This window comes from Bacillus sp. AFS012607 (assembly GCF_002558005.1).
GTDB classification, from domain to species: domain Bacteria; phylum Bacillota; class Bacilli; order Bacillales; family Bacillaceae_G; genus Bacillus_A; species Bacillus_A thuringiensis_S.
Genome location: NZ_NTVM01000014.1, coordinates 1 through 56,079, shown reverse-complemented (window position 1 = coordinate 56,079; position 56,079 = coordinate 1). Strand labels below are relative to the sequence as shown.

Genomic DNA, 56,079 nt, shown 5'->3' with positions numbered 1-56,079 from the left:
GTTTGTCTAACCAGGAAGTGAAGGATGATAATTCATCATAAGGAATGTTCTCCCGCTTAATGATGCAATAATGGAATAGATCATCGGCTGTTTTTTGTGATATAACCCAATCTTTATGAGCAATTTGTCCAAATTCCTTTAGTATGTCGTTTCTCTCTATACATTCAACCGATAGTCTTTCTTTTACTGTCCTGTTCCAAGTACCATCTTGTTTACCGTTATGAAGGATATTACCGCCGTTACTTGTAATGGCGTATTCGGGAATGATTTCGTTTTGGAATAAAGTAATACGCTGAAACTGCTCAATAGTTCTTGTTGTAACTGGGATGAAATGTGAGTGCAGTTGTAATTTTTTTAGTAGTGAAATGGTTTTATGTGATATGAAAGAAATTTCTTTCCCATCTAAAGTTTCAATGAGTTGAATTGATTCATCTTCTATAGGGGCACGAAACGATTTCCGGGAATAAATAAGCGTTTGATCAAGATCACTGGCGAAAATCATAACGTTTCCCTCCTAAGAGGCTTAATGAGCCCGCAACATGAATAAGTCATATTCTCATAGATTTCAATAGGGACATTCTTTTCTTTAGCGAGAAGTAAAATATGCTTTAAATCGGGATTGTTTTGCTTACATATTAAAATTTTCCACGGTATTCTCCGGAGTAATACGCGAGTTGTTTCGCCGACTCCTGGTTTGATTAAGTTAATATCGTCAATTTCAAAGTGACTTTGGATAGACTGTATATCTTTTAATCCTTGCCAAGAGGGATCAGTGTAAGTTGAAGTAATATAACGTAATTGATTATCTATATGAGAATGAACAGAAGGGAATAAATCTGTCACCTCATCAACGAAGAAATTTGATAAGTCTTCTTGTTCTAGCTCTTTATAATATTTAACACCATGAAAATCATTTGGACCAATATAGGTATCATTTAGTACAGTGCGGCTAATGAGTCCAGAGACGGTTGCATTTAAGCAAGCGCTAGGAATAAGAAAATCTTCACGTGTACCGTAAATTGAAGTACAGTAACCGGGATCAGCAAGCACAGCCATACAATGAGAAATGTGTGTATTATTTCGTTCGTTAAATGTGTGTACTGCATATTCTAATTCTTTTTTTATTGCACCTTTCCCAGTCCATCCATCAATGAATTGAATTGTTTCTTTAGGGTGATGTTCCAAAATATAATGGAGTGCATTTTCATCAATACCGCGTCCGCGAACAATAGAAATACAATAGTGAGGTACATCAAGGTTGTATTGATAGCGTATGTAGCGTTTTATAAGAATGCCAATAGGTGTACCAGCACGAGCTAATGAAACGAGGACAAGGTTAGTTCCTTTAGTCTGTATAATTTGTTCGGCGACAACTCCAACAGCGATGGCTAGTTTGTGTTTGTATTGTTGCAGAGAAGAAAAGAATAAATCCATATACGCTTTAGATGGTTTATATTCCATTGGTAACATTTCAGAATAATGTGTGCCAGCTTGAATTGCTTGTTCTCTAGTTTCTGTGGAACTTTCTTTCATTAAATCACTAATATCTTTTAATAGAAAAATAGCATCATTTGGATCATAACTACTAATGTGAGAATTTACTTTTACCATAATTATCAACCTTCCTTTTCTATGCTATTTGAAAATGAGACGATATGAATAAAAGGAATAACTGTTTGTAACTGCTTTAGAAGAGGAGATAGGGCTTCTTCTCCTAAATCACGTTCAATAAAAACAAATACTTCATCGTAATCATGAGGTGAAATATTATAAAAGTAATTTGTAATAGTAGAATCTTCAGGACTTGGATATGAGAAATGATTATGAATGGCGTAGTTCACATCATTTGAAACAGGATGGATAGGGCTTCTTGTTGTAGATTGATATAAAATATTATCACCCATTTCAGCAGCAATTTTCATTGGGATATACATAAATTCACCCGTTCCGAGGCAGAGTGTTCGTTTTCCAATTCTTTCTCTTTTTAAAGTTTTTCCTGCTTCTTGAGCGAAAGAATGAATGTGCTGTTGTTCATATGCTGAAATGCCAAATCGCCCAGTATATTTTATATAATTTGATGTATAGGGTAATTTTGGGCAGGTAAGGGTATGTTTTTTGAAATCAGGTTTTGTTTCTTCAATTTGAATATCTGTTTTGGCAATATTCAATGGTTGGCCAGTTGTATGAATACTGCCTTCTAATAAAGAAATAACATGAATCTTAATTTGAAGTTCGTCTTCTAATTGTTTAAATTGTCTTCTATTAGTATGAGAACGCCAGTCTAATAAAGAAGCAATAATATATTCTTCTCGTGGGAATTTATTTTGAATCGATCTAATAATATTTAATGCTGTTTTTCCTGTTGTCATCTCATCATCTACGAGAACAATAGGATTGCTGTTTTGAAAAAAGCTTTCATCCACATAACAACGGTGCGATGTTGCATGAGAATGTTCTTCCTCAAATGTAATGACAGATTCTAGGTGGGGTATCGATTCCCTAGTTGTATGTACATACTTTGCATTTTGAAAGCATTGAAACATAGAATGACCAAGTGCTGTCGCTGTCTCAGCGAATCCGATGAACAAAACTTCTTCTTGCAGAGGATATTGATAACGAAATACTTCCTCTGGGATTTCATGAATTTCTAATGAAATGAGATTTAAAATTTCTTTTTGAAATGGATGAGAAGTATTATGTAGCATTTCCATATATCTTGCAGCGAGAGCAAATCCACTTGATAGAGAGACTGCAGGTTTAATAGGAAGATGCTTTCCAAGGATTGTACTCACAAATAAAAAACTACGTTTCTTATTTATTCTAGCAGCCATTTGAAAAAGATTGTCTAGCGCTAAGTTATATGGATTATCACGTACTTCTACATGAACTTGTATATTATTTAAAACGTTATACGTGTTGCTTTGCGTTTGTAATAAGGAGATCGGTGAATTGTTTGTTTTCATGTAGCACCCCATAAATATTAGATTTTAAAATGGTTTTGCGAGCCCAGCCATAATGCGGCTTTACTTCATTCATTTTGTTAGAAAAACTGCTTTTTAGCACTCCATTATACGTATCTGCATTTTGTAAAATTGACCTCGCATCTAAATAATCTTCCATTGTGACAATGTGCATTGCCTGTACAACTTTAATATGAGATGGGTGAATAACTGTCTTTCCGATTAAGCCATTTGCATGGTCAAGTGATACCTCTTGAATGAGCCCTTCTTCATGATCATTAGAAAAATATTCCCATACACATCCTGAAATAATATATTCATTTGTTGCCCTTGAGAAAACGTTAATAATGTCTGAAATACAATCACGGACAACAGTAATATGATAGATAGGTGTGTATTTATTGCGCCGAATACTAAATATACTTGAAAAATCAGTAGCACCAATACGTACATTTAAGATGTAATCGTGATAAGAATCTAGTAAATCTTTTATTTGTAATAATGATTCTGCCCGTGTTTCCTTATACATAATTTCTGGTGATTCTAAAATCGGCATGCCATATAGCGATAATGAGTATAACTCGTTTATACATGCAAGCTGATCGATATAAGTCTTTCCGTTAATCGGTGTGAATTTTGGAAAGACAAAACCACATAAACAATGAACAGCACTACCTAATTCAGTAACAATTGTCTTCATTTGACTTGGCTGTCGAACTCTAATAAAAAGAAGTGGGATGTCTGCTTGATTTAGTATGTTGGCACTGACTAAGTTGGCTATTTGCTGTATTTGAACGACGATGTTTTGCTCTGCAAGTTTTACTTCTTCATCGCTGATAGCGTCCTCTAGACAAAGAATAATTGAGGTAGCATCCACATGTTTCTTTCTAATTATATCTTCCGCAATCGTTTCTTTCGTGCCAGGAGTATATAGTGTAGCGCCTAGTGCGTAAGCTAGTTGTTCTTTTCCTATATTTTTTGAAAAACTAAGAGGTTCTTTATAGAAAAAATTTTGCCGTTCTTCTGAGGAGAGATAAGAAAAGTAATTCAAATTGTCACCACCTTATTTGTAATGATTCTGTTTAATCGTAACATAATAAGAAAAATCTTCCATAAAATGAAGCGAGAAATTAAAAAAATATATTGAGAAAGATGAATTATAAGATGAATATCGAATATTGTTAATAGAAATATAATAGGGGGAAAGAGAAAGTGGATATACATAAGTTAACAGAGGAAGAAGCAAATGAGATAAATACGTGGGCGTACGAGGAACCATATAATTTATATAGTTTTTCAGGCGAGAAAGAAGTAATAAGAGAATTATTAGATGGAACTTATTATGGCTGTTGTAACGATCAAGAAGAGTTCATCGGCTATTTTTGTTTTGGAGAAAATGCACAAGTACCAGGTGGAAGAGATGCTAATTTATATGGTGGAGAAGATGTGATTGATATCGGACTTGGCATGAAGCCAGATTTAACAGGGAAGGGAATGGGAGAAATGTTTTTTCAAGCTGGAATAGCGTTTGCTGCTAAGGAATTTAATTCGAAGATGTTTCGATTAAGTGTAGCAACATTTAATACAAGAGCGATTACGTTATATAAAAATATCGGATTTAAGCAAGGGTCTATTTTTTTGAGTCGTGGAAGAGAATTTATGCTTATGGAATACGAAAGACCGTCAGCATGAAACTGACGGTCTAGAAAACATTATTATTCCGAGTGATCAGCTCGGTGCGCTAAACGGCTTGAGGCAGCGGCAGCAATTCCGCCAACGATATCGTCAAGGAACGTGTGCACTTTTCCAGTTGATTTATCATTTAAGTATTCTAAAATACCAGGTTTTAATTTATCGATATATCCAAAGTTCGTGAAACCGATAGATCCGTATACATTCACGATAGAAAGTGCGATAACTTCATCAATTCCGTATAAGCCTTCATCACGTTTTACGATATCTTGTAACGGCTCACTTAGCATTCCTTTTTCAGCAAGAACATCGAGTTCGATACCTGTAATCAGTGCGTTTTGTACTTCACGTTTTGATAGTACACGTTCTACATTATAACGGCATTCTGACATCTCTAAATTTGGATGATATTTTTTTTGAAGAAAATGAACAAGTTCAGCAATATCGTCAATTGTTACACCGCGTTCTTGTAATAGTTGTAATGCTCTTTCTTGTAGTTGATTTGATTCTTTCATGTTTATCACCTTTTTTTCTTTTTAGTATTTGTATACGTTTCGTTGCTTTATCATGTGCATAGGAATGAAAGGCGAGCACAAGCTCATATATATAAAGAAAAACCATAGGTGGCGACTGCGATGATTCAGCATATTTATGAGCATTATCACATGCATGTTAAAGAATTAATCCCCCTTGGCCCCTATAAAAGCTTTTGGATTCGCAACAAAATTTATGTACTTGTTCCAATTGGAGAAATGGAGGAAGAAGTACTTGTAGAGATGAAAAAGCTCAGTGATTATATGAACCAGCAAGGGGATATAACTGTAGCGACTTTCGTTCCGACTATACACGGCTACTATGTAAGTGAGATAGAAGAACAAAATTACTGCTTATTAAAAGGTATGCGCACGTTAGAACGACATGCTATGTCATTAGGAAGTGAGCTTTCTATATTCCATAAACGAGGTGCATTCTTTCCAGAAGAAATTGAGCAATTAAGCCGTATTGGTGAATGGAAAGCGTTATGGGAAAAAAGGCTCGATCAATTAGAAAAGTTTTGGCAATCACAAGTGATGAACCACCCTTCAGATGTATTCGATCAATTGTTTATTGAATCCTTCCCGTATTACTTAGGAGTTGCAGAAAATGCAATTCAATATGTTGTCGATACAGAAATGGATGATACGCCGCAACTAACGGATGCAGCAACAATTTGCCAAGAACGATTCACACCTTTATTATGGCATCAAACGAAGCGGCTCAAACTTCCTTTTGATTGGGTGTATGATCACCCAACTCGAGATATGGCAGAATTAATTCGCTATATGATGATAGAAAAAAAGAAAGACTGGGAGCAAACAATAATTCAATTTGTTACAGATTATGAACGTAATTATTCGCTATCCTCATTTGGCTGGCGCTTATTATTTGCAAGGCTCTTGTTCCCGCTGCACTATTTTGAAACGGTCGAACGATATTACCAAACTGGAAACGAAGAACAAAAAAGCATATATAGAGATCGCTTAGAAGCCATTTTACACGATGTGAACCGCTCAGAGCAATTTATGAAGCATTTTTATGGCTCACTTCGTTTACCAGTAGATAAGCTTGGGATTAGAAAATTAGATTGGCTATCTTAAACGTATAAAAAAGAGACCGCTGGAGGTCTCTTTTTTATACCACAATTTTATGTAATACATTATGCCCCTACCTGTTGATCTGTACATATATTTAAAACGAATTGATGTTTTTCGAGTTTTTCATTTACTTTACCCAATAATTCTTGCTGGATTTCTTTAAATAAAAATTGATAGCTTGTATTCCATGTTGGTATAACGGATGAAAGGCCTAATAAATACTCTTTTTTCTTTTCTAGTTCTTGAATTGTTAAAAAAGTGTTCCCCATTTTTGGCATGTGTCATCCCCCTATGTTTTCTTACTGTATATGTGTGAACGATTCACTATATAGTATTAATTATCGCATTTTTTGAGAAGGATTTCCAATTTTGTTTTATGATGTTAACGGATAAATGTGATTTGAATAAAAAAAGGAGACCAAATTTGGTCTCCTTTTAGAAGGCGATTCTGAACGAGCCGCTTCCGCTTTTAATTATCCAGCTCCAGCGGCTAAAATGTTCGGTGGCTTCGCTTCTTCCGCCGAGGCAAAAAGCGCCTCTATGTCAGAAGCTCCATCCTCCTTACATTTTGAACGAGCCGCTTCTGCTTTTAATTATCCAGCTCCAACGGCTAGAACAGTCGGCCATTTCGCGCCTTCCTGTGAGGCAAAAAGCGCCTCTTCGTCAGGAGCTCCAATGACCTCCTGTTCTGAACGAGCCGCTTCCGCTTTTAGATTAAAATACTTGTTCTACTTCGATAACGCCTGGTACTTCTTCAAGTAACGCGCGCTCGATACCAGCTTTTAGTGTGATTGTAGAACTTGGGCAGCTTCCGCATGCACCCATAAGGCGTAGTTTTACGATACCTTCTTCAATGTCTACTAATTCAACGTCTCCGCCATCGCGAAGTAAGAATGGACGTAATTTATCTAATACTTCTAATACTTGTTCTTGCATATGTGGGTTTTCCATTTTTATCGACTCCTTTCATCAGTTTTATTATAATCAAGATAGAGGGGAAAATCTATTTTTTCTCTTCTTGTTTTATTGTCGAAATATTGTATCATGTTTTTTCAGTATAGGGGTATGGAATAAGTTTGTAAAATGATGTGCTTATGTAATAAGACATCTGAATATACTGTTGGAACAAGAAGTGGGGGAGAAGAAATGGTTAATGTGCAAGTGTATGGGACGAAAGTAATTTGTGCGAGCTGCGTCGGAATGCCATCTTCAACAGAAACGTTTGAATGGTTACAAGCGGCAATTGGTCGTAAATATGAAGGACAAGAAAATAAATTTAATTTCGAGTATATTGATTTTCAAGAAGAACAAGAAGATGAAGATAAGAAAGCATTCGCTGAGCGCGTAGTGGAAGAAGATTTATTTTATCCGGTCGTTCTTATAAATGGAGAAATTGTTGGAGAAGGAAATCCTCGCTTGAAGGATGTTTACGAAGAAATCGAGAAATATTTATAAAACAAGAAGTCTTTGCGAATTTGCAAAGGCTTTTTTTATTGGAGGGATAGATGTGAAAAATGGAGTGAAGCATGCGTTACCAACGGAAGTACAACAGTTAATGGAGCGGTACACAGTAGAATTAAAAGAAATTTTTTTAGATGAAAAAATAGTCGGGGTATATATTTACGGATCCATCGCACTAGGTGCATTTCATAAGGAAACGAGTGATGTTGATTTTGTTACAGTGATAAATGATTCCGTGAATGAAGCTGAAAAACAGCAGATTGTGGAACTACATAAGAAGCTTAGTGATAATACACTAGGTAAAAGAATGGATGGTATGTATATTCCGCTTGTTGATTTAGGGAAATACAATGATGAAATAAACGAGTATGTGTATTGTGCAGATGGTAAAGCTAATGTTGGTCATTGGGACATTAATGCGGTCACATGGTGGACGTTGAAAAATCAAGGCATTACAGTTACCGGAAAAGAAGCAGAAGATCTTCCGTTGCAAATACAATGGAATGATGTAGTAAATACGATGAAATATAACGTAGAACAGTACTGGAGTGAAAAGGCGAAGAAGCCATATTTATTTTTTATAGAAGATTGGATAGAATCAGCTGTCGTTACGATGGGACGTATTTTATATACACTAGATTATAAAACAATCGTTTCAAAAGATAGAGGATTGCAATACTTGTTAGAAAGTTCAGCGGAAGAATGGGAGCTTTTATTAAAAGAAGTAGAGCGAATACGGCACAATCCAAAAGAAAAGCGAATGCTCTCAAGGTGGAGAAGGGCAGATATGACGAAGAGGTACTTACTGCATTTAATTGAGACGTGTAGAGAGAAATGGTAGGGACGAAAATGGACAATACAGTGGGGTGTATTGTCTTTTTTTATGTTGAATTTGGTATATAATGGTTTAAAAAGTTTAATTATACTGGAGGGGATAGGATGAATATAGAATTAGCTACATATGAAGAAAAGAATGAACAAATGAGTATGCGCCAAGTAATTAGCATTCTATTAATTATTTTTGGGGTCATGCATGGAATTGGTTTTTTGAACCTTTTATATGATTCTTCCTTATACCCATGGTATGTAGATTATCTTATTCCACCTTTCACGTTTTGTATGATTTTATTAAATGTATGCACCGGCAAGAAATTGCTGCTTACATTTAATAAAATCATTACAATTCAATAATTTTAAATACTATGTAACGATAGTAATGACAGCGATTGTAATGCTTATATATCTTGCAATATTAAATTTAGTTCTACCACATGGGCTTGGGGTGGACGAATCTAATATAGTAATAGAGCCTACTAAAAGTGAAATCATTTTATACGTAGTTGTACTCACCGTTTTTGCACCGATTTGGGAAGAGCTTTTATTTCGAGGGATACTTTTTAAGAAATTATCTCAGCGTTTTTCTACACTTACTAGTATCGTTATAAGTGCTTTTATATTTACTTTAGGCCATCCCCTTACAGTGGGTAGTCTTTTATATATTTTTGGTATGGGTATATGTTTAGCATACACATATAAGAAAACGAAGAATTTACTCGTTCCAATTGGGATTCATTTATTAAATAATTCGTTTTATTTATTATTGAATTTTCAACTATAAAAAGACGCCTTTTTGAAAAGGGCGTCTTTCGTATTTTGTAGTAAGTAGAAAGGGTTTTACACTCATTGTGTAGAGGCAAGGTAATACAAAATATAAATAGTTTCATGTGAAACATTTTTATTATCAAATATACAAAATGATTAACTTAGTGTATTAAACGTATCATTCATAAGTATTCTAATATATTTAAAAGTAAAATGAAATAAGAAACAGATAATTGTCGGAATATATTCGATTTCCGTTCATTTTTATGAAATATGTGTACTTTTTGTTAGATTCCTTTATTTTGTACATATANNTATATGTACAAAATAAAGGATGATGTACGTGAAGGACACTGTTTTACAAGAAACAATTTCTCAGCAAGAATTACATAAAGTTGTTCAAAAAAATACAGCTTATTATGATTTTAAGTGGGGTAAAGTAGAAAATCCTGCGCAAGGGAATACATGGAATTGGGTAGCCTTTTTCTTCCCAACCTTTTGGTTAGCTTATCGTAAAATGTATAAGTTATTTATTATATTTGCGTTATTGGCTATACCTAGTATAGTTATACCCCCTTTTATAGATATTCCAGATGGGATTTATGTAACATTTAGTTTAGCTCTTCAATTAGGAATGATGATATTTACTGGATGGCAAGGAAACCGTTTATATTATAAGCATGCTGTTCGTGTTTTTCGTAAGGGAGAAGATGCGTCTGATCATGAGAAGGCGTATTTCTTACAATCAAAGGGCGGCGTTAGTGTAGCTGGTATGATTGGTTTACAGATTATAGTCGGGATTGTGTTTGGTTTAGCTGCGTTAGGGCTGTCCTTTTTACCAACTGAGCCGAATATTAAAAACGTTGTTCGTTCAAGTGATGAAGGGGTTACTTTAGAGATTATGACTGATAATCCAACTTGGAAGTTTGTGAAGAAAGAAAAAGAGTATGACGTAGTAGAGTTTACTGGTTATGATTATACAGAGAAGAAAAATGTGAAAATTAAATTTGCTGTTTATTTCGATGAAGATTATTTCGAGTGGCAAGAGGTATATGAAAATAATAAGAAGTTAAGTGAAGAAGAAGTAGAAGAATATCAAATTTATATTGAAGAAAATAATTGGGGTTTCTAGAGGGAACTCGTTCATTTTGAAAAGAAGAATCTTGTGAAGATTCTTCTTTTGTTTATTAGGGGAGAGAGAAATGATTTCAGCATTAATAGAAGCTCTAATAGGATCTATTAGTTTAAGTACGGGTTTACACACGAAAAAGATTGATGCTAACATACTTTACTTGCAGCAGTATGAGTGGTTTTGAATGATGTATGAAGACGAGAAGTATCGAAAGTTATTTATTACGAACTACAAAGTTCGCTCATATTTACAAAGTAAGCTGAGAGTTCGATTGCTGGTAAAAAATAAAAATGCACAACGAAGATTTTTAAAATTAGTAGAAGAGCAAATGGAAAAAAGGCATACGAATTGAAATTTTGTAAAATACAATAAAAAATGAGAATTTGAGGTAGGGTTGTCAATAACGTGAGACTATGGCACTATAAAGAAATGCTATACAAATTTTATTTATCGAGATGTAAACATCAATTTTGATTTTTACGTATAAATAATGAACGGAGGAAATGAATTTATGGCTACTTTACCAAATTGTCCAAAATGTAATTCAGAATATACGTATGAGGATGGCGTTCTTTTCGTATGTCCAGAATGTGCTCATGAGTGGGGCCAAGACGCAGAAGCTGAAAATAATGATGGTGCAAAAGTTGTAAAAGATGCGAACGGAAACGTTCTTCAAGATGGCGACGCTGTTACTGTTATTAAAGATTTAAAAGTAAAAGGAACTTCTTCAGTTGTGAAGATCGGTACGAAAGTAAAGAGTATCCGTCTAGTTGATGGCGATCACGATATCGATTGTAAAATCGACGGTTTCGGAGCTATGAAGTTAAAATCACAGTTCGTTAAGAAGGCGTAAGACAATAAAAAGAGGGGGCGAATAGCCTCCTCTTTTTATTATGTCACTTTTTGTCGGTAAATCGATATTTCGTGCAAAATCGTTGATATATTCTAAGTTATGATAGATATATTTGAAAAATCGTTGATATATTGCAAGTTATGATAGATATATTGAAAAAATCGTTGATATAATTTCACTCACCGAGAACAGGGCATCATTTACTGAGCGAAAGTTACGATTCACTTCGCATCATAGTCAACCTCTTTCAACTGACATCGCTTATTAAAGAACGTTTTATATCCAAGCTGTAAAAAGATAATGACAGCGAAAGCGGTACTTCCTGAAATACCGAGTATGATAGCGATTTGATATTGAATGGCTGTGAATGGTGATACACCGGATAATATTTGACCAGTCATCATGCCTGGTAAGCTTATAATTCCCATTCCGACCATAGAATTAATTGTTGGTAAAATAGCAGAATCAAAAGCGTCTCGAATGAGCGGAGCAGCTGCTTCTTTCGGTGTTGCGCCGAGCATAAGTGCACCTTCAATTTGACCTCTTTGCGATTTCATATTGTTTAAGAACGTATTTGCGCCGAGAGAAACACCAGTCATGGCATTACCGACTAACATTCCCGTAATAGGGACGATATATTGCGGAGCATACCAAGGGTCATGACCGATAATAACAAAGATAAATAGTAGAAGTGGCCCAATTGATCCAGCGACCATGGAAAGGGCGGCTACTCGTTTTAATTCTTTAGACATTGGGATATTAACTCGTTTATAAATATTAAAAATTGCAAAGGTAGTAATAGAAGTAATGAGAGCAATTGTATAAAATGGATTACTGTTTTCAAATACGTATGTAAGGACATATGCAACAAGTACGAGCTGAATCGTCATACGGAATGTTGCGAGCGCGATTTGTTTTTCACGAGGTATTCCTTTTAATTTTACAAGTCCAATTAAGATAAGGATAAAAATATAGGCAGCCGCCAGTTGCCAAATTTGGAGTTCAATAACGCCCTTCAATAGAGAGCACTTCCTTTCTAGTTGCACCGTTTGTTTTACTAATTTCAATAATGTCGTCTGCAATTTCTTTTGGAAGTTGTTGCGAGTGTGTGATGAAGATAACTGTTTTTTTCTTTTTTCGTGCTAGTTCAGTAAATTGTTTCATAACGCGGCGTTCTGTATCATTGTCTAGTGCTGAAGTGGGTTCATCTAATAAATAGACAGGCGGATCCATAAGTACAATACGAGCAAAGGCAAGTCTTTGTTTTTCACCGCCGGATAATGAGGAGGCGCTATCTTCTAATTGCTTGTCTAAGCTAACGGTTTGTAATGCACTCCGCAGGGCATCATCATTTGGAAATGTTTTTTCAGAAAGACGAAGTCCCGTTAATAGGTTTTCTTTAACGGTTCCATCAAAAATAGGTGGAGTTTGCCCAAGCATAACTACGTCACGACGTAATTGAATAGGCGGATAATCAGAAATTAACTTTCCGTTATATTCAATTGTACCGGATGTTGGAGATTGTAAATCGTTTAACATGCGAAGCAATGTGCTTTTTCCACTTCCACTTTCACCGATAATGCAAGTGATTTTTTCATTTTGAATCTGTAAATAAGGAATGTGTAGGATATCTTTATATATAACGTCTTTTAATATAAACATAAATCGCTCCTTTCTGATTCTATTTATATCGTATCAAAAAAGGGAGGATAAGGGTTATAAAGAGCAACGTTTTTTCTTCATCTTGAGTTTTATTAATAAGTTAAGTAAACGATCTAATTCTTGGCTGAAAGAAATCACTTTATTATGAGTTAATCCGTATCGTTCAACGAGATAGATTAACTCTTTCTTTTTCGCTTCTATTCGATTGTTTAGTTTCGATAAGTTCATAAGTTGAATGTAATGCCTCCTACAAAAGTATTTATCACATAAAAAATAAGACCGAATGAATTCGGTCTTAAAGGAAATAATAAGACAACTTACAAATAGCATACACTGTTTATCAATAGTTTTTAATATGAAAATGAAAAATAAATCATTATACATATTGAGAAAGATGTGTCTGATAATTTTTAAAAACTGATGCAAAGAGGCTGTCTACATAGTAGACAGCCTGTAAGATATTAACCCTTATGATATTTGTACATCCAAAGTAGACCGGATTTTAATAATCTTGGTACACGTCCCATTAATGGTTGGTTTGCAAGTAAACCGAAGCCATGCTTCTTACCAAGAGAGCCGAGAACACCTTTTAATTTGATTACAGGTAGTTCGTCAGGAAGTGGTTCATTGTTCCAACGTTTTAATAATATTTGGACAATTTGCTCTCCTTGACCTTCAGCAAGTTGGGCAGATGGAGCGTGTGGAAGTGCTGCGCAATCTCCTACAACATACACGTGCTCGTTATTTGGAATATTATGATATTTAGTTAAGACAACCCGTCCGCTACCATCTTGTTCAACTGGAAGGTTTCGAACAACTTCATTTGCTTGAATACCAGCTGTCCAGACGATTGCATCACATTCAAGTGGTTCATCGTGGTTATACACAATATTTGGTTCCACTTTTGTAATGTTAGAGTTTCTTATAATAGTAACTTTATGTTTTACGAACCATTCTTCTACGTATCTACTTAATTTCTCTGGATACGGGAATAAAATTCTATCTTTTCGATCAAATAAATAGATTTTTAAATCAGAACGGCTTTCGCGAAGTTCACTGGCAACTTCCACACCACTTAAGCCAGCGCCAACGACAGCTACTGTTGCATTTGGTTCTAGACTATTTAATTGTTCATATGTCTTACGTGTTTGTTCAATCGATTGTAGGCTATGTGTATATTCTTTCGCCCCAGGAACGTTATGATATTTATCCTCACAGCCAAGACCGATAATTAAATCATCATATTGGATCGCTTCGCCGCCATCGAGATGAACAGCTTTTTCTTCGAGATCAATATTTGTTATTGTGCCGTATTGAATATTGAGGCGTGGGTGCTCGGGAAACGGTATACGAATATGTGTTTCTGAAATAGTACCCGCAACTAATGCATAATATTCAGTTTTGAAGCAATGATATGGTACTTTGTCGATTAATGTCACTTGTACATCATCTGGAAGTTGGTTGCTTGGAAGTAGCCTTTGTAGAATTCTCATTCCACCGTAGCCGCCACCTAGTATTACGAGGTGTTTCATGATGGATTACCCCTTTTCTGTTGAAATATCCCCTAATCATAAAATTTTATATTAATAAAATATTTTGACTTTACTCAATCAAATTATATCGAATTTGTGAACAAATAACAATGCATGAATGAATACTCTGTTGTACAATAAGAAGAAAAGTAAAGTAAACTGTTTTGCCTTTTTAGTTACTATTTTATTGCAAGTAGCATGTTATATAAAATAAAACCATCTACTTTGAAGTGAAATAGTGAAGTAACTAAATAGTTTAGGATGTATAACGAAAACAACAAGAGACAGCTTAGTTTTCTTCTTATAGATGAAGTCAGAAGGTAATTTGTTTTGTAGTACAGGGGGGAGAATTTTGATTAAACCATTAATTGAATTTTGTGTAGGTAACCTTGCAAGTGGTTCACAAGCAGCTTTAGAGAAATTAGAAAAAGATCCGAATTTAGATGTAATGGAGTATGGTTGTTTAGGATATTGTGGCATTTGTTTTGAAGGACCGTTTGCACTTGTAAATGGTGAAGTTGTACAAGGTGCTACAGTAGAAGAACTGGTCAATAATGTATATGATTATTTGGATGAAAATCCAATGTTTTAAGGTGTTGCAATCAGCAGCACCTTTTTCATTAGATAAAATGTTATTTCGTAGGGTAGTTTAATACTATAGATAAATAAAAAAAGGCCCTTTTTAGAAGGGCTTTTTTCTTACACAATGTGTGTAAGAGTGGCTCATCGCCAAACGTTGTCAAATATGAGAAACGGGGGACATTCATATTGTGTTCTAAAAGCATGCATTCTATACTTAAAATAACAAATTATTTTTGGAGTGAATATAAATGAGCCAATTTTCTTTTACAAAAATGCATGGTCTTGGCAATAGTTATATATATGTAAATATGTTTGAAGAACAAATTCCTGAAGAAGATTTAGTTCTTGTGGCGGAAAAGGTTTCAAATATTAATACTGGTATTGGAGCAGATGGGATGATTCTAATTTGTCCATCTGACGTAGCTCCGGTGAAAATGCGCATGTTTAATAATGATGGTTCAGAAGGAAAGAGTTGTGGTAACGGTTTACGATGCGTAGCGAAATATGCGTATGAGCATAAACTAGTAGAAGAAACAGTTTTCACAATTGAAACGTTAGCTGGTATTGTAACAGCGGAAGTAACGGTAGAAGAAGGGAAAGTTACATTAGCGAAAATCGATATGGGAGCACCGCGTTTAACACGTGCAGAAATACCGATGCTTGGTGAAGGTGAAACACCATTTATTCGTGAAAACTTCTTATACAATAATCATCGCCATGCATTTACAGCTGTTTCAATGGGTAATCCGCATGCGGTTATTTTTGTTGATGATGTAGAGCAAGCACCTCTTACAACACTTGGTCCAGTCCTGGAGACACATGAAATGTTCCCAGAGCGAGTAAATGTTGAATTCATCGAGATTTTGAATGATGCAGAGATGAATTTCCGCGTTTGGGAACGTGGATCTGGTGTAACGCAAGCTTGCGGAACAGGAGCGTGCGCTGCAGTTGTCGCTGCTATTTTAAATGGAAAGATGGAACGTGGTAAGGAAATTACAGTCCATTTAGCTGGCGGCGATTTAATGATTGCGTGGACTGAAGAAGGAAACGTGTTGATGAAAGGGCCTGCGGAAGTAATTTGCCGCGGAGTGTATGAGTACAAGATAGAAGCGTAAAGATGTATAATAGAATGAGAACAGAAAGGATGGTGTATTTCATGATTGAAGTAACAGAACAAGCAGCTTTTCAAATTAAAGATATGTTAAAAGATGCTGAAGATGGAGAGAAGTACGTGCGCCTTGCTGTACACGGCGGCGGATGTACTGGCCTTTCTTACGGCTTAGGATTTGAAGTAGAACCAAAAGAAGACGACACAGTTCTTGAGTTTTTCGGTGTTGAATTTGTTATCGATACAGAAAGTGCTCCAATTGTTAAAGGAGTAAAAATTGATTATAAACAATCGATGCTTGGCGGCGGATTCACAATCGACAATCCAAACGCAATCGCATCATGCGGATGCGGATCATCTTTCCGTACAGCGACGAATGCTGGTAAGCCAGAAGAGTGCTAAGTTTTTAGCAGAAATAGAGAAAGACCTTTTTAGCGATGAAATAAAATCGTTAAGGAGGTCTTTTCTTTTGCCGTAAAATCCTGATTGGTACGGGCTAATTAAAGTTTCGCTTTATCTTTGCATAGATGCATGTATCAGTTAGTTGTTTGCCGTCAGCTGAAAAATCTTCATTACGTAATATCCCTTCAAGTTCAAAGCCTAGTTTTTCAGGGAGTGCACGACTTTTCGTGTTATTACATTCACATCGTATTTCAATCCTTCTAAATTTGAATAACTGAAATCCAAGGTTTGTTAACGCACTTACTGTTTCTGTCATATATCCACTGCCACTAAATTGCGTGTTAATCCAGTATCCAATTTCACATTTAGAAACCTTCCAATCAATTCGATGAAGGCTAGCTGTTCCAACAAAATCATTCGTCTCTTTATGATAGATAAGATAGCGAAAGCTTTCTCTTTTCAAAAAATCTATATGCGCATTTCTCAGGAGAATTTCCGTTTCTTCAACAGTAGGAATGGACTGGAATAAAGACAACCATGGCTTTAATTCACGAATTGAATCTTTAATAGCTTCATGGACTACATTCCCTTCACCTGCTTGAAGTGGTGCTCGAAGAATGAGTCTGTCTGTTTCTATTTGTAACGGAACATCTAATAAAATAGGGTTCATATCATTTCTCCTCTCGAAACCTTTAAATTATGACAGAATGAAACTTATATCATAAAAAAACTTTCACCCAAAAGAAATAATTCTGGAGGACGAGAGTTGCAATTTATAATAAATGAATTGAAAAATACTTTATCTCACTAATAGAAAATCACGTCACAGCATCACTATTAGTTATTATAGAACTGTGCGAAGTACAGGAATATAGTAAAGCTTATCTCCCATAAAGGAACCTCTCAAAAACGAGTAAACAATAAATATATATTCAATTCATCATTTAGAAATCCCTTTTCACATATTGAAAACTAAACTATCAGTTGGTACAGCAGCATTAGGTTGTTAAACTAATGCATATGTTAATTGAATAAGGAATTATTATTTTTTAAACTGCTTTAAATTGAACGCATAATTCAAGATTGATTATCTATACACAATCGCATCATGCAGATTTGGATCATCTTTCCGTACAGCGACGAATGCTGGTAAGCCAGAAGAGTGCTAAGTTTTTAGCCAAAATAGGAAAGACCTTTTTAGCGATAGAATAAAATCGTTAGGAAGGTCTTTTATTTTGGCGTTAAAACAGAAAATGCATGTAAAGTTACTTTAGAATTTAATTTAAATGTTATTATATATGGGATATATGATTAATCGAGTTTCATATTGTTCGTTTTAAGATAAGATTATGCAACAGAAATGTAAATGAATAGGAGAAATATACTATTTATTAGTTATATTTAATGTTAATATTTGTAACGAAGATGATTGGTGACCATGTTTGGATTAGCTGTAGCTGCATCGGTTATGACTAATAGGTAGATTTATTCCATAAAAGCCCGATTGGTGAGGGCTGATTAAAGTTTCACTTTATATAAAAAAGGTGCATGAGGGAGAAGGCTATAGCAAATTGTATAGAACTGAATAGTTCCGTATTAATTAAAATACGTTGATTACTAAATATTAAAAAATACCGGGGGGATTAGAGTGAAGTCATTTAAGAGAGTACTTATAGTAGGGATGGCGTTGACTACAGTATCGATTTTGGGAGCTTGTTCTAGCGATACAGACGTATTAACAAAAGTAGGAGTAAAGCAACCAGCGAAGGCGGAAGGTGACGTACTAAAAGAACAGAAGAAAACACCTATGACTACGAGTAAACGTGAAAGTATTAAAAATGAGGACGCTCCATCATCACAGAAGCGTTACATTTCTCATGATGAATCTAAAAAGATTGAGGAAGGTATGATGTATACGGATATTCTTAATACGATTGACTACGGTGGTGAGAACATAAAACATTATAATAACAATGAAAAACGCGTATTTTATACTGAAAAAGATACGGATGGTACATATGAAATTATGGTTGAATTAAATACATATGGTTACGTTGTGAATATTGAACGTACTGCTATAAAGGATACAGAGAAAGATACAGAGAAAGATAAAGAGAAAGATAAAGAGAAAGATAAAGAGAATCGGGTATCTACGAAACGTATTGAAGAGCCTGTAAAGGAATATGAAGAAAAAAACGATCGTGTACCGTGGTATAAAGATGTAAATAACAATTCGGCAGCAGTAAGTTACAATCACTATTTGAAAATCAAAAAAGGTATGCCTGCGAATCAAGTAAAAGCTGCAATTGGACAGCCACATGTGATTGAGAAATATAAATCTTATTCAGTATATGACTATACTGGTTATGGTGGAGAAGGATCATTACGTGTAATCTTTGAACCGAATGGAACTGTTACGGATGTAGTGGAAGACGGTTTACCACGATAATAAATTAGTTACGGGAAGAGTTGTAGTAAAGTTTTCGTTGATTTTATAAAGTTTTTGGGAGCATACCCGAATATAGATGGAAAGTGTTTTTATTAGCCATGTTAACTATAGTATCAGTATTTACCGAAGTTTCTTCCAAATTCAATAGCGTTATTGTGGATGTTGTTGTCGTATTATTCTTGTTGGTATATATCGCAGTAGGACAGCGGTTGTAACTGAACGTAAGAGGACGCGTAGTAGCAGCTTCCTTTTGAAAGAAGGAGGAAAATATGATGGAGGATATTCTTGAATTCATAGGGAGATACGTAATTAAACCTATTATTAGTTTAGTGAGATATCTTGTAATAGAGATTATAATTGAGGGCGTAATAAACGGTATAAGGAAATTACGTGATAAGTGGCGAAATTGGCGTGAAAGACGTTATTGGCGGTAGTGTAGGTGATGAGTGTGCGAAACAAAAACGTTATACAGAAGTTATGAAGAAGTTTAATGAAATAATAGAAAACGACTTGCATTTAGAATCTGTACTCGTTCCAATTGGTGATGGAATGACGATTTCTAAAGTGAAGAAATAATTATTATCTTACAAAAGTGTAATGTTCATGTCATGTTTTTGAATTTCTTCTTTAAGCTCTGCGCTTTAAGATAAGAATATAAGAAAAACATATGAGGTGAAGGAAATGAAAAGATACATTGCACTATTTAGTATTTTAGTTGTATTTGCAAGTCTGTTAGTTGGTTGTGATTTAAACCGTATGGGTAAAGATGAGTATTATGTTCAAATTACAGTAGATGGAAAAGAATTTGATAGTAAAGCTAGTGATGGGCAGAAATTTAAAGATTATGAATATAAGCTGACTGGCTTTGATAAAGACGGTAAAGAAAAAGAATTGGAATTCACAGCACAAAAAAACCTTCGTAAAGAAGCATTCCTACGCGTATACAACTCAGATAAAAAAGGTGTAACAGCTTGGGAAGAAGTGAAGAAAGACGAGCTTCCAGCGAAAGTGAAAGAAAAATTAGGCGTGAAATAAGACAGATAGAAAAGGAATTGACGAACAGGGTCAATTCCTTTTTTTGCTTTCAAATTCTTCTTCTGAAAAGACTTTAAATCCGTATCTTTTAAATAAAGCAGTAGTTACCCCGTAACCAGTTTGCTTATTACCGTTAAATTCTCCAGTATAAATCGTAGAACTACCACAAGATGGACTACGTTCCTTTAAAATAATATATTCTGGTTGTAAATTTTTAATTTGTTCTAATGCTTTATAAGCGCCATTTACGAAAGCTTCTGTGACATCTTCACCATCTTTTGTGATCACTTTCGCTTTTCCGTCCAAAACGTCGTCGCCATTCCCGCCAATAATTTCAGCGGAAGGACGAGGCGTTGGTAGTCCCCCTAATACTTCAGGACAAATGAGGACGGTATCTTCTTTTTGCAGAAGCTCCTCTATTTTTGAAACGAGATTGTCATTTCCGTCATATCGACAAGCGATACCACCTAAACAAGCGCTAATTACGATCATATTTTCATCTCCATTAAAAAAATATTAAATTCCACGCCAAATTCTCTTCCTGCCTCTTACTTATAAATGAGGTGATATAAATGGGAAGCTTATATAATTTAATGAAACCATATAGTGAATTTCGAAGTAAAGAAGAGTTTAATACATATCAAAAACAAGTTTTGAAGTGCTACCGATTTCAATTGAATAAAACTGATTCTATCATTATTCATTTTTTAGGAAAGTATGCGGTGAATGAGAAACAAAAAACAGTAGGAGTCGCCTGTCCGTTAATGGAGACGATTGCGAAGAATGTTGGAAAGAGTATTCGTACAGTACGCCGTTCAATTGCAAAGTTAGAGGGACTAGGAATTATAAAGCGTGTTGCAACAAAAGAAAGACATAAGCGCGGCGGGTATAGTGCGAATTTATATATTTTTCTTATATCTGCAATTGACCGCATGGATGACCGTATGAAAATGTCCGCTTGTAAAAGTGAGGATTATGCAGCTGGCTGTAGCGGAAAGGAACAAAAAAACGAGAGGGAAACAATTCTTTCTAAAAACATTCCACAAATAAAAGAGAAAAGAAAAATAACGTACGAGCTTGATGAGACGTATTGCCGTCATGATATACCGAAGCCTTTTATATACGCACTTCTGCCGATGACGAGTAATCCGAAGAAGATTAATATATTTTGGAGTAAGGTAGAACTTGCATATAAAAAGAGCGGATTGCTAGAGCAAGGTGTTTTACTAGAGCAAATATTAGCTGATGAAGAAGTGTATGGAAATTTCATTTGGCGAGTGAAGAGTGTCGTGAGAGCTTATAAATACGGGGAAATCCGTAAAAATGTGAAGGCACTTTTATATAGTACAGTGCGAGATTTATTTTTAGAGGTTGGATTAGAATGGGGAGCAGCACTGAGAAGAAGTAAGGGGATAGCGTTATTTGATCCATTTAAAAAGGAGCCATGCGTATAATACATGACTCCAAGTAGCTAGTCGAACTTTCTTACAACTGGAACACGAATCGCTACAAATAGTACGAAGACGATAACAGCAATTGCACCGCTTTTCATAACGGTTACGATTGGAATTCCCAGTGCAAGTGCGATTGATGTGAATGCATAAGAGAGCGGGATAAAGCCCATTGATGATAGCATAAGTAAGCTCATTACGCGTCCCATCATTTCCTCTTTTACTGTCGATTGAATCATCGCCATAAGCGGAACGATAGCCATTGCAATTGTAATACCATAAAACATGCCGGCTAATAGTGCTTGCCAAAGTACGGTGCTAAAGTTGATGGCTAAGAAGAATACACCAGACAATAGCATCATGATAATACAAAAAAGACCGCGCCTACGATTAATATTTCTTAAACCGACAATGACAGCACCGATTGCCATTCCGCCGCCTACAGATGCTTCTAAGTAACTAAACTGGAGTGAATCACCATGCAGCACGTTTTTAACAAAAAGCGGGAAACCAACTTGCATCGGGCCGATCAAAAATAAGTTTAAAAAGGCGCTACAAATAAGGAAAGTTGAAAGGAATGGTGATTCCTTTACATATAAGATTCCTTCTTTAATGGAAGTGAACATACCTTTATCCGTATCTTTTAGTTCTGGCATCGTAAATTGTATTTTTTGAACGAGTATGGCCGCGACAATCAGTAATAAAATTGTAATAGAAAATATTGTCTCGTAGTTTGTGAATTTGATAAGAATTCCGCCAAGTACAGGGCCTAAGATGACCGATGCTTGGTTCGTCATTTGTGTAAGTGAATTCGCTTGTGTTAACCGGCTTTTTTCTACCAATTCCGGTAAGATAGATCCATCTGCTGACCAGAAGAAAGCATCGGCAAGTCCAAAGAATAAAGCGAATAAAGCAAATGTATATAGTGTTACATCACCAACGATAAACCATGTGAGAATGGTTGCAACAAGAATCGTTCGAATAATATTGGAGTAAAACATAATGTTTTTTTTCGGGAATTTATCAGCTACAGCGCCGCCGATAATCATAAAAATAAGCCTTGGAACACTAAGAGCTACGAAAACAACACCGAGTGAAGCTTCAAGGTTTAATGTTTTTGCTATGTACCACGTTTGTGAAAAAGTAAAAAAGGCTAAAGCAAAGCTTGAAAAAAGAGTAGCTGCCCAAAGAAAAAGGAAATTCGTATTTTTTAATAACGGTTTTCCGCTTCCTTCTAAAGCAGTTTTATTTTGTTGTAGTTCCTCCATATTGCTTCCTTTCTATGTGACAAATTTAAACTAAAAAAACAGTAAACGCCCGATTGGTGAGGGCTAATACTCAATGAGAGATGTCCCTCGCTGATTATAGTTTCACTTTATACAGTTTCTAATATTTCTATACTGCACTTTCTCATTGTAGACAATAATAATGAATTTGCACAGTGGCTATTTAACGACAAAAAAGAAGATACCAAATGGTATCTTCTTTTTTGTCGTTCAGGCTAATGCAATATAAATATCCAATTGTACGTTGGTTGGATCTGTTGCTTTTTCATCATAAAGCTCAAAGTCTGTTGTAAAAGCACGTTTATTTTCTTTCGACCATTTCCAAATATATTCCCAAGCTTCGCAAACGACTTCAGCAACTGGTCCCTTTCTCGTTGTAAATACCGCATACGTAGCGGCGGGTATTGTTAAAGTTGTCATATTTTCAGGAACTTCTTTTAGTGAAGAAACGGGCATACCGATTGTAAATGTATATGTACCAGTTTCATCTGATTCGTAGTTGGAGTAGAAAGCGAGTGTTTCTTTCGTTTGTTGATTTGGGATGTGATGCATCATTTGTTCTTGAAAGTATCGGTTCCAGAGCTCGGGAATTTTTCCTTCAGTAGATGCTTCTTTTTCATTAGTCGTCGTAACCGAAACGCCGATTGCTTGGAAAGCTTCTTTTTTTACGATAATAGGTTCTTTCATCTTTAAAATATCCCCCTTATTAAATAGAACGTTTGTTCTTTTTTATTGTAACATATTTTGGAAGGATACGGTAGCGCAATAATAAAAAACTCTTTCGCGTAAAAGGAGTTCTTTTCATTGCTATATTAAAACATACTTGAGCTATGCATCGGTTGAAGTTTTGCATTTGGATCGAAGTAAGCTTTTGCATTGTTTACTGCTGTCGGTGCTTCGCCAAATCCACAAGCGATAAGTTTTACTTTTCCTTCATATGTACAAATGTCACCAGCAGCGTAAATGCCAGGAATATTCGTTTCCATTTTTGAATTCACAAGGATGCTATTTTTTTGTATATCTAAGCCCCAGTTTTTAATTGGACCAAGAGAAGAAACGAAGCCGTAGTTTACAATTACGTCATCAACATCGATGATAACTTTTTCTTCAGTTTTTACGTGCTGAAGAACGACTTGTTCAATTTTGTCATCACCAATGAGTTCAACTGGAACATACGGTGTACTTACTTCTGCACGAGAATTCATTAAGTTTTCGACGCTATGTTCATGTGCACGGAATTTATCACGGCGATGAACGATTGTAACTTTTTCAGCAATCGGTTCTAACATCATCGTCCAGTCTACTGCGGAGTCGCCACCGCCAAATACTACGACGCGCTTGCCAGCAAATTTATTCATATCATCAACGAAATAATGTAAGTTTTTCTTTTCGTATTTTGCTGTACCTTCTAATTCTAAGCGGCGTGGTTGGAAAGCACCATTGCCGGCAGTGATGATGACTGATTTAGAATAGTGAGTTTGTTTATTCGTAACAAGTTTAAATATACCATCAGCTTGTTTTTCAAGCGTATCAACCGCTTCTTCTAAGCAAACGGTTGGATCAAATTTCTTCATTTGCTCTTTTAAGTTATCGACTAATTCTTGTGCACGCACTTTTGGAAATCCAGCCACATCATAAATGTATTTTTCAGGGTAGAGTGCGGATAATTGTCCTCCAAGTTGAGGTAAGCTTTCAATGATTTTTACACTTGCTTGTCTCATACCGCCATAAAATGCTGTGAACAGTCCCGTTGGACCACCACCAATAATTGTTATGTCGTAAACTTTTTGATTTTCTGCCACTTTCATTCCCCCTATAGATGGAATTTTGATATTGATTTCATATATTGTTCATATGTACACGAAAATCCTGCAAATGATGACACTTTCAAATAAATGATAGCATATTTGAGTTCATAATACTTCTGAAAACGACTGAATTGTGTGTAAGTTTTCGCATAGGTTCTTTTTTATTGTATAAAATATACAGAAAGGAAAATACATGAAAAAAAGGATGAAAAACCCTTGAAAACGCTATGTTATTTTAAAATATTGATAATTCGCCAGATGCTTGAATTCTGGAATAAAACCGACTAATATAGGGAAGTATTATGTTAAATTTCTATGACAAAATTCGTACGATTTTTTGACTGCGTTTTGTTATGATATAGAATGTGATAAATTCCACATTCTTGACAAATAGAGTTTTTAGTACTTGGTATTATTTCTCATTACTATTATATAAAGAAAAGGGTTGTGATTTGGTGAAGACTCCAAAAATCGTAGTTTTAGGTGCAGGTTATGGCGGGATGATTACGACTGTTCGTCTGCAAAAAGCATTATCTGTAAATGAAGCTGAAATTACGTTAGTAAACAACAACAGCTATCACTACCAAGCGACTTGGTTACACGAGAGCGCAGCTGGTACATTACAAGATGAAAAAATCTGTCTAGATATTCAAGACGTTATTGATACAAATAAAGTGAACTTTGTACAAGACACAGTAGTAGAAATTAAAGCTGCTGAAAAACGTATTATCTTAAAAGACGGCGAGTTAGAGTATGACTACTTAGTAATCGGTCTTGGTTTCGAATCAGAAACATTCGGAATTACAGGATTAAAAGAGCATGCATTCTCAATCGCTAACATTAATGCAACTCGTGAAATTCGTGAGCATATGGAAGCTAGTTTCGCTAAATATGCAGATGAGAAGCGCGATGAGTTAGTAACAATCGTTGTTGGTGGTGCTGGATTTACTGGTATCGAGTACGTAGGTGAGCTTGCAAACCGTGTTCCTGAACTTTGCAAACAGTACAATGTACCACGTGAAAAAGCACGTATCATTTGTGTAGAAGCGGCTCCAACAGCACTTCCAGGTTTCGATCCAGCATTAGTAGAATACGCTGTAAAACAACTTGAGAAAAAAGGCGTAGAATTCCGCATCGGTACAGCAATTAAAGAAGCAACTGAAGAAGGAATTATCGTTGCAAATGGCGATGATACGGAATTAATTAAGTCTGAAACAGTAGTTTGGGCTGCAGGTGTTCGTGGTAATGGTATTGTGGAAGAGTCTGGCTTTGAAGCAATGCGCGGACGTGTAAAAGTTGATGAGTACATGCACGCTCCAGGATACGAAGAGGTATTCATGGTTGGTGATGCCGCGTTAATTATTAACGAAGAAATTAACCGTCCATACCCACCAACAGCACAAATTGCAATTCAACAAGGTTACAACATTGCACACAACTTAACTGTATTAGTTCGTGGCAAGGGCGAAATGAAAAAATTCGCATTCGATAATAAAGGATCTGTATGTTCTTTAGGTCATGACGATGCAATGGGTGTTGTTATGGGTAAAAAGTTAACAGGTTGGAAAGCTTCCTTCATGAAGAAAGTAATCGATAACCGCTACCTGTTCTTATTAGGTGGACCTTTATTAGTTCTTAAAAAAGGTAAATTAAAGTTCTTTTAATATATAGTAGAAAAAGCAGAAACGGCTAAGCGCTGTTTCTGCTTTTTTCATATTAAAAATATAGTATAATATATAAAAAAGAAAGAATATTCTGTCCGTTATGATGGAGGAGGTTATTACATCATGGAGAAACGAGGGAAGGTATGGCTAGCTGTTAGCGGTCTAGTAGCTACAAAAGATGGCAGGTGGCTATTCGTTAAGAAGAAATACAGTGGATTAAAAGGGAAATGGTCTTTACCGGCTGGTTTTGTAAATGAAGGTGAGACAGTTGATGAAGCTGTGAAACGCGAAGTGTTAGAAGAGACAGGCATTGTCGCTGATGTGAAGGGGATCATTGGTGTTCGATCGGGTGTTATTCGTGATGAAATTAGTGATAATATGATTATTTTCCTTTTGGAGCCTGAAGGAGAAAATATTATTGTACAGGAGAAAGAATTGTCTGAAGTGGCGTTCTTACATCCAGATAAGATTGCGGACGATCCGAATACGTCTGTACTTATTAAATATTTGTTAGAAGGAAGATCAGAACTACATCTTGAAGTGGACAAAACATTAAATCCAGGAGAATCATTTGGTTATACAGCTTATCACGTATTTACGGCACGTGCGAAGGAGAGGGAAAAAGAGTGAGTATACCGGTACTACTTATTTCAATGATGTTATTCTTTATTTTGTTCTTTGGAATTGGATTTTTACTCAACATGATTTTGCGGGCTACATGGGTAATGGTTATTGTGTATCCGATTGTTTGTATGCTTATTATTAATAAAGCGAGTATGTGGGATTATTTTTCAAAGCCGAAAGAAACATTTTCTTCATTTGGGACAAGTGTATCGCACTTAGGACAAGCAGACTTATTTATTCTATCTACTGGATTAGTAGGGGCTGCTTTAGCAGGAGTCGTGATCAAGAAACTTCGGAAAAGCGGATATCAAATGTTTTAATCTCCAATTCATTTGGAGATTATTTTTTTTGCATATTCCTTCATCGTATAGGGAATGATTAACGATGAAGGAGTGTGGAATATAAAAATGTTAAAACGATATTGTATTCGCATTATGATGACTTGTTTACTTGCAATTGCATTATGCGTAACATGGAATGCTTTCACAGGAGTTTCTCTATTAGAGATTGTAAAGAAATATGAGGGAACGAGTGCAAAAGAAGTACATGCAGCAGAAGTTAAGAGAAATGTTGCTCCGAGTAAAGAAGTGATAAATGCTTTAGAGCAGGCAAACGACTGGTCTAAATATCGTTCAATTGAAATGACTGCAACAGGTTATACATCGGGGATTGAGTCAACTGGTAAGAGGCCAGGGCATCCAGAGTATGGTATTACATATTCAGGTGTTAAAGTGAAAAGGGATTTATATTCCACAATTGCTGCGGACTTACGCGTATTCCCGATTGGAACGATTCTCTTCGTGCCAGGTTACGGGTATGGTGTAGTAGCTGATAAGGGCGGTGCAATAAAAGGAAACCGTCTTGATCTATATTATGATACGGTGAAAGATGTTTATAGCCAATGGGGTAAGAAAAAAGTAAATGTGTATGTAGTAAAAGTAGGAAATGGTAAGTTTACAGAAGAAGAGTTAACGATGTTAAATCAAGACGAAACGATGCAAGTGTTTCGTGGTCAATATTTAAAACAAAGATAGTCTAGTTGTAATTACGCTAGACTTTTTTTCTTGGCTTATTTCATAATAGAGGAGATTTTACACGTCATATAACTGTAGTTGGAATTGTCGCATTTTATAGAAAATAAAGTTATAATGGTGGTAGAGAAATTTAGGGGGTCTGAACATGTTTCAAGTACAAAAAGAATTAGCAGGTCATGAAGTAGTGATTGTTGCTCTATTTGAAGAAGAGAAAATGAGTAGTTTTGTACAAGAACTGGACAAAGCGTTTGAAGGACAATTACAAGTTTTACTAGAAGAGAAAGAATTATCTACGAAGAAAAAGGCCATTTCGAAAGTACATAGCTTAGGAAAAACAAATGTGAAACGTTATTACTTTGTTGGTTTAGGCAAGAAAGAGTCTTACACGACAGAAACGTTACGTGCGGCTCTTGGAAAAGCGTTTAAAACATTACAAGTAGCAAAAGTACAAGATGCAGCAATCTTACTTGATTCTTTCGTAACAGAGAAATTAGACGCGATTGATGTCGCTCATATTGCAGCAGAGGTACAAGGCCTTGGTACATATGAATTACAAACGTATAAATCAGATAAAAAGGATCGTGTAGAGTTAGAGAAGTTCACGGCTATTACAGCGGAAGATGCACAAGAAATTGAAGCCGCATTAACAGTTGGCTACGTACATGGACGTGCAACAAATTCAGCTCGTACACTTGTAAATATGCCGCCAAACGTATTAACAGCGACAAAGCTTGCTGAGTATGCTGTTGAGTTAGCGGAGAAGTATGATATGGACTATAAAGTTCTTGAAAAAGAAGAGATGGAAGATCTTGGTATGGGTGCGTTGCTTGCAGTAAACCAAGGTAGTACAGAGCCACCCAAAATGATTGCTCTTATTTATAAAGGAAAAGAAGAGTGGACAGATGTCATTGGATTCGTTGGAAAAGGTATTACATACGATACAGGTGGTTATTCTTTAAAACCACGTGAAGGCATGGTTGGTATGAAAGGTGATATGGGCGGTGCAGCTGCTGTATTAGGTGCGATGGAAATTATCGGAGAACTGCGCCCAGAACAAAATGTGATCGCTGTTATTCCTTCAACTGATAACGTTGTAAGTGGTACGGCATTTAAGCCAGACGATGTAATCACATCTATGAGTGGAAAAACAATTGAAGTATTAAATACGGATGCAGAAGGTCGTCTAGCTTTAGCTGATGGTATTACGTATGCGAAAAAACTTGGTGCAAACTACCTTGTTGATGTTGCAACATTAACAGGCGGTGTAATTGTTGCACTTGGAAACCATACGACAGGCGCAATGACAAATAATGAAGAGTTGTTTGAGCAAGTACTAGAGGCTTCTATGGAAACAGATGAACCAATTTGGCAACTACCGATTTTTGATCGTGATAAAGAACGTGTGAGAAACAGTAAGTTTGCTGATTTAAATAACTCACCAGGCCGTGAAGGACATGCGGTTATGGCAGGTACATTCCTAGGCGAATTCGCTGAAGATACACCGTGGGTACACTTAGATATCGCTGGAACATCAGAAACACAAGGCGCGCACGACTTAGGTCCAGCTGGAGCAACTGGTGCAATGGTACGCACGCTTGCAACACTTGTGGAGCGTTTTGGAGAAGAATAATTTTTTGAAGAAAAGGCTGTCTCAAATTTTTGAGGCAGCCTTTTTTATTGGTATTTAATAGTTGATTTTCAATGTTATACTTATGTGATATAATCTTTCCTGTATTAGAAGTAAATAACAATTGAATAGGGAGGGAAAGAAGAGAGTGACAAAAATAGAAGCACTCTTATTATTATGAGGGAAGGAACTTTATCTCAACAAAATATAGTTGTATTGTTTTTTAAACAGTTACGCCCGAAACAGTGGACTAAAAACTTGCTTGTATTTGCAGCGTTAGTCTTTTCAATAAAACAAGTATCTTTAACTATGGTGGCACAAGCTGCAATTTGTTTTGCGCTATTTTGTGCAATATCTGGCTGTGTCTATATTTTAAATGATTTTATGGATATTGAGGCAGATCGACAACACCCTGTTAAGCGATATCGACCGATGGCATCAGGGGCATTAAATCCGTACTTTGCTATTACGGCAGGTTGTGTTATTTTAGTAGCGTCTTTAGTAGTTTCATATATATTAAATCCGTTGTTGTGCTTAGTATTAGCAGTCTATTTTATTTTAAATGTAGCGTATTCAATTCGTTTAAAACACGTTGTAATCATTGATATTTTAATTATTGCAGCTGGATTTGTTTTACGAGCATTGGCCGGTGGATTAGTTATTCAAGTGCCATTTACACCGTGGTTTTTATTATGTACATTATTACTGTCACTATTCTTGGCTATTAATAAAAGAAGACATGAATTAGTATTGTTACAGAATAATAAAGGTTCTCATAGAAAAGTATTAGAAAGTTATTCTCCTGCTTTGTTAGACCAATTAAGTACAATTGTTACATCGGCAACTATTGTAACTTATGCTATCTTTACTTTTAATGCAGGGAAAAGTATCTATTTAATGTGGACAATCCCATTTGTAATTTACGGGATTTTTCGTTATTTATATTTAGTTCACATGGAAGATAAAGGTGGAGAACCAGATAAAGTTTTATTAGAGGATCAGCATATTTTAATAACAGTGTTGTTATATGCGATAACAGTTATTATTATACTATTGAACTTTTAATTACTCTATTCGGGTTTGTTAAAACGTTTAAGAGGAGTGTCTTAAACGTTTTTTATTTGGAATAAAACATTTTTTGAATATAAACAGTTAAGGAGTATAGAGATGCAACAATTTTTAATGATTATTTTATCAGTTGGTATGGGAGTTGTAGGGCAAATTTTATTAAAATTTGGTGCAATGAAATCACAAAGTTCAGCGGCTGTAGGTATTATGAATTTCATTAACGTACCGAACTTTTTCGGACTAGCTTTTTACGGTTTAAGTGCATTATTATGGATGATTGTGCTGAGAAAGGTTGATTTAAGTTATGCATACCCAATGGTGAGTTTCGGATATGTATTTGTTATTATTGCGTCAGCATTATTATTTGGTGAAACAATCAATTTCATGAAAATTGCTGGAATGGTATGTATAGTAGCTGGCATTTTATTTATTGCAAAATCATAGGAGGTAAAGCAATGGGAACATATTTATATTGTATACTTCCATTTATAGCTTGGGTAGCTTCGGGAGTATTGAAATTTTTAGTGAATTATCTTCGTTCTGGAAAAGATGCTTTTCGTTTAGTTGGAAATGGTGGATTTCCTAGTACGCATACAACGATTTTATCAAGTATGGTCATGACAATAGGGTTTCATGAAGGGTTTAATACACCGATGTTTGGAATCGGGATGGCAATTTTAACAATTGTTATCATTGATGCCACAGGACTTCGCCGTACAGTTGGTAAACATGCAAGAATGTTGAATAAACATATAAGTTCGGAAGAAGAAAAATTAAGAGAGCGTCAAGGACATCATTGGCATGAGATTTTTGGTGGACTTGTGTTAGGAACAGTTATTGGGTACGTGGCACATCTAATTATGTTATTTCTACCGTAGAGAGGAGAAGAAGTATTGAATATTTGGAATGGTTATAAAGGAAAGGGGATATTAGCCCTTGTCCTTTTCATTTTTTATTGGTCATTTTATTTTTTTATCGGTTGGAAAATGGATACTCACTCTAAGCTTCTTAATGAAGCGTGGGTGGTTGATACCTATTTTTCTTTTGATCAAGGGTATTATATCATCTCCTTTTTTCTTGAAAAAGTAGATATAGCAGCGGCGACCTGGTTCCGACATCCATTCCTTTATTATTTTATTCAACAATTCATGTGGATGCTGGAGACAGTAAAAGTAGGGAATATTGTACATGGTATTATATTCATTCAAACGTTTTTAAGCGCGCTCAGTGTAGTGATGATTTATACATTATGCTGTAAAATTTGTAAGAATACGATTGTTTCTTTTTTACTAGCGGTCATGTATGGATTTTCAGCTACTATGTTAGTTATTACGTGGACACCAGAATCTTTTAGCTATGCAAATTTCACATTGGTACTTATGTGCTTTGTATGCTATCCATTTATTACAGGGGAAAAAGAAGCGAAAATAGGATTTAGTATTGCGAATGTATTGTTGGCAATAGGAATAACAGGGGTTACATTAACCAATTCGTTTATGTGGTTTTTAGGTAGTGTGATGAGTTATAAGAAACTACGGAAAAAAATTATTTGGACTGGTATTTCGATTGTTATTGTCGTGGTCCTGTTTGTATTAGTAATGAACGCAAATAATGTAGTTCTTATCGAAGGATTAAAGGGTAGTATGGACTTTGCTGCGCAAGGACAGAATTTTTCACCAGAATACGTTAAGCCATCAGGTATATTAGTATTTCATCTATTATTAGGATCTTCATTCATCTTTGGACCATTCTCGGAAGTTACTTTAAGACAAGGTGAGCAATTCGCACAATTAAATATGCTTCCATCGCATACTATGATCGGGTGGATTGTGATTGTATCTGTGTATGCTTTTATAATAGTAGCTGTATGGAAAAACTTTAGAACAGAGCCTTTCGTAAGGTTTTTAAGTTTCTGTTTACTATTTAATATTGTTTTACATGGAATTGTTGGTTTTGGGGCATCTGAAGCATTTATTTATGGCGCACATATGCTGTTTACAATACCGTTATTATTGGCATATGGTTTTAAAGTGATGAGACGTGTAAAAGTAGTTGCTTTATGTTTAATATTAATATTAATAATTATAAATAACTTTGAAAGTATGCTATATTTTTATCATTTTGCAGTCTCCAATTATTCTTTATAATAAAATAGATTTTTAATAAAAGGGTACTTTAGATAGGATTTCTAAAGTACCCTTTTTTACTATTTCTTAAAAATAGATAAAAAATAATAGCTGGAAGTGAAGCATTTTAGAAAAAATATAGTTGCTATGAAAGAGGTCTAAACATGTTTTGAGTACAAAAAGAGTAGCAAACCATGAAGAGATAATTATTGTACTTAGACATCCCTGTGAGCGCATAATTTAAGGTCAGCTCGAGCAATGGTGTAGGTAATTCGTATACTTTTCGAGCATTTTGTAGAAGAATAATTTTTTGAAGAAAAAGCTGTCTCAAATTTTGGAGACAGCCTTTTTTATTGATGTGGTAGGTGTATTTGTTGGTAATTCGATATAACTTCATTTACTACCGCGCTGTTCAAAAAAGTGCTAAAAAGTGTTTATAAAGAAATCGTATACAAAATCCCATTTAAAGCAAAAGAAGTACGGCCCGTTTCTTCAGAGACAACTAATATAAGTGCATCACTCTTTTCTGATAAGCCAATTGCAGCTCTGTGCCGTGTTCCCAGCTCAGGATCAACTTCTGTACTTTTCGTTAAAGGAAGAATATTAGCAGCTGAGACAATATGATTATTTTTTACGAGAACGGCACCGTCATGAAGAGGGTTACCTGGATAAAATATTGATTCGAGTAATGGTGCAGTTAAGTGAGCGTTTAATGTCGTTCCAGTTTGAATGAAAGCTTCAAGCGTCTCGTTTCGTTCCACAACGATAAGAGCACCATGTTTTCTGGCGCTTAAATGTTGGATAGCTGTTGTAATAAAAGATGAACTTTCCGTATAAGGTGATAAATATGCCTGAATATAGTATGTAGCTGCCAATGTTTGTACATTTGCCAACATATGATGAATATCTTCCATTTTGCATAAAATGCATTCATCTTCTTTATCGATTGCGTTCCTCATAATCGATAGTTCTCTTTCAGCAATTTCAATCATTTGCTTTGTTTGTATTTTGAGCTCTTCTGACAAGCCCCATTCGTGCATAATCCTCATTCCCTTTAGTGGAGTATTTAACAATAGTGTATACAAATATTCCTAGTAAAATCCTGCTAGATTTTATAAAATATTGAGATACGGCATGTTTTTTTCATATAATAAAGGTATGACGAGCGAGAGGAGAGAGAAGAATGAATTGGAAACAAGAATTTAGTCGCTGGCTTTCTTACGCACAATTAGATGCAGAATTAAAAGAACAGCTAGAAAACATGAAGCAAGATGAGAAGAAAATCGAGGATAGCTTTTATAAAAACCTAGAGTTCGGCACAGGTGGTATGCGTGGTGAACTTGGTGCTGGTACGAACCGTTTAAACGTATATACAGTTCGTAAAGCAACAAAAGGATTAGCAAGCTTTATTGAAAAGTTAGGTGAGGAAGCGAAAAAACGAGGTGTTGTTGTAGCCTATGATTCTCGTCATAAATCACCTGAGTTTGCAATGGAAGTCGCTGCTACACTTGGTGCACGTGGTATCACAACATATGTGTTTGAAAGCTTACGTCCAACGCCAGTACTTTCTTTCGCAGTTCGTCATTTACATACAGTAAGTGGAATCGTTCTTACGGCAAGCCATAATCCGCCTGAATATAACGGATACAAAGTATACGGTGAAGATGGTGGACAGTTGCCGCCAAAAGAAGCGGATGAGTTAATTAGCTACGTAGATGCAATAGAAGATGAATTAACAGTTGAAGTCGCTGATGTAGAGCAATTAAAAGCTGACGGTTTATTACATATTATTGGACAAGAAGTAGATGATGCATATGCTGCAGAATTGAACAATGTCATCATTAATAAAGAAATGGTGGAAAAGGCCGGCAAAGACTTAAAAATCGTCTTTACACCATTACACGGAACATCAAATATTTCTGTACGCCGTGGTTTAGAAGAAGTTGGATTTACAGATGTAACAGTTGTAAAAGAGCAAGAGTTACCAGATCCAAACTTCTCTACAGTAAAATCACCGAACCCAGAAGAGCACGCCGCGTTTGAGTATGCAATTCGTGACGGTGAAAAGGTAGGCGCAGATGTATTAATCGCAACTGATCCTGACGCAGATCGCCTTGGTGTAGCTGTTCGTAATCATAATGGTGAGTTCCAAGTATTAACAGGAAACCAAACAGGTGCATTAATGCTTGATTACTTACTATCTCAAAAGAAAGAAAACGGAATACTTCCAGAGAACGGTGTCGTATTAAAAACAATCGTAACGTCTGAAATTGGCCGTACAATTGCAAAAGCGTACGGTTTAGATACAGTTGATACGTTAACTGGATTTAAATTTATCGGTGAGAAAATTAGACAGTATGAAGAAAGCGGACAATACGAATTCCAATTCGGTTATGAGGAAAGCTATGGTTATTTAATCCGTCCATTCTGCCGTGATAAAGATGCAGTACAATCTGTCCTATTTGCATGTGAAGTAGCTGCATACTACAAATCACAAGGGAAAACGTTATATGATGGTCTATTAGAAGTATTTGAGAAGTATGGTTTCTTCCGTGAAGACCTTGTATCGTTAACGTTAAAAGGAAAAGATGGAGCGGAACAAATCCAAGAGATGATGGCGACGTTCCGTGAGAATCCTCCGAAAGAAGTAGCAGGCTTAACAGTCGTAGCAGTTGAAGATTATAAAGCAAGCATCATTACATCTTTACAAGATGGACATAAAGAAGAGATTCACTTACCGAAATCAAATGTGTTAAAATATCAATTAGAGGATGGTTCATGGTTCTGCCTACGTCCATCTGGAACTGAACCGAAGATTAAGTTCTACTTCGGTGTACAAGATAGTTCTTTACAAAATAGTGAACAAAAGTTACTTACTATTAAAGAAGACATTATGAATCGTTTATAATACAAAGTAATTTTAAGTAGTAAGGAACAAAAGGGAGCGAAATCTCCCTTTTGTTTTATGTAGGAAATGATTGCTATTAATTCCGACAGGAGAGAGGGTATTTTGTGATGAAAAAAGTAAGAAAAGCGATAATCCCAGCAGCTGGATTAGGAACACGTTTTTTACCAGCAACGAAAGCAATGCCGAAAGAAATGTTACCGATAGTAGATAAACCAACGATTCAATACATTGTAGAAGAAGCAGTGAAATCGGGAATCGAAGATATTATTATCGTTACTGGTAAAACAAAGCGCTCTATCGAAGATCATTTTGATAACGCATTTGAACTAGAACAAAACTTATTAGAGAAGAAAAAATATGAGTTGCTTGAAAAAGTACAAGCTTCTTCAAAAATGGTAGATATTCATTACATCCGTCAAAAAGAGCCGAAGGGACTAGGACATGCTGTTTGGTGTGCACGTAAATTCATTGGTGATGAGCCATTTGCAGTGTTACTAGGTGATGATATTGTCCAAGCTGAGAAACCATGTTTACGTCAATTAATGGATGAGTATGAAAAAACACTTTCTTCTGTTATTGGTGTACAAACTGTTCCAGAAACAGAAACACACCGTTACGGAATTATCGATCCATTAGAACAAGAAGGTCGTCGTTACCAAGTTCGCAATTTCGTTGAGAAACCAGCACAAGGTACAGCACCTTCAAACTTAGCGATTATGGGCCGTTACATTTTAACGCCTGAAATCTTTATGTTCTTAGAACAGCAACATGTCGGTGCTGGCGGTGAAATTCAGTTAACAGATGCAATCCAAAGCTTAAATGAAATCCAACGTGTATTTGCTTACGATTTCGAAGGAAAGCGCTACGATGTAGGTGAAAAGCTAGGATTCGTTCAAACGACAATTGAAATGGCCCTGCAACACCCAGAATTACGTGATGACATGGTTGCGATGATGAAGAAAATTTTAGAAGAACAAGCGAATCAAGAGTCTTAATATAAAAAAGAGTTATTTCAGCTTGTTGAAATAACTCTTTTTTTATTATGAAATCGTCGAATGAGAATGCTGATAAGCAGAACGACGCACAGCATAGTATATGCGAGGTGCGATAATAGCACCGATAATTGTAAATGCAATATCCTTTACTGCGAACCACATCATAATCATCCAAGCAGCTTTATAACTCATATTACCGCCCATAAAGAGATTGACTGCCCCGTACATGTAAGTAGTACCGATTATATAAGTTAAAATAATTCCTGTGAAAGAGGCAATAGCAAATGTAATGAATGTTGGTCTTTCTTTTTGTTCTACTAGTTTTCCCGATACGTAAGCAACGATAATAAATGCGATAATAAAACCACCAGTAGGATCTAAAAGTGCTCCAAATCCAGCTTTGAAGTTAGCAAAGATTGGTGCGCCGGCTACGCCAACGAGCATATATACAGTCATGGATAAGGCACCAAGTCTACTTCCAAGAAGAAGACCTGCTAAAATTGCGAAAAATGGTTGCATAGATAATGGGATGCCCGCTACTTGCAGGAATGGTGCCCAAGATACAATATTTGCACCAATGGCCATAAGAGCGACGAACATGGCAGCTAATGCTAAATCTAAAACATGAAATCTCCTCATAATGTTAACCTCCTGTTGTTTTTAGGTTAACATTATCGTAGCGAAAATATTTACTTGTTGTCAATCAAAATATTTTGATAAGAAGGCTTTAAATAGTCTCTTAGCAATGTATATGGAATACGAAATTGCGGAATTCCACTTGAATACGGAGCAATTTCATATAAAGGGAAATAAATGACGAGATTGTCTGGCTCTAAAAAGAAGTGAAACTTTTTCATACTCATTACCTTTTCAGTTGCATCAGGAAAATAAATACTTTCATTTTGTTTAATTTGTCTTACAATCTCTGCACGGATTACATCTTTATATTTATCTTTTTGTTGAAATAAATCGTCTAAGTGCAGTAGCTTTTTTTCGTTTAAATCAAATGTATTTGCCTTCCACGTATAAAGACCATGTGCTCCGCCAGTATATTGATAGTAATTCACATATAGGCTAAGAAAAGGTGGTTTGTTTAATGAGACTTTATAATCGACATTTGCTACGTACGGATGAAATGGTGTACTAGATCCTTCTGTCTCTTTATAATATTTTTTTGCTTCTTTTTCTAATTTGTTTTTAAATTTGTCAGTGGATTTTTTGTAATATAAATTGAGCTTATTTTGAAATTTAGAGTCAGAAAAGTTGTGAAAAGAAGGCCTATTTATTTGATATTCTATATAAGGTTTCTTACCTTTTTGCGTTACAGTCTTAACATCGATTGTCAGGTTAGATGCTTTGGCTGTTATTGCACAATTTGGTACAATAGTCAGCAAGGAGAACATAAGCAGTAATATACAAAATTTCTGTTTCATTTAGGTGAAGCCTCCTTATATAAGTGTTATAAGTAGTTTGAAAATAAATAGGTAAAATTATACATTTAATTAAAGTAAGAGAAGGAGGAAGCGATATGGCAAAAACTTTAATGGATTCACTTGGAATTGAGTTGTTAGAGATGACAGAAGAAAAGGTGGTTGCTACGATGCCTGTTGATGAGCGTACGCATCAGCCGTTTGGATTTTTACATGGTGGTGCATCGGTTGCATTAGCAGAAACAGTGGCAAGTGTTGGTTCATACAATTTAATTGATCAAGAAAAATGTATTTGTTTCGGATTAGAAATTAATGCAAACCACATTCGCTCAAAGAAAGATGGAATTGTAACAGCGATTGGGACACCGATACATAGAGGACAATCGACAATGGTTTGGGATGTTCGCATTATTGATGAAAATGATGATTTACTATGTATATCAAGATGTACAGTAGCAATTAAAGAAAAACGTGAAAAGTAAAAAAGAGGCGCTCTTATGAGCAGCCTCTTTTTCTTATAATTAGAACTGGATTTTCTTCTCTAAGAAACCTTTTAGTTCGCTAATTGGCATACGAACTTGTTCCATTGTGTCACGGTCACGTACTGTAACAGCTTTGTCTTCAACTGAGTCGAAGTCGTATGTGATACAGAATGGTGTACCGATTTCGTCTTGACGACGGTAACGTTTACCGATAGAACCAGTTTCATCAAAGTCTACCATGAAGTCTTTAGCTAATTCTGCAAATACTTCAGTAGCACCTTCAGATAGCTTTTTAGATAATGGTAAGATAGCTGCTTTGTATGGTGCTAAAGCAGGGTGGAAACGAAGAACTGTACGAGAATCGTTTTCTAATTGTTCTTCTTCATATGCATCACATAAGAATGCTAATGTTACGCGGTCTGCGCCTAAAGATGGCTCGATGCAGTATGGTACGTAACGCTCATTCGTTTGTGGATCGATATAGTTAAAGTCTTCGTTTGAGTGTTCCATGTGACGTTTTAAGTCGAAGTCTGTACGAGATGCAACGCCCCAAAGTTCGCCCCAACCGAATGGGAATTTGAATTCAATGTCAGTTGTTGCATTACTGTAGTGAGATAACTCTTCTTCACCGTGGTCACGAAGACGCATGCTCTCTTCAGTCATACCAAGTGAAAGTAACCAGTTTTTACAAGTTTCACGCCAGAATGCGAACCACTCTAAATCTTCACCAGGCTTACAGAAGAATTCAAGTTCCATTTGTTCGAATTCACGTGTACGGAATGTGAAGTTACCAGGCGTGATTTCGTTACGGAAACTCTTACCGATTTGGCCAATACCAAATGGAAGCTTTTTACGCATAGAGCGTTGAACGTTTTTGAAGTTTACGAAAATACCTTGTGCTGTTTCAGGACGAAGGAAAATTTCGTTTGTGCTAGACTCTGTAACACCTTGGAATGTTTTGAACATTAAGTTGAACTGACGGATTTCAGTGAATTCTTCACTACCGCAATCAGGACATTTTACTTCATGTTCTTTCATTAAGTCAGCCATTTGGTCGAAAGTAAGACCGTCAACAACCATTTCAATGCCTTTTGCATCTAAAGCATCCTCAATTAATTTGTCAGCACGGTGACGAGCTTTACATTTTTTACAGTCGATCATTGGATCGTTGAAGTTACCAACGTGACCAGAAGCGATCCAAGTTTTAGGGTTCATTAAAATAGCTGCGTCTAAACCAACGTTGTGTGGAGATTCTTGAATGAATTTTTTCCACCAAGCTTTTTTAACGTTATTTTTTAATTCGATTCCAAGTGGACCGTAATCCCAAGTGTTTGCAAGACCACCGTAAATTTCAGAACCAGGGAAAACAAAACCGCGATGTTTCGCTAAGTTTACAACTTGTTCCATTGAATACATAAGAAAATCCTCCTTTTGAAAGTTAACGTATTGGCGATGATATACTCTGATACTTTGGAAACGAGCAGTATATGCTAAAAAGAACATAAAAAAACGCTCATCCCAAGGCTTATTTGCCTAGGGACGAGCGTTTGCCCGCGGTTCCACCCTAGTTGATACACAAAAGGTGCATCCACTTTATCATGTATTGCTCGGGACTGCCGTTTCCTTGCGGTTTCAGGCTTTCACTATCCCTGAATCGCTTTTTATGCAAGTACTTATAAGTCCGTCATCGCTACTTATATTAATAATAATGAACATATTCTAACACGTTCTTTTTTAAATCTCAATAGAGGAACGTGTCTATCTATGATAGAGTCTCGCCTATTTTTTCATTATTTATTCCGTAATTTTGTTTAATATGCTTAATTGCTTCACGCTTACTTAATGGAGCGAGTTCATTGTTTTGCACGTATTCCCAAACTACATCCGGATTTGTTTTTGCATATTCACGAAGGACCCAGCCAATCGCTTTTTGAATGAAAAATTCTTTTGAAGAATGTAGTTGCCCAATAATCCAGAAAAGAAGTTCTTCATCCATCTTTTGTTTATATTTCAGTTGGAATAAAATAGCGGCACGTTGTAACCATATGTTATCTGATGCAATCCATTTTGGAATATACGCAGAAATTAATTCTGGGTGTTTTAAAAAGATAGTACCTAAGAATGTAGGGACGATGCTATCGACAGAGTCCCACCAAGATTTTGTGACAATAAGTTCTTCTAAGAAGGGGATATGAGTTTCGTTTATATGCTTTTTATATTTTTGCATGATATCAAGTGCGGCCGCTTGGAATTCACGTTCTGGTAAGTCCCAAAGCTCGCGTACAATAATTTGGAAGTCTTTTTTATCTGGGAGAGTATGTATTTGAATGACGTCTTTTAATAATTGGCGCCTTTCCGGTGTTTGAATACCTAGAAATGGGAAGTGATTTTTCATATAACGAGTCATAGGTTCTGCTTTTTCAGGATTTTGATGAGCTGTAAAATGCTCTTGTAATGCTTTTACAAATGGATGCATACGTGTTTCTCCTCTCTTATTCTCTTTCTTCTCTTATTATACAAAGAGTTTGGATAAATTTTAAAACATAACTTGCAATGTAATGAAATATGTTGAAAGTAGAGAGGAGAGGATAAGATGGAGGATCAAGGCGTACTAGCAGGTTTCTTTGCTCTTAGTTTTGCGTTTATTCTTGTTGTATTGATTTGGGCAATTATTGCGTATTTATTAACGGCTTTTGCACTGTATACGATGGCGAAAAATGATGGTGCAACGGATGGTGCTCTTGCGTTTATTCCTTTTTTAAATAGTAAGATATGGGGTGATTTAGCAAAAGACAAATTACCGGATTTCTTAAAAGAAGAAGCGGGATGGAAAGTATTCGGCATATATGTCGCATGTTTCATTTTTAACTTCGTACCAATTCTATATTTATTAGCAACAGCTGTATCGATTGTGCTGTCTATTTATCTTATCTACGCAATTTTAGATAGATACGGAACGAATTCTATATTGTTTACGATTATTCATACAATCACATTTTCGGTTTTCTTACCGATTCATTTATTTATTATTCGAAATGAACCGGTGAGATATAAAGAGTAGATTTTTCGTTTCTGTTGATAAGTCGATATATTTTAGATATAAGTAAAAAAGCGCCCTGATTATCAGGGCGCTTTTTCTACTACATAAGGTAGCGTAAATAAATATAAATGTGAGAAATGATTAATGAAACGATCATAATTGGGAAACCGACTTTTAGGAATTCCATGTAACTAAATTTATGTCCTTCGCGGCTCGCGATACCTGCAACGATTACGTTAGCAGAAGCTCCGATTAATGTTCCGTTTCCGCCGAGACAAGCACCTAGTGCTAATGCCCACCATAATACATCGATTTGTGCGTCAGATGGTGATAAGCCTAGCCCAACTGCCATATCGTTAATAAGTGGAATCATTGTTGCGACGAATGGGATGTTATCAATTGTTGCAGAGGCGATACCAGATACCCATAAAATAAGGATGGATGCGTAAGAAATATCTCCGCCTGTTATACCAATTACTTTTTGAGCTAACATTTTGATAAGACCGATATCGATAAGTCCTCCAACAAGTACGAATAGCCCTGCGAAGAAGAAGATTGTTACCCACTCTACGCTTGCAAATACTTCTTCAATTTCATGCTCTTTCACACCAATTAACATAAGTACAGTAGCACCAGTTAAGGCAATGATAGCCGCATCAATATGGAAAATAGAATGAGTCATGAAACCTACAATTGTAAGTCCAAGTACCGTTAAAGATTTTTTCATTAATACTGGATCTTTAATGTATTGTTTTTCATCTAAGCTCATTAATTTTTTGACTTGTACAGGATCGGCAATTAATTGTTTGCGGTACATGAAGTAAAGTATTGTTGCTGTAACTCCAATAATAATAATTACGATTGGTGCTAGATTCAATAGGAAAGCATTGAAGTCTAAATGTTTATTGGCAGAACCAATCATAATGTTAGGTGGATCACCAATTAATGTTGCCGTTCCCCCAATGTTTGAAAAAATAATTTCAGAAAGTAAATAAGGAACAGGATTTACTTGCAGTATGCGCGTAATAGATAAAGTAACTGGAACAACAAGAAGTACAGTTGTAACGTTATCTAAAAATGCGGAGCCAAGCGCAGTAAGTAGGGAAAGGGAAATTAAAATTTTAATTGGATTTCCTTGTGCCCTTTTTGCTGCTTTAATGGCAACGTATTGGAAAACACCTGATTTACTCGTAATGTTCACCAAAATCATCATACCGATGAGTAGCGTAATCGTTCCCCATTCAATATGTTTCGTAAAGGCGTTATGTAAATCGACGACCCCCACAATTACCATGAGTGCTGCACCAAGAAGTGCGATGACAGCGCGATTAATTTTTTCAGAAATAATAATGGCATATGTAATTAAAAAGACTGCGATAGCAAAATAATACTGCCAGTTAGCGAGTTCTTGCGTTGTTTCGTGCAAAAATCTCATCTCCTTTCATTCATTTTTCTTAGTGTGTCAAATATTAACTAGATGAAACACACATAACGTCATTATAAAGTAGAAAAACTGCGGATGTAAATGAAAGGAGGGATTTTGTCATATTTTCTGCATAGGTCATTTTTTCTTATTTTTTAAAATATTTGTGGGCATTTGACATATATATAAGATACATCCAATCTGAATATTTAAAATGGAATTAGCATTCGAGCTTGTTCGTGTAGGAGTGTCAAATAGAAAGGAATGACAAAAATGATAAGGAAGGGATCGTATGGATGAACAACGATTTTTATTTTTAGACTTTGAGTTTACGATGCCCCAGCATAGAAAAAAACCGAAAGGATTTTTTCCGGAAATTATTGAGGTAGGACTCGTTTCAGTTGCTGGCTGTAAGGTGGAAGATACGTATTCATCACATGTCAGGCCGAAAACATTTCCCTCCTTAACGGATCGATGTAAGAAGTTTTTAGGAATAAAACAAGAAGTCGTGGATAAAGGGATTTCATTTCCTGAACTCGTTAAGAAGCTTGCAGAATACGAAACGAAATGTAAACCGACAATTGTAACGTGGGGAAATATGGATATGAAAGTGCTGAAGCATAATTGTGAAATGGCAGGGATAGCTTTTCCATTCTTCGGGCAGTGTCGTGATTTATCGCTTGAGTATAAGAAGTTTTTTGGGGAAAGAAATCAAACAGGATTATGGAAAGCAATTGAGGCGTACGGAAAAGTAGGGACAGGGAAGCATCATTGTGCGCTTGATGATGCGATGACGACGTACAATATTTTTAAACTAGTAGAAAAAGATAAAGAGTATTTAGTAAAACCAGCACCACCAACATTAGGAGAACTCGTTGATTTTTCAAAAGTGTTAAAGAAAGTGAGCACACAGTAACGACCAAATTGCACATTATGTAATTTGGTCGTTTTGTTTTTTTAGAGTTTGTAGTCCTTCTTTAACTGTTCTAATGTTTCTAGACTACGCTCTGCAAAAGGTGAATCATCTTCAGAAAATGAATTCATTTGAGTTTCTAATGCTAATTTTAGTGACTCGGTATAATCAGGAATTTCTCCTTCATATTTCTTTACCATTTGCTGTGGAATGTTCGTTTGCTCACGAAAAGCTAAAGCGCGTCTTTCATGGAAAAATGGTACGTCAGCTTGTTTTACGTTATGTAAGTCACCTTGCACCGGATGTTTTAAAACAGCTAATACTTTTACGACATAACTACCAGGACGGCTATTTGTAATTTCGCCGATGTATTTTCCTGTTTTATAAATACCAGTAACGATTTCACCAATTTCAAATGTTTCTCTCATATTTTTCACCTCAAGTTTATAGTAAGGAAAGTAGGAGGAGGAGTCAAAGAAATCATTCACTTTCGGAACGCCTCTTGAGAATATGAACTGGTTCAACTATAATTTAAAGATATATAACAGAAAATTCTGATGTTTTTTTGAATCCTATAATTAAGGAGTGTTCGTTATGATGCCTTTATATTTTCCGGAAGATAAAACAGAATATATTATTCCAGGGATTGTGTGCGTTCTATTTATTATCGGTGCTATTGCCACGTGGCGCATGTTTATTCGTATATCAAAAAGAGAAGCAGAGCGATTACAGAAAGTTGAAGAAAAACTATTAGCTGAAAAGAAACAGTAACGCATTTTTGTATGTTTCCCTCTATGCTCGGACAATCTAAGGGCAGAATATATTTTGGAGGGAATGGAATGAAGAAACGGCTTTTTTTCAGTTGTTGTTTATTATTTCTGATGGCAGGTTGTGACCAAGGAAAGCCGAAAGAAATTGAAGTGAAATTACATAATGCTTCAGGAGATGAAGTAGGGACTGCGAAAGTAGTTCAGCAAACAAGTGGAGTGAAAATTACGATTAAAGGGGAAGGTTTCACGCCAGGACCACACGGACTACATGTACATGAAATCGGAGAGTGTAAGGCACCTCGTTTTGAATCATCCGGGAATCATTTTAATCCTGATGATAAAAAACATGGTCTTCTTAATCCGAAGGGTGCAGAAAACGGTGATTTACCGAACGTAATTGCAGACGGTTCTGGAAAGATCAAGGCAGAAATCGACGCGCCGCACATAACGCTTGAAGAAGGAAAAACAACGATTCATAGAAAAGATGGAGCGTCTATTATTATTACAGAAAACGCTGATGATGGTATGACACAACCGACAGGTAAATCAGGTGATCGAATTGCTTGTGGTGTCATTGTAAAAAAAGCATCGGATATGAAGAAAAAGTAAAAGCTACCGTGCATGGTAGCTTTTTTTGTGAAACGTAATTGAAAAGATATGGATAAAGGAGGTTGTCCTAAAATGATTTATGACAGCCTCTTTTCTTATTATGAAAACGTATGACGCAGTCTGTTCAAAATTTCTTCTAAAACAGATCGTGGACAGCCGATGTTAATTCGAATATGTTCTTCCCCACCTAACCCGTATTTCTCACCAGGTTCAACGATGATTTTTCCTTTTTCCTCAAGTAATGCAGTACGCTCGTTTTGAGAAAGCTTTAGACGAGAACAATCAATCCATAATAAAAAGCTACCTTCTGGCTTCGTTACGGAAAGAGCAGGTATGTGAGTTTTGATATATTCATAAGCAAATTGAGCATTATCTTCTATATATAATCGAATTTCGTTTAGCCAATCATTACATTCTGTATAGGCACTTTGCATCGCTGTGTAGGCGAAGATATTTAACCCGTGGAAGCCTTGTCTATATTGGATAGCTGTAAAGGCGTGACGGAGTTTTTCGTTTGGAATGATAATAATCGACGCTTGTAATCCAGCGATATTAAATGTTTTACTTGGAGCCATACAAGTGATAGTGCGTTCTGCTAATTCTTCAGATAAGGAAGCGAACGGTGTATGTGTATGGTCTGCATAAATGATATCGGAATGAATTTCATCCGCGACAACGATTACGTTATATTTAGTACATAACGATCCGAGCTGCACAAGTTCCTCTTTCGTCCAAACGCGTCCGATTGGATTATGAGGGCTACAAAGAAGCATGAGTTTGACGCCTTGCTGAAACTGCTTTTCTAAATGCTCGAAGTCTATCACATATGTATCATTTTGTTTCTGTAATGGACTCACGCATAACTGCCTATTATTTGTTGTGACCATTTCGAAAAATGGAGGATAAATAGGTGGTTGTACGAGAACGGATTCGTTTTCTTTTGTAAAAGCCTGTATGCTCGTACTAAGAGCTGGAACGATCCCTGCACTAAAGACGATCCATTCTTTTTGAATGTCCCAGTCGTATTGTTGTTTTGTCCAGTTACAAATAATATCCCCAATATTTTCAGGGGGAAGCGTGTAGCCAAAAATCGGATGTTCAATCCGTTGTTTTAAGGCAGTTTGAATTGGTTTTGGTACTTCAAAATCCATATCAGCAATCCAAGCATGGATAAGTTCTTCGTTTTTATATGTATCCCATTTTATACTATGCGTTCCACGTCGATTGATTGCTTTATGAAATAGTTGCATAAGTTTGCCCCCTTCTTCTGTAAAACCAATAAGTTACGAAAGTTCTCTCTCTTCTTATAGAATAGCTGATGTGATAGGATAAAGAAAAGTATTAAAAAGTGAAAAGGCGGGAAGCGAATGGGTACATATGAAAAGATGATAGAGGTTGTGAAGAATTGGGATCCGTTTCAAATGGGACCGGAGTTTTATGAAACAGAAGCGAGCGATGTTGTGAACGTCATAAGTGTGTTTGATGATCCAAAATACATCGCAAAGAAGATTCAACATATATACTTTATGTCTTTTGAGGAAGTACCTGCGCTTGAAAAATGTGAGAAGTTAGCTGTGGAATTACTTGTAATAAAAGAAGGCGGAAGTTGTTCATTATAGGCTGTCGGAATTTCCGACAGCCTTTTTTATATTATCCCGCTATTTGCTTGGTAGTAAGACCCCACCTCAAAATTCAGCGGAAGCAAAGAAGTTAGGTGGGGACTGATTAAAGTTTCACTTTATTGCGCAGAAAAAGCGATAATTTCTTCATAAACATGTTTAGGCTTTTCTTCAGGTAGTAAATGTCCTGTATTTTCGTAAGAAATAAATTTTGAATTCGGTAAATCTTTGTGTAGACGATGACCTACATGTACAGGGACGACGCGGTCTTTTTCACCCCAAATGAGCAAGATAGGTGTTTCGATTTTTTGTAATTCAGTTGAAGATAAGTCACCTTCACGGTCTCGTATCATGCGAGTTAAAGCGGGAAATATACGGTCGTCATAAAAAGGAGCGGAGTAACCTTTTTTCATTTCATCGTCAATTAATGAGTGATCATGAACGACATTCATTAAGTTATGAACAATACCGCGTCTAATAATCCAGTTCTTTACGTATAAATGAAAGAACGGTAAATAAGAAGAGTATAGTAAAGGTAAGGTTGCGCGTGCTAAATAGCTAGAGCTGCATAGTAAAATCGTTTTTGAAATGAGTTCAGGACGTATACGGTTTACATAGAGAGAAATTTGCCCACCCATAGAGTGCCCAACTAATACAATGTTTGAGAGAGATAAATGTTCAATTAAATCAATAATAATCGTTGCTAAATTGTGATAAGAATACTTAAACAGATGAGACTTATCACTTTTTCCGAACGGTGGTAAATCAAGAGCAATCACTGTTCCTGCTTTCGATAGTAAGGGAATGAGACGACGGTAACTAAATGAGGAAGATAAAAAGCCGTGAACGAGTACGAAAGTAGGACGTTCTGTTTTGTTATCGTGTTCATACAATTCGTAATGAATAGTAGTGCCGCGAGTGGAAAAAGTGAAATAAGGACAAGTATATTCGTGATTCATTTTTTGTCACTCCATTGATTTTTGTTCATATCATCTCCAAGGAAGAAGAAAATATGTTAACAAAAAAAGGCAAGATGACGATGTCATCTTGCCTTTCGTTTATTCAGTATTACCCGCGAACAATATTAGGCGGTGTTTTTCCTTGTAATCCTGCAACTAAATTTTCAGCGGCGGTCATAGCCATTTGCTGCCTAGTTTTTAATGTTGCAGATCCGATGTGTGGTAAAGTCACAACATTTTGTAATGATAAGAGTGGATTATCTTTTTGAATCGGCTCTTGTGTAAATGTATCGATACCTGCTGCAAAGATTTTCTTTTCTGTTAAAGCATGGATTAACGCTTCTTCATCTACTGTTTTCCCGCGAGAAGCATTAATGAAGATTGCTGTTTCTTTCATTAATGAAAATTCCTTTTCTCCGATAAGGTGATATGTTTCATCTGTTAATGGAGTAAGAAGAACAATAAAGTCAGACTGCTCCAGTAGCGTCTGTAAATCACAATATGTAGCATCGAATTTTTGTTCAGCTTCTTCTTTACGACGGCGGTTATAGTAAAGAACATTCATATCAAATCCGAATTTTGCTCGTTTTGCAACGGCTTCTCCAATTCGGCCCATACCGATAATACCAATTGTGCTATGGTGTACATCTAGTCCGAAGTGTTCTTTTCCAATTTCAGCGTTCCATTCACCATTTTTCACATAAGAATCGAGTTCGCAAACACGGCGCCCAGCAGATAACATAAGGGCGAAAACGAGATCAGCTACTGTATCATCTAATACGTATGGTGTATTCGTTCCGATAACATTTCGGTTTTTCATCGCTTGTAAATCAAAATTATCGTAACCGACAGAAATGTTGCTCACTACTTTTAAGTTAGGAGCCACTGTCAGTAATTCTTCATTAATAGCAGATCCGAAATTTAATAACCCATCTTTATCTTGTATTTTTTCTAATAGAACATCACGGGGTACTTTCTCATTTTGATCCCATTTTTCATAATCACAGTGTTCTGATAAATAGTTTTCTACAAATGTTGGAACTGGTTCAGCAATATAAACTTTTGGTTTCACGATTCCATCCCCTTTCGCTTTATCACGCATTTTTCCACTGATTAAAGTTTCACTTTACCCCGCATTAACGGACAGTAAGTCTCCCACCTCAAAAAGCAGCTCAAGCAAAGAGGTTAGGTGGGAGAGCAACTGTCCGTAAAAGCCCGATTGGTGTGGGCTGATAATCAGTGGGGTGAAGCATTTCGCTGATTAAAGTTTCACTTTATTTTGACATAATTCAATAGAAAAATCTTCTTTTCAAACTGGAAAGGGTATTTGTATAATTTAAACACAAACGAAAAGGAAGGATGATTTATATGGTGACAGAAAAAGAATTAGAATTATTAGCTTGTCTTGAAAAGAGTAGTCGATTATCTGTAGATACATTAGCGAAGCTGTTAAATATAGAGGTAGAAGAAGTAAAGAAGATGGTTGCGAGGTTAGAAAATGAAAAGATTATTGTGGATTATGTAACACATATTGATTGGACGAAGGTGAAAGAACATACAGGTTTAACGGCAATGATCGATGTGAAAGTTACGCCAAAGCATGGCGTTGGGTTTGATGCGGTTGCTGAACAAATTTATCGTTATTCAGAAGTGAAATCTGTTTATTTAATGTCAGGGACATATGATCTTTCTATTACATTAGAAGGGAAAACGATGGGAGAAGTAGCGATGTTTGTTTCTGAGAAATTAGCAACAATTGAATCTGTTGTTTCTACAACTACTCATTTCATTTTGAAGAAGTATAAACATGAGGGCGTTATTTATGAAAAAGACGATGATGATAAGCGAATTGTGGTGACACCATGAAGCAATTTGAACTATCTAGATCAGCAGAATCTTTAAAACCATCTGGTATTCGAAAATTTTTTGATTTAGCAGCAAATATGAAAGGTGTTATTTCCCTCGGGGTAGGAGAGCCGGATTTTGTTACACCTTGGAATGTAAGGCAAGCATGTATTCGTTCTTTGGAACAAGGGTATACGTCATATACAGCAAATGCAGGATTATTGGAGCTCCGTCAAGAAATAGCAAAGTATCTAAAAAAACAATTTGCAGTATCTTATGATCCAAGTGATGAAATCATTGTTACAGTTGGAGCGAGCCAGGCGTTAGATGTAGCGATGCGCGCCATTATAAATCCTGATGATGAAGTGCTCATTATTGAACCGAGCTTCGTTTCTTATGCACCACTTGTGACATTAGCTGGAGGAGTTCCGGTTCCTGTGGCGACTACGTTAGAAAACGAGTTTAAAGTACAACCAGAACAAATTGAAGCAGCTATTACAGCGAAAACAAAGGCAATTTTGCTTTGTTCACCAAATAACCCGACAGGTGCAATGCTAAATAAATCCGAGCTTGAAGAAATAGCAGTGATTGTTGAGAAGTACAATCTAATCGTATTATCTGATGAAATTTATGCAGAACTTGTATACGACGAAGTATATACAAGTTTCGCGAGTATTAAAAATATGCGTGAGCATACGATTTTAATTTCAGGATTTTCAAAAGGATTTGCGATGACAGGATGGCGCCTCGGTATGATTGCAGCTCCTGTTCAATTTTCAGAATTAATGCTCAAAATCCATCAGTATTCAATGATGTGTGCACCGACGATGTCTCAGTTTGCAGCACTTGAGGCGTTACGCGCAGGGAACGATGAAGTAATTCGAATGAGAGATAGCTATAAGAAGCGTCGTAACTTCATGACGACATCTTTCAATGAAATGGGCTTAACGTGTCATGTGCCGGGCGGAGCATTTTATGTTTTTCCTGCTATATCTTCAACCGGATTATCTTCAGCGGAATTTGCAGAACAGTTATTGTTGGAAGAGAAAGTGGCCGTTGTCCCTGGTAGCGTATTTGGCGAAAGTGGTGAAGGATTTATTCGTTGTTCATATGCAACGTCGCTTGAACAACTTATGGAAGCGATGAAGAGAATGGAACGGTTTGTAGAAAATAAAAAAAGGACAAAACGTAATACGTTTTGTCCATAAAAGGGGGGGAATACTAGAAAGCCATGTGTTAGTAGTCTATCCCAATATTGGAGAATTATACTTCTTTAAGGGAAATTTTTCATGAATTTTGAATGAGTTCTGTCATAGTGGTATAATTTACTAATATAAGGTATACGCATTCTAGATAACGTTATCTAGAACGCGTACTAACCAATCGGATATTTAAAATAAATATATCTGCTTTGCTCTTTATAATTGTAGAGAGAATGGTAAACGTATGGGAGTGTTTCATATGTCAGAACAATATACAACAGGAGTGGTTGTAACAGGGAAAGTGACTGGAATTCAAGATTACGGTGCATTTGTAGCGTTAGATGCAGAAACACAAGGACTTGTGCATATATCTGAAATTACAAATGGATATGTAAAGGATATTCATGACTTTTTAAAAGTCGGCGATACAGTAGAAGTAAAGGTACTTTCAATTGATGAAGAGCACAGAAAAATGAGTTTATCGTTAAAAGCGGCGAAAAGAAAACAAGGAAGGATTCTTATACCGAACCCATCTGAAAACGGATTTAATACGCTGCGAGAAAAGTTGGCAGAATGGATTGAAGAGTCCGAGTTAACAAAGTAAAAGAGGAACGCATATGAGCGTTCCTCTTTTACTTTATCTTATGATATATATTTGCAAATATGATTGCATGCAATCATATTCGTATGTCGGAGGTGAAAGGACATACTGACTATCGAATTTCGTTTGTTTCTGGGTGTGTACCAAGATTTTCAGATGGTTTAAACAGTAAACCAAGATTGATAAGCCCAGATATACCAACGATGCCGTAAATAATACGTGCAAGAGCTGAATTTTGTCCACCGAAAATGGCTGCTACTAAGTCAAACTGGAAAAATCCGATTAGTCCCCAGTTCACAGCGCCAATTACAGTAAAGACTAATGCGATACGTTGCAAAGTACTCATGAAAAAGCCCCCCTTAATTGTGAAGCATGAGCAAGCGATGAGTTAATTAACTCTTTTATAGAATGGGGTAGTTATGTTGTTTTTATACATAAAAAATGTTCGAAAGATGATGTATATACATCTATACCGAAAAATACGAATTTTTATGCAAAAAATGAACTTTTTCTAAAAAATATATATTGGTTACGTTTACAATGGTTGAATCGCTTGATTTACAACTTCAGTTTCGCTAAAGTGAATACAGAAATACATATCCATAATTGGAGGGAAAAAGATGAGTACACATGTAACGTTCGACTATTCTAAAGCGTTATCCTTCATCGGTGAACATGAAATCACTTATTTACGTGATGCAGTGAAAGTAACACATCACGCAATCCACGAAAAAACTGGAGCTGGGAACGATTTCCTTGGGTGGGTAGACCTTCCGCTTCAATATGACAAAGAAGAATTCGCTCGCATTCAAAAATGCGCAGAAAAAATTAAAAATGACTCTGACATTTTACTTGTTGTAGGTATTGGTGGTTCTTACTTAGGGGCACGCGCAGCAATCGAAATGTTAAACCATTCTTTCTACAACACGCTTTCTAAAGAACAACGTAAAACTCCACAAGTGCTATTTGTTGGACAAAACATTAGCTCCACTTACATGAAAGATTTAATGGACGTATTAGAAGGTAAAGACTTCTCTATTAACGTTATTTCCAAATCAGGTACAACAACAGAGCCAGCACTAGCATTCCGTATCTTCCGTAAGTTATTAGAAGAAAAGTATGGAAAAGAAGAAGCTCGCAAACGTATTTATGCAACTACAGATAAAGCACGTGGTGCATTAAAAACATTAGCTGATAACGAAGGTTACGAAACATTTGTTATTCCAGATGATGTTGGAGGACGTTTCTCTGTATTAACGCCAGTTGGTTTATTACCAATCGCAGTAAGTGGCTTAAATATTGAAGAGATGATGAAAGGTGCAGCTGCTGGTCATGATGACTTCGGAACGTCAGAACTAGAAGAAAACCCAGCTTACCAATATGCAGTAGTTCGTAACGCTTTATACAATAAAGGAAAAACAATTGAAATGCTTGTTAACTATGAGCCAGCACTTCAATACTTCGCTGAGTGGTGGAAACAGTTATTTGGTGAAAGTGAAGGAAAAGATCAAAAAGGTATTTTCCCATCTTCAGCAAACTTCTCAACTGACTTACACTCATTAGGTCAATACGTTCAAGAAGGTCGTCGTGACTTATTTGAAACAGTTCTTAAAGTAGGTAAATCTACACATGAACTAACAATCGAATCAGAAGAAAACGATTTAGACGGATTAAATTACCTTGCTGGTGAAACTGTAGACTTTGTAAACACAAAAGCATACGAAGGTACATTACTTGCACATAGCGACGGGGGAGTACCAAACTTAATCGTCAATATTCCTGAATTAAATGAGTACACATTCGGTTACCTTGTATACTTCTTCGAAAAAGCATGTGCGATGAGCGGCTACTTACTAGGGGTAAATCCATTTGACCAACCTGGCGTAGAAGCATACAAGAAGAACATGTTTGCTTTACTTGGTAAACCAGGATTTGAAGAATTAAAAGCAGAATTAGAAGAGCGTTTAAAATAATAAAAAGCGACCGGAATCCGGTCGCTTTTTATTATTTTATCGAAAAGTCCATCAGTATATTCAAGCTAGAGTGGGTATGCTAAAGGAAAAGTCTTGGAGGGATGGACTTGATTCCAATTCAATCAAATTTAGAAGGACGTACATATGCGCTATTTAAGTTAGAAGAGATTATGAAACCACTTGGATATAGCATTGGTGGTAATTGGGATTATGATAAAGGATGCTTCGATTACAAAATCGATGAAGAAGATGGGTATCAATTTTTACGAGTGCCGTTTACAGCAGTAGATGGTGAACTGGATGTACCTGGTGTAGTAGTCCGTCTTGAAACGCCGTATATTCTTTCGCACGTATATCAAGACGAACTAGATGATAATGTGAATACTTTAACCGCTGGAACGAGTGGGATGGATCAATTTGCTGAACCGAAAGATCCAGATGGAGATGTAAAAAGAAAATATATCAATATTGGGAAAGTGCTCATGCAAGAACTAGAGCGTCATTTTATTAATGGTGAATAACAATGAGTATGTCGCTTTCGATAAGAATGAAGGTATGGACTGGATTAATCATATATTGATCATCACGCTTTATACCTAGTAAGAGAATGTTTTGTTTTAGAAGGGTATAGCTACAATTTGCAAAGGTTTGTCCGGTGCAGGACGGAGAAAGCTCCATCAGTTGTAATTTGTTATCAGAGATTTCATCGTAAAGTGAGAATAGTACACCTGAAATAGAAGGGAATAAAAGAGAAGCGGTAAATACATAACTCGTTAATTTATTTCCTTCTATAATTTCTGACGCGCCCGCTCTCGTTGCATTTTGAATTTGTTCAGTAGTAAGTAGTTCGGCGATGCAGTGAATGTTTGGATTGAGTCCTTTCGCAGTTAAAATATTTAAAATGGACTGTGTATCTGCTAAGCTTTCGTTCTTTTCTTTATCCGCTGTTATTAATATGGTGTGTGCCGTTGCAATATTAGCCTTTAATAAAGTTTGATCGTGATGCGGACAACCTTTTATAAATTCTAAATGATGAAAGGGTTTTGGGAGTAAAGAAAGTGTTTCATCAATTAAAACGATATCAAGGTTTGGTTGTAGTACATGCATTTGCTTTACAACATGTTTTGCACGCTCATTCCAGCCAACGATAATCATATGACCGTTAGAGGTAGCGGCTTCTTCACCTTTAACTTTCATGTATTGTTTACTAATCATCTCAGTAGCGAATAGAACCATATAATAAGAACAAAAGCCAGTTCCTAATAAAATAATACTTATACCTATTAGTTTTCCTATCGTTGTATGGGGAGCAAAGTCGCCATATCCAACTGTAAAAATGGTAACAATTGACCACCAAATTCCGTCAAACCATGTAGTGAAATGAGAGGGTTCTAATCTATGTATAAGAAAACCAGAAAAAGCAGTGAGTACAATAATAAAACAAATTAAACGAAAAATAATGGAATCACGAAATGTATCTACTAAATTCGGACGGGATTTCAATAGTAAATTCCTCCTTGTTTTACAGGACTACATTCATTGTTACCATTATAGAAAAAAGAAAAACTCTCTAATTAAAGAGAGTTTATTTTATGCTACATACTTTCCACTTCAGTTTGTTGGACACTTTCAAGATGCTGGAGAGTATAGTAAACATCAGCGGTATGTCTTTTTTGATCAATGGACAGTTTAAGATGTAAATAGTGAGAACCGTTTTCTAACGTTTTAAGCTTCATATTTTTAACGTTTATATCCATTTCTTTTATCTCCTCGATTACAACCGGGATATTGTCCATATTTCGCACAACAAGTTTCACTGCAATATCACGTTGACGAAATGATCTAGGACCTACAAACTTCATTGTCAATGGTATAAGTTCGACACTAATCATAAGAAAACACATTCCGAAAATTGCCTCGATATAGAAACCAGCTCCAACGGCAATACCAATACCAGAAGCACCCCAAATCATAGCGGCAGTCGTGAGTCCTGCAATGCTATCGTTGCCTCTTCTTAAAATTACGCCAGCACCTAAAAAACCAATTCCTGATACAATTTGAGCGGCAAGTCGAAGTGGATCCATATTCATATGATCGGTATGTGGTAAGTTATAAGCTGCTTTAATAGAAACAATCGTTAGGAGGCAACTAATAATAGAAATAACTAAACACGTTTTTAAACCAAGTGGTTTCCGTTTTAATTCGCGTTCTAAACCAATGGCAAATCCTAAAATAGCCGAGAGACCTAGTTTGATTAATAAATCGGTATAGTCCATATATATTCCTCCTTGTATGATATGGTATATGAATAAAACTCTTATTATAGAAAGAAACGTTTTTTGATAGAGTAACTTTATATAAAATATATGTAGGAATTAATCATACATGAAAGAGATATTTCGTTTAAGTATATGATATTAAAAAAGAAATGTGGGCAGTTTTTAAAAAAGTTTATAAAAGGTGTTGCATTTCATTTTTCACCATGATATATTAATAACCGTCGCTGATGCGGAAACGC

General features: G+C 35.9%; 64 protein-coding genes and 3 pseudogenes (1 of these 67 only partly in view). 38 read left to right on the top strand and 29 right to left on the bottom strand.

All coding sequences use genetic code 11. The features are described from left to right. The 4 genes in view from CN409_RS19170 to CN409_RS19155 are tightly spaced (at most 5 nt apart) and all read right to left on the bottom strand, a layout consistent with a single transcriptional unit that may run on beyond the window. Positions 1-502: the 5' portion of an HAD family hydrolase gene (locus CN409_RS19170; protein WP_081144084.1), read on the bottom strand. 314 nt of this gene lie to the left of the window's left edge; only the first 502 of its 816 coding nucleotides appear in the window; its start codon is at positions 500-502; the stop codon falls past the left edge of the window. After that, positions 499-1,611 carry a cysteine protease StiP family protein gene (locus CN409_RS19165; protein WP_044783123.1) on the bottom strand — a complete coding sequence of 371 codons (1,113 nt, stop codon included), beginning with the start codon at positions 1,609-1,611 and terminating at the stop codon, positions 499-501. The genes CN409_RS19170 and CN409_RS19165 overlap by 4 nt, the downstream gene beginning before the upstream one ends. 5 nt (positions 1,612-1,616) lie before the next feature. Further along, positions 1,617-2,963 carry a phosphoribosyltransferase family protein gene (locus CN409_RS19160; protein WP_097981387.1) on the bottom strand — a complete coding sequence of 449 codons (1,347 nt, stop codon included), beginning with the start codon at positions 2,961-2,963 and terminating at the stop codon, positions 1,617-1,619. Then, complete coding sequence (locus tag CN409_RS19155; RefSeq protein WP_001106085.1) at positions 2,908-4,011, bottom strand: HpcH/HpaI aldolase/citrate lyase family protein; 1,104 nt, start codon at positions 4,009-4,011, stop codon at positions 2,908-2,910. The genes CN409_RS19160 and CN409_RS19155 overlap by 56 nt, the downstream gene beginning before the upstream one ends. Positions 4,012-4,172: 161 nt before the next feature. On the opposite strand from CN409_RS19155, the gene CN409_RS19150 reads away from it, so the two are divergent. Beyond that, positions 4,173-4,652: a GNAT family N-acetyltransferase gene (locus CN409_RS19150; protein WP_000351144.1), complete on the top strand. Its 480-nt coding sequence runs from the start codon at positions 4,173-4,175 to the stop codon at positions 4,650-4,652. 23 nt (positions 4,653-4,675) lie between these two features. On the opposite strand, the gene CN409_RS19145 is transcribed toward CN409_RS19150, so the two are convergent. Further along, positions 4,676-5,167 (bottom strand): phosphatidylglycerophosphatase A family protein, encoded by a 492-nt coding sequence (locus tag CN409_RS19145; RefSeq protein WP_000665102.1) that lies wholly within the window; start codon positions 5,165-5,167, stop codon positions 4,676-4,678. Between the two features lie 120 nt (positions 5,168-5,287). Between CN409_RS19145 and yutH the strand changes: the two genes are divergently transcribed. Next, on the top strand, positions 5,288-6,289 hold the full coding sequence (gene yutH / locus CN409_RS19140; protein WP_000614219.1) for a spore coat putative kinase YutH: 1,002 nt from the start codon (positions 5,288-5,290) through the stop codon (positions 6,287-6,289). Between the two features lie 59 nt (positions 6,290-6,348). Here yutH and CN409_RS19135 read toward each other — a convergent pair whose 3' ends face one another. Together CN409_RS19135 and CN409_RS19130 are read right to left on the bottom strand one after the other, a co-directional pair. After that, the gene (locus tag CN409_RS19135; RefSeq protein ID WP_001125497.1) at positions 6,349-6,564 is read right to left on the bottom strand and encodes a hypothetical protein; all 216 of its coding nucleotides are present in this window, start codon (positions 6,562-6,564) and stop codon (positions 6,349-6,351) included. A 436-nt stretch (positions 6,565-7,000) separates the two neighbouring features. Then, positions 7,001-7,237, bottom strand: a complete 237-nt coding sequence (locus tag CN409_RS19130) for a NifU family protein (protein WP_000431159.1) — start codon at positions 7,235-7,237, stop codon at positions 7,001-7,003. A 195-nt stretch (positions 7,238-7,432) separates the two neighbouring features. On the opposite strand from CN409_RS19130, the gene CN409_RS19125 reads away from it, so the two are divergent. The 6 genes and pseudogenes from CN409_RS19125 to phnA all read left to right on the top strand — a co-directional run bounded on the left by CN409_RS19125 (position 7,433) and on the right by phnA (position 11,334). Next, positions 7,433-7,741: a YuzD family protein gene (locus CN409_RS19125; protein ID WP_000248589.1), complete on the top strand. Its 309-nt coding sequence runs from the start codon at positions 7,433-7,435 to the stop codon at positions 7,739-7,741. 52 nt (positions 7,742-7,793) lie between these two features. Beyond that, positions 7,794-8,588: a nucleotidyltransferase domain-containing protein gene (locus tag CN409_RS19120; RefSeq protein WP_003310048.1), complete on the top strand. Its 795-nt coding sequence runs from the start codon at positions 7,794-7,796 to the stop codon at positions 8,586-8,588. Between the two features lie 98 nt (positions 8,589-8,686). Then, positions 8,687-9,365, top strand: a pseudogene (locus CN409_RS19115) (CPBP family intramembrane glutamic endopeptidase). Between the two features lie 318 nt (positions 9,366-9,683). Further along, the gene (locus CN409_RS19110) at positions 9,684-10,481 is read left to right on the top strand and encodes a DUF2628 domain-containing protein (RefSeq protein ID WP_003280627.1); all 798 of its coding nucleotides are present in this window, start codon (positions 9,684-9,686) and stop codon (positions 10,479-10,481) included. 70 nt (positions 10,482-10,551) lie between these two features. Continuing rightward, positions 10,552-10,833, top strand: a pseudogene (locus CN409_RS32685) (hypothetical protein). Between the two features lie 159 nt (positions 10,834-10,992). Next, a complete protein-coding gene (gene phnA / locus CN409_RS19105) occupies positions 10,993-11,334 on the top strand; it encodes an alkylphosphonate utilization operon protein PhnA (RefSeq protein ID WP_000212735.1) in 342 nt (113 codons plus the stop codon). Positions 11,335-11,555: 221 nt separating this feature from the next. Here the strand turns inward: phnA and CN409_RS19100 are convergent, their stop codons facing one another. The 4 genes from CN409_RS19100 to CN409_RS19085 form a co-directional block, all read right to left on the bottom strand. Next, positions 11,556-12,353, bottom strand: coding sequence for an ABC transporter permease (locus tag CN409_RS19100; protein ID WP_000679259.1), 798 nt, complete (start codon positions 12,351-12,353; stop codon positions 11,556-11,558). Next, positions 12,337-12,996 (bottom strand): ABC transporter ATP-binding protein, encoded by a 660-nt coding sequence (locus CN409_RS19095; protein ID WP_097981385.1) that lies wholly within the window; start codon positions 12,994-12,996, stop codon positions 12,337-12,339. The genes CN409_RS19100 and CN409_RS19095 overlap by 17 nt, the downstream gene beginning before the upstream one ends. 54 nt (positions 12,997-13,050) lie before the next feature. Continuing rightward, on the bottom strand, positions 13,051-13,224 hold the full coding sequence (locus CN409_RS31480) for an aspartyl-phosphate phosphatase Spo0E family protein (protein ID WP_001054092.1): 174 nt from the start codon (positions 13,222-13,224) through the stop codon (positions 13,051-13,053). Between the two features lie 233 nt (positions 13,225-13,457). Beyond that, positions 13,458-14,528: an NAD(P)/FAD-dependent oxidoreductase gene (locus tag CN409_RS19085; protein WP_000682067.1), complete on the bottom strand. Its 1,071-nt coding sequence runs from the start codon at positions 14,526-14,528 to the stop codon at positions 13,458-13,460. A gap of 352 nt (positions 14,529-14,880) precedes the next feature. Between CN409_RS19085 and CN409_RS19080 the strand changes: the two genes are divergently transcribed. From CN409_RS19080 to CN409_RS19070, 3 genes are all read left to right on the top strand, one after another. Further along, positions 14,881-15,120, top strand: a complete 240-nt coding sequence (locus CN409_RS19080; protein ID WP_000595025.1) for a YuzB family protein — start codon at positions 14,881-14,883, stop codon at positions 15,118-15,120. A gap of 238 nt (positions 15,121-15,358) precedes the next feature. Beyond that, positions 15,359-16,225, top strand: coding sequence for a diaminopimelate epimerase (gene dapF, locus CN409_RS19075; RefSeq protein WP_097981384.1), 867 nt, complete (start codon positions 15,359-15,361; stop codon positions 16,223-16,225). A 41-nt stretch (positions 16,226-16,266) separates the two neighbouring features. After that, positions 16,267-16,620: a HesB/IscA family protein gene (locus tag CN409_RS19070; RefSeq protein WP_000573830.1), complete on the top strand. Its 354-nt coding sequence runs from the start codon at positions 16,267-16,269 to the stop codon at positions 16,618-16,620. 94 nt (positions 16,621-16,714) lie between these two features. Here the strand turns inward: CN409_RS19070 and CN409_RS19065 are convergent, their stop codons facing one another. Beyond that, positions 16,715-17,290 (bottom strand): GNAT family N-acetyltransferase, encoded by a 576-nt coding sequence (locus CN409_RS19065; RefSeq protein ID WP_097981382.1) that lies wholly within the window; start codon positions 17,288-17,290, stop codon positions 16,715-16,717. A 421-nt stretch (positions 17,291-17,711) separates the two neighbouring features. Between CN409_RS19065 and CN409_RS19060 the strand changes: the two are divergent. From CN409_RS19060 to CN409_RS19045, 4 genes and pseudogenes are all read left to right on the top strand, one after another. Then, positions 17,712-17,789: pseudogene (locus tag CN409_RS19060) on the top strand (hypothetical protein); the annotation flags it as partial. A gap of 479 nt (positions 17,790-18,268) precedes the next feature. After that, on the top strand, positions 18,269-19,069 hold the full coding sequence (locus tag CN409_RS19055) for a hypothetical protein (RefSeq protein WP_097981381.1): 801 nt from the start codon (positions 18,269-18,271) through the stop codon (positions 19,067-19,069). A gap of 390 nt (positions 19,070-19,459) precedes the next feature. Beyond that, positions 19,460-19,645: an O-methyltransferase gene (locus CN409_RS19050; RefSeq protein ID WP_002083726.1), complete on the top strand. Its 186-nt coding sequence runs from the start codon at positions 19,460-19,462 to the stop codon at positions 19,643-19,645. 105 nt (positions 19,646-19,750) lie between these two features. Continuing rightward, positions 19,751-20,104, top strand: coding sequence for a YxeA family protein (locus CN409_RS19045; protein ID WP_000833144.1), 354 nt, complete (start codon positions 19,751-19,753; stop codon positions 20,102-20,104). Positions 20,105-20,134: 30 nt separating this feature from the next. On the opposite strand, the gene CN409_RS19040 is transcribed toward CN409_RS19045, so the two are convergent. Then, on the bottom strand, positions 20,135-20,596 hold the full coding sequence (locus CN409_RS19040; RefSeq protein ID WP_097981379.1) for a 2-thiouracil desulfurase family protein: 462 nt from the start codon (positions 20,594-20,596) through the stop codon (positions 20,135-20,137). Positions 20,597-20,676: 80 nt separating this feature from the next. Between CN409_RS19040 and CN409_RS19035 the strand changes: the two genes are divergently transcribed. Then, positions 20,677-21,558, top strand: a complete 882-nt coding sequence (locus CN409_RS19035) for a helix-turn-helix domain-containing protein (RefSeq protein ID WP_000535257.1) — start codon at positions 20,677-20,679, stop codon at positions 21,556-21,558. A gap of 17 nt (positions 21,559-21,575) precedes the next feature. On the opposite strand, the gene CN409_RS19030 is transcribed toward CN409_RS19035, so the two are convergent. The 3 genes from CN409_RS19030 to CN409_RS19020 form a co-directional block, all read right to left on the bottom strand. Further along, a complete protein-coding gene (locus CN409_RS19030; protein WP_097981378.1) occupies positions 21,576-22,823 on the bottom strand; it encodes an MFS transporter in 1,248 nt (415 codons plus the stop codon). Positions 22,824-23,051: 228 nt separating this feature from the next. Continuing rightward, positions 23,052-23,528, bottom strand: coding sequence for a GyrI-like domain-containing protein (locus CN409_RS19025; RefSeq protein ID WP_000662574.1), 477 nt, complete (start codon positions 23,526-23,528; stop codon positions 23,052-23,054). Positions 23,529-23,653: 125 nt separating this feature from the next. Beyond that, the gene (locus CN409_RS19020; protein ID WP_000829785.1) at positions 23,654-24,643 is read right to left on the bottom strand and encodes an NAD(P)/FAD-dependent oxidoreductase; all 990 of its coding nucleotides are present in this window, start codon (positions 24,641-24,643) and stop codon (positions 23,654-23,656) included. Between the two features lie 461 nt (positions 24,644-25,104). Here CN409_RS19020 and CN409_RS19015 point away from each other — a divergent pair, with 461 nt between their 5' ends. From CN409_RS19015 to CN409_RS18975, 9 genes are all read left to right on the top strand, one after another. After that, positions 25,105-26,313, top strand: coding sequence for an NAD(P)/FAD-dependent oxidoreductase (locus CN409_RS19015; RefSeq protein WP_000856602.1), 1,209 nt, complete (start codon positions 25,105-25,107; stop codon positions 26,311-26,313). A 123-nt stretch (positions 26,314-26,436) separates the two neighbouring features. After that, positions 26,437-26,943: an NUDIX hydrolase gene (locus CN409_RS19010; protein ID WP_097981376.1), complete on the top strand. Its 507-nt coding sequence runs from the start codon at positions 26,437-26,439 to the stop codon at positions 26,941-26,943. After that, on the top strand, positions 26,940-27,257 hold the full coding sequence (locus CN409_RS19005; RefSeq protein ID WP_000027012.1) for a YuiB family protein: 318 nt from the start codon (positions 26,940-26,942) through the stop codon (positions 27,255-27,257). Before CN409_RS19010 ends, CN409_RS19005 begins: the two co-directional genes overlap by 4 nt. An 87-nt stretch (positions 27,258-27,344) precedes the next feature. After that, on the top strand, positions 27,345-27,971 hold the full coding sequence (locus tag CN409_RS19000; protein WP_000920103.1) for a 3D domain-containing protein: 627 nt from the start codon (positions 27,345-27,347) through the stop codon (positions 27,969-27,971). Positions 27,972-28,116: 145 nt separating this feature from the next. Then, positions 28,117-29,601, top strand: coding sequence for a cytosol aminopeptidase (gene pepA / locus CN409_RS18995; protein WP_086396218.1), 1,485 nt, complete (start codon positions 28,117-28,119; stop codon positions 29,599-29,601). A 174-nt stretch (positions 29,602-29,775) separates the two neighbouring features. Further along, positions 29,776-30,663 carry a decaprenyl-phosphate phosphoribosyltransferase gene (locus CN409_RS18990; RefSeq protein ID WP_001206693.1) on the top strand — a complete coding sequence of 296 codons (888 nt, stop codon included), beginning with the start codon at positions 29,776-29,778 and terminating at the stop codon, positions 30,661-30,663. 102 nt (positions 30,664-30,765) lie between these two features. After that, positions 30,766-31,110 carry an EamA family transporter gene (locus CN409_RS18985; RefSeq protein ID WP_001183889.1) on the top strand — a complete coding sequence of 115 codons (345 nt, stop codon included), beginning with the start codon at positions 30,766-30,768 and terminating at the stop codon, positions 31,108-31,110. Positions 31,111-31,121: 11 nt separating this feature from the next. Then, on the top strand, positions 31,122-31,544 hold the full coding sequence (locus tag CN409_RS18980) for a divergent PAP2 family protein (RefSeq protein ID WP_000537660.1): 423 nt from the start codon (positions 31,122-31,124) through the stop codon (positions 31,542-31,544). Positions 31,545-31,559: 15 nt separating this feature from the next. After that, on the top strand, positions 31,560-32,813 hold the full coding sequence (locus tag CN409_RS18975) for a DUF6080 domain-containing protein (RefSeq protein WP_001028674.1): 1,254 nt from the start codon (positions 31,560-31,562) through the stop codon (positions 32,811-32,813). Positions 32,814-33,226: 413 nt separating this feature from the next. Here CN409_RS18975 and cdaS read toward each other — a convergent pair whose 3' ends face one another. After that, positions 33,227-33,832 (bottom strand): sporulation-specific diadenylate cyclase CdaS, encoded by a 606-nt coding sequence (gene cdaS / locus CN409_RS18970; RefSeq protein ID WP_000545255.1) that lies wholly within the window; start codon positions 33,830-33,832, stop codon positions 33,227-33,229. A 143-nt stretch (positions 33,833-33,975) separates the two neighbouring features. On the opposite strand from cdaS, the gene CN409_RS18965 reads away from it, so the two are divergent. Continuing rightward, positions 33,976-35,700, top strand: coding sequence for a phospho-sugar mutase (locus CN409_RS18965; RefSeq protein WP_001104214.1), 1,725 nt, complete (start codon positions 33,976-33,978; stop codon positions 35,698-35,700). 107 nt (positions 35,701-35,807) lie between these two features. After that, on the top strand, positions 35,808-36,695 hold the full coding sequence (galU, locus tag CN409_RS18960) for a UTP--glucose-1-phosphate uridylyltransferase GalU (protein WP_000757823.1): 888 nt from the start codon (positions 35,808-35,810) through the stop codon (positions 36,693-36,695). A 45-nt stretch (positions 36,696-36,740) separates the two neighbouring features. Here galU and CN409_RS18955 read toward each other — a convergent pair whose 3' ends face one another. Beyond that, the gene (locus tag CN409_RS18955) at positions 36,741-37,334 is read right to left on the bottom strand and encodes a biotin transporter BioY (RefSeq protein WP_001252163.1); all 594 of its coding nucleotides are present in this window, start codon (positions 37,332-37,334) and stop codon (positions 36,741-36,743) included. Between the two features lie 50 nt (positions 37,335-37,384). Beyond that, on the bottom strand, positions 37,385-38,128 hold the full coding sequence (locus CN409_RS18950; RefSeq protein WP_000810328.1) for a DUF3298 and DUF4163 domain-containing protein: 744 nt from the start codon (positions 38,126-38,128) through the stop codon (positions 37,385-37,387). Between the two features lie 95 nt (positions 38,129-38,223). Between CN409_RS18950 and CN409_RS18945 the strand changes: the two genes are divergently transcribed. Further along, positions 38,224-38,607 (top strand): hotdog fold thioesterase, encoded by a 384-nt coding sequence (locus CN409_RS18945; protein WP_001140616.1) that lies wholly within the window; start codon positions 38,224-38,226, stop codon positions 38,605-38,607. Between the two features lie 39 nt (positions 38,608-38,646). On the opposite strand, the gene CN409_RS18940 is transcribed toward CN409_RS18945, so the two are convergent. Next, positions 38,647-40,023 carry a glycine--tRNA ligase gene (locus CN409_RS18940; protein WP_000287148.1) on the bottom strand — a complete coding sequence of 459 codons (1,377 nt, stop codon included), beginning with the start codon at positions 40,021-40,023 and terminating at the stop codon, positions 38,647-38,649. Positions 40,024-40,369: 346 nt separating this feature from the next. Beyond that, positions 40,370-41,083, bottom strand: a complete 714-nt coding sequence (locus tag CN409_RS18930) for a DNA alkylation repair protein (RefSeq protein WP_000553316.1) — start codon at positions 41,081-41,083, stop codon at positions 40,370-40,372. Positions 41,084-41,200: 117 nt separating this feature from the next. Here CN409_RS18930 and CN409_RS18925 point away from each other — a divergent pair, with 117 nt between their 5' ends. Next, positions 41,201-41,668 (top strand): hypothetical protein, encoded by a 468-nt coding sequence (locus tag CN409_RS18925; RefSeq protein WP_000390065.1) that lies wholly within the window; start codon positions 41,201-41,203, stop codon positions 41,666-41,668. Between the two features lie 79 nt (positions 41,669-41,747). Here CN409_RS18925 and CN409_RS18920 read toward each other — a convergent pair whose 3' ends face one another. Further along, positions 41,748-43,073 (bottom strand): ArsB/NhaD family transporter, encoded by a 1,326-nt coding sequence (locus tag CN409_RS18920; protein ID WP_000545235.1) that lies wholly within the window; start codon positions 43,071-43,073, stop codon positions 41,748-41,750. 289 nt (positions 43,074-43,362) lie between these two features. On the opposite strand from CN409_RS18920, the gene kapD reads away from it, so the two are divergent. Then, positions 43,363-43,986 (top strand): 3'-5' exonuclease KapD, encoded by a 624-nt coding sequence (gene kapD, locus CN409_RS18915; protein ID WP_000344356.1) that lies wholly within the window; start codon positions 43,363-43,365, stop codon positions 43,984-43,986. Positions 43,987-44,027: 41 nt separating this feature from the next. Here the strand turns inward: kapD and kapB are convergent, their stop codons facing one another. Continuing rightward, entirely contained in the window at positions 44,028-44,411 is a 384-nt protein-coding gene (gene kapB, locus CN409_RS18910) for a kinase-associated lipoprotein KapB (protein ID WP_001209326.1), read from the bottom strand. A 166-nt stretch (positions 44,412-44,577) separates the two neighbouring features. Here kapB and CN409_RS31915 point away from each other — a divergent pair, with 166 nt between their 5' ends. Beyond that, positions 44,578-44,754 (top strand): hypothetical protein, encoded by a 177-nt coding sequence (locus tag CN409_RS31915; protein ID WP_000982756.1) that lies wholly within the window; start codon positions 44,578-44,580, stop codon positions 44,752-44,754. Between the two features lie 68 nt (positions 44,755-44,822). Further along, a complete protein-coding gene (sodC, locus tag CN409_RS18905) occupies positions 44,823-45,362 on the top strand; it encodes a superoxide dismutase [Cu-Zn] (RefSeq protein WP_000746518.1) in 540 nt (179 codons plus the stop codon). A gap of 98 nt (positions 45,363-45,460) precedes the next feature. Here the strand turns inward: sodC and CN409_RS18900 are convergent, their stop codons facing one another. Next, positions 45,461-46,612, bottom strand: coding sequence for a MalY/PatB family protein (locus tag CN409_RS18900; RefSeq protein WP_001175811.1), 1,152 nt, complete (start codon positions 46,610-46,612; stop codon positions 45,461-45,463). A 117-nt stretch (positions 46,613-46,729) separates the two neighbouring features. On the opposite strand from CN409_RS18900, the gene CN409_RS18895 reads away from it, so the two are divergent. Then, positions 46,730-46,981, top strand: coding sequence for a YugE family protein (locus CN409_RS18895; RefSeq protein WP_000537641.1), 252 nt, complete (start codon positions 46,730-46,732; stop codon positions 46,979-46,981). A 119-nt stretch (positions 46,982-47,100) separates the two neighbouring features. Here CN409_RS18895 and CN409_RS18890 read toward each other — a convergent pair whose 3' ends face one another. Next, complete coding sequence (locus CN409_RS18890; RefSeq protein WP_001015203.1) at positions 47,101-47,940, bottom strand: alpha/beta fold hydrolase; 840 nt, start codon at positions 47,938-47,940, stop codon at positions 47,101-47,103. Between the two features lie 109 nt (positions 47,941-48,049). Continuing rightward, a complete protein-coding gene (locus tag CN409_RS18885; protein ID WP_001205003.1) occupies positions 48,050-49,042 on the bottom strand; it encodes a 2-hydroxyacid dehydrogenase in 993 nt (330 codons plus the stop codon). 266 nt (positions 49,043-49,308) lie between these two features. On the opposite strand from CN409_RS18885, the gene CN409_RS18880 reads away from it, so the two are divergent. From CN409_RS18880 to yugI, 3 genes are all read left to right on the top strand, one after another. Then, entirely contained in the window at positions 49,309-49,806 is a 498-nt protein-coding gene (locus CN409_RS18880) for an Lrp/AsnC family transcriptional regulator (protein ID WP_000255696.1), read from the top strand. Beyond that, entirely contained in the window at positions 49,803-50,993 is a 1,191-nt protein-coding gene (locus CN409_RS18875; protein ID WP_000808529.1) for an aminotransferase, read from the top strand. The genes CN409_RS18880 and CN409_RS18875 overlap by 4 nt, the downstream gene beginning before the upstream one ends. Positions 50,994-51,246: 253 nt before the next feature. After that, positions 51,247-51,591, top strand: a complete 345-nt coding sequence (yugI, locus tag CN409_RS18870; RefSeq protein WP_000003764.1) for a S1 domain-containing post-transcriptional regulator GSP13 — start codon at positions 51,247-51,249, stop codon at positions 51,589-51,591. 109 nt (positions 51,592-51,700) lie between these two features. Here the strand turns inward: yugI and CN409_RS18865 are convergent, their stop codons facing one another. Continuing rightward, on the bottom strand, positions 51,701-51,934 hold the full coding sequence (locus CN409_RS18865; protein WP_000105788.1) for a DUF378 domain-containing protein: 234 nt from the start codon (positions 51,932-51,934) through the stop codon (positions 51,701-51,703). 274 nt (positions 51,935-52,208) lie between these two features. On the opposite strand from CN409_RS18865, the gene CN409_RS18855 reads away from it, so the two are divergent. Beyond that, on the top strand, positions 52,209-53,561 hold the full coding sequence (locus CN409_RS18855; protein WP_000103654.1) for a glucose-6-phosphate isomerase: 1,353 nt from the start codon (positions 52,209-52,211) through the stop codon (positions 53,559-53,561). A 107-nt stretch (positions 53,562-53,668) separates the two neighbouring features. Further along, positions 53,669-54,082, top strand: a complete 414-nt coding sequence (locus CN409_RS18850) for a YugN-like family protein (RefSeq protein ID WP_000612326.1) — start codon at positions 53,669-53,671, stop codon at positions 54,080-54,082. Here CN409_RS18850 and CN409_RS18845 read toward each other — a convergent pair. Continuing rightward, a complete protein-coding gene (locus tag CN409_RS18845) occupies positions 54,069-55,064 on the bottom strand; it encodes a potassium channel family protein (RefSeq protein WP_000842324.1) in 996 nt (331 codons plus the stop codon). The genes CN409_RS18850 and CN409_RS18845 overlap by 14 nt on opposite strands. Positions 55,065-55,156: 92 nt before the next feature. Beyond that, positions 55,157-55,837 (bottom strand): MgtC/SapB family protein, encoded by a 681-nt coding sequence (locus CN409_RS18840; protein WP_000386682.1) that lies wholly within the window; start codon positions 55,835-55,837, stop codon positions 55,157-55,159. Positions 55,838-56,079: the final 242 nt, after the last annotated feature.

Excerpts from the sequence above, each read along its gene's own strand:
- CN409_RS19045 (WP_000833144.1), top strand. The coding sequence starts at position 19,751 with ATGAAAAGATACATTGCACTATTTAGTATTTTAGTTGTATTTGCAAGT.
- CN409_RS18875 (WP_000808529.1), top strand. The coding sequence starts at position 49,803 with ATGAAGCAATTTGAACTATCTAGATCAGCAGAATCTTTAAAACCATCT.
- CN409_RS19030 (WP_097981378.1), bottom strand. The coding sequence starts at position 22,823 with ATGGAGGAACTACAACAAAATAAAACTGCTTTAGAAGGAAGCGGAAAA.
- CN409_RS18930 (WP_000553316.1), bottom strand. The coding sequence starts at position 41,083 with ATGCATCCATTTGTAAAAGCATTACAAGAGCATTTTACAGCTCATCAA.
- CN409_RS18950 (WP_000810328.1), bottom strand. The coding sequence starts at position 38,128 with ATGAAACAGAAATTTTGTATATTACTGCTTATGTTCTCCTTGCTGACT.
- sodC (WP_000746518.1), top strand. The coding sequence starts at position 44,823 with ATGAAGAAACGGCTTTTTTTCAGTTGTTGTTTATTATTTCTGATGGCA.
- CN409_RS19110 (WP_003280627.1), top strand. The coding sequence starts at position 9,684 with ATGATGTACGTGAAGGACACTGTTTTACAAGAAACAATTTCTCAGCAA.
- CN409_RS18895 (WP_000537641.1), top strand. The coding sequence starts at position 46,730 with ATGGGTACATATGAAAAGATGATAGAGGTTGTGAAGAATTGGGATCCG.
- CN409_RS19000 (WP_000920103.1), top strand. The coding sequence starts at position 27,345 with ATGTTAAAACGATATTGTATTCGCATTATGATGACTTGTTTACTTGCA.
- cdaS (WP_000545255.1), bottom strand. The coding sequence starts at position 33,832 with ATGCACGAATGGGGCTTGTCAGAAGAGCTCAAAATACAAACAAAGCAA.
- CN409_RS19065 (WP_097981382.1), bottom strand. The coding sequence starts at position 17,290 with ATGAACCCTATTTTATTAGATGTTCCGTTACAAATAGAAACAGACAGA.
- CN409_RS19010 (WP_097981376.1), top strand. The coding sequence starts at position 26,437 with ATGGAGAAACGAGGGAAGGTATGGCTAGCTGTTAGCGGTCTAGTAGCT.
- pepA (WP_086396218.1), top strand. The coding sequence starts at position 28,117 with ATGTTTCAAGTACAAAAAGAATTAGCAGGTCATGAAGTAGTGATTGTT.
- CN409_RS19160 (WP_097981387.1), bottom strand. The coding sequence starts at position 2,963 with ATGAAAACAAACAATTCACCGATCTCCTTATTACAAACGCAAAGCAAC.
- yugI (WP_000003764.1), top strand. The coding sequence starts at position 51,247 with ATGTCAGAACAATATACAACAGGAGTGGTTGTAACAGGGAAAGTGACT.
- CN409_RS18880 (WP_000255696.1), top strand. The coding sequence starts at position 49,309 with ATGGTGACAGAAAAAGAATTAGAATTATTAGCTTGTCTTGAAAAGAGT.
- CN409_RS31915 (WP_000982756.1), top strand. The coding sequence starts at position 44,578 with ATGATGCCTTTATATTTTCCGGAAGATAAAACAGAATATATTATTCCA.
- galU (WP_000757823.1), top strand. The coding sequence starts at position 35,808 with ATGAAAAAAGTAAGAAAAGCGATAATCCCAGCAGCTGGATTAGGAACA.
- CN409_RS18885 (WP_001205003.1), bottom strand. The coding sequence starts at position 49,042 with ATGCGTGATAAAGCGAAAGGGGATGGAATCGTGAAACCAAAAGTTTAT.
- CN409_RS18980 (WP_000537660.1), top strand. The coding sequence starts at position 31,122 with ATGGGAACATATTTATATTGTATACTTCCATTTATAGCTTGGGTAGCT.
- dapF (WP_097981384.1), top strand. The coding sequence starts at position 15,359 with ATGAGCCAATTTTCTTTTACAAAAATGCATGGTCTTGGCAATAGTTAT.
- CN409_RS19095 (WP_097981385.1), bottom strand. The coding sequence starts at position 12,996 with ATGTTTATATTAAAAGACGTTATATATAAAGATATCCTACACATTCCT.
- CN409_RS18900 (WP_001175811.1), bottom strand. The coding sequence starts at position 46,612 with ATGCAACTATTTCATAAAGCAATCAATCGACGTGGAACGCATAGTATA.
- CN409_RS18925 (WP_000390065.1), top strand. The coding sequence starts at position 41,201 with ATGGAGGATCAAGGCGTACTAGCAGGTTTCTTTGCTCTTAGTTTTGCG.
- CN409_RS18985 (WP_001183889.1), top strand. The coding sequence starts at position 30,766 with ATGCAACAATTTTTAATGATTATTTTATCAGTTGGTATGGGAGTTGTA.
- CN409_RS18855 (WP_000103654.1), top strand. The coding sequence starts at position 52,209 with ATGAGTACACATGTAACGTTCGACTATTCTAAAGCGTTATCCTTCATC.
- CN409_RS19070 (WP_000573830.1), top strand. The coding sequence starts at position 16,267 with ATGATTGAAGTAACAGAACAAGCAGCTTTTCAAATTAAAGATATGTTA.
- CN409_RS18945 (WP_001140616.1), top strand. The coding sequence starts at position 38,224 with ATGGCAAAAACTTTAATGGATTCACTTGGAATTGAGTTGTTAGAGATG.
- CN409_RS19165 (WP_044783123.1), bottom strand. The coding sequence starts at position 1,611 with ATGGTAAAAGTAAATTCTCACATTAGTAGTTATGATCCAAATGATGCT.
- CN409_RS19125 (WP_000248589.1), top strand. The coding sequence starts at position 7,433 with ATGGTTAATGTGCAAGTGTATGGGACGAAAGTAATTTGTGCGAGCTGC.
- CN409_RS19130 (WP_000431159.1), bottom strand. The coding sequence starts at position 7,237 with ATGGAAAACCCACATATGCAAGAACAAGTATTAGAAGTATTAGATAAA.
- CN409_RS18840 (WP_000386682.1), bottom strand. The coding sequence starts at position 55,837 with ATGGACTATACCGATTTATTAATCAAACTAGGTCTCTCGGCTATTTTA.
- CN409_RS19035 (WP_000535257.1), top strand. The coding sequence starts at position 20,677 with ATGGGAAGCTTATATAATTTAATGAAACCATATAGTGAATTTCGAAGT.
- CN409_RS18890 (WP_001015203.1), bottom strand. The coding sequence starts at position 47,940 with ATGAATCACGAATATACTTGTCCTTATTTCACTTTTTCCACTCGCGGC.
- yutH (WP_000614219.1), top strand. The coding sequence starts at position 5,288 with ATGATTCAGCATATTTATGAGCATTATCACATGCATGTTAAAGAATTA.
- CN409_RS18940 (WP_000287148.1), bottom strand. The coding sequence starts at position 40,023 with ATGTATTCAATGGAACAAGTTGTAAACTTAGCGAAACATCGCGGTTTT.
- CN409_RS18965 (WP_001104214.1), top strand. The coding sequence starts at position 33,976 with ATGAATTGGAAACAAGAATTTAGTCGCTGGCTTTCTTACGCACAATTA.
- CN409_RS31480 (WP_001054092.1), bottom strand. The coding sequence starts at position 13,224 with ATGAACTTATCGAAACTAAACAATCGAATAGAAGCGAAAAAGAAAGAG.
- CN409_RS19145 (WP_000665102.1), bottom strand. The coding sequence starts at position 5,167 with ATGAAAGAATCAAATCAACTACAAGAAAGAGCATTACAACTATTACAA.
- phnA (WP_000212735.1), top strand. The coding sequence starts at position 10,993 with ATGGCTACTTTACCAAATTGTCCAAAATGTAATTCAGAATATACGTAT.
- kapD (WP_000344356.1), top strand. The coding sequence starts at position 43,363 with ATGGATGAACAACGATTTTTATTTTTAGACTTTGAGTTTACGATGCCC.
- CN409_RS18955 (WP_001252163.1), bottom strand. The coding sequence starts at position 37,334 with ATGAGGAGATTTCATGTTTTAGATTTAGCATTAGCTGCCATGTTCGTC.
- CN409_RS18865 (WP_000105788.1), bottom strand. The coding sequence starts at position 51,934 with ATGAGTACTTTGCAACGTATCGCATTAGTCTTTACTGTAATTGGCGCT.
- CN409_RS18990 (WP_001206693.1), top strand. The coding sequence starts at position 29,776 with ATGAGGGAAGGAACTTTATCTCAACAAAATATAGTTGTATTGTTTTTT.
- CN409_RS19135 (WP_001125497.1), bottom strand. The coding sequence starts at position 6,564 with ATGCCAAAAATGGGGAACACTTTTTTAACAATTCAAGAACTAGAAAAG.
- kapB (WP_001209326.1), bottom strand. The coding sequence starts at position 44,411 with ATGAGAGAAACATTTGAAATTGGTGAAATCGTTACTGGTATTTATAAA.
- CN409_RS19085 (WP_000682067.1), bottom strand. The coding sequence starts at position 14,528 with ATGAAACACCTCGTAATACTAGGTGGCGGCTACGGTGGAATGAGAATT.
- CN409_RS19040 (WP_097981379.1), bottom strand. The coding sequence starts at position 20,596 with ATGATCGTAATTAGCGCTTGTTTAGGTGGTATCGCTTGTCGATATGAC.
- CN409_RS19025 (WP_000662574.1), bottom strand. The coding sequence starts at position 23,528 with ATGAAAGAACCTATTATCGTAAAAAAAGAAGCTTTCCAAGCAATCGGC.